General features: G+C 39.4%; 56 protein-coding genes (1 of these 56 running past the window's edge). 33 read left to right on the top strand and 23 right to left on the bottom strand.

The window, feature by feature from the left end:
- Positions 1–1,000: the 3' portion of an NAD(P)(+) transhydrogenase (Re/Si-specific) subunit beta gene (locus KTH84_RS15300; RefSeq protein WP_017391250.1), read on the top strand. The gene continues 455 nt to the left of window position 1, outside the view; only the last 1,000 of its 1,455 coding nucleotides appear in the window; its start codon lies beyond the left edge, outside the window; it ends in the stop codon at positions 998–1,000.
- A gap of 64 nt (positions 1,001–1,064) precedes the next feature.
- Here KTH84_RS15300 and KTH84_RS15295 read toward each other — a convergent pair whose 3' ends face one another.
- From KTH84_RS15295 to KTH84_RS15270, 6 genes are all read right to left on the bottom strand, one after another.
- Entirely contained in the window at positions 1,065–1,886 is an 822-nt protein-coding gene (locus KTH84_RS15295) for an SDR family NAD(P)-dependent oxidoreductase (protein WP_262473985.1), read from the bottom strand.
- A gap of 159 nt (positions 1,887–2,045) precedes the next feature.
- Complete coding sequence (gene rsfS, locus KTH84_RS15290) at positions 2,046–2,447, bottom strand: ribosome silencing factor (RefSeq protein WP_042894943.1); 402 nt, start codon at positions 2,445–2,447, stop codon at positions 2,046–2,048.
- Positions 2,448–2,528: 81 nt separating this feature from the next.
- The gene (locus KTH84_RS15285; protein WP_262473982.1) at positions 2,529–3,323 is read right to left on the bottom strand and encodes a hydroxypyruvate isomerase family protein; all 795 of its coding nucleotides are present in this window, start codon (positions 3,321–3,323) and stop codon (positions 2,529–2,531) included.
- 13 nt (positions 3,324–3,336) lie between these two features.
- Positions 3,337–4,206 (bottom strand): NAD(P)-dependent oxidoreductase, encoded by an 870-nt coding sequence (locus KTH84_RS15280; protein ID WP_262473981.1) that lies wholly within the window; start codon positions 4,204–4,206, stop codon positions 3,337–3,339.
- Positions 4,207–4,217: 11 nt separating this feature from the next.
- Entirely contained in the window at positions 4,218–5,006 is a 789-nt protein-coding gene (locus KTH84_RS15275) for a crotonase/enoyl-CoA hydratase family protein (RefSeq protein ID WP_042894948.1), read from the bottom strand.
- A gap of 94 nt (positions 5,007–5,100) precedes the next feature.
- On the bottom strand, positions 5,101–7,908 hold the full coding sequence (locus tag KTH84_RS15270; protein ID WP_262473978.1) for an ATP-binding protein: 2,808 nt from the start codon (positions 7,906–7,908) through the stop codon (positions 5,101–5,103).
- Positions 7,909–8,080: 172 nt separating this feature from the next.
- Here KTH84_RS15270 and cysM point away from each other — a divergent pair, with 172 nt between their 5' ends.
- Genes cysM through KTH84_RS15250 form a run of 4 tightly spaced genes read left to right on the top strand, consistent with a single transcriptional unit; the run spans position 8,081 to position 13,582 of the window.
- Positions 8,081–9,013 carry a cysteine synthase CysM gene (gene cysM, locus KTH84_RS15265; protein WP_197730940.1) on the top strand — a complete coding sequence of 311 codons (933 nt, stop codon included), beginning with the start codon at positions 8,081–8,083 and terminating at the stop codon, positions 9,011–9,013.
- A gap of 12 nt (positions 9,014–9,025) precedes the next feature.
- Positions 9,026–9,844 (top strand): 3'-5' exonuclease, encoded by an 819-nt coding sequence (locus KTH84_RS15260; protein ID WP_042894953.1) that lies wholly within the window; start codon positions 9,026–9,028, stop codon positions 9,842–9,844.
- A 9-nt stretch (positions 9,845–9,853) separates the two neighbouring features.
- On the top strand, positions 9,854–11,230 hold the full coding sequence (rlmD, locus tag KTH84_RS15255; RefSeq protein ID WP_202742670.1) for a 23S rRNA (uracil(1939)-C(5))-methyltransferase RlmD: 1,377 nt from the start codon (positions 9,854–9,856) through the stop codon (positions 11,228–11,230).
- A 45-nt stretch (positions 11,231–11,275) separates the two neighbouring features.
- Complete coding sequence (locus KTH84_RS15250) at positions 11,276–13,582, top strand: RelA/SpoT family protein (RefSeq protein ID WP_202742671.1); 2,307 nt, start codon at positions 11,276–11,278, stop codon at positions 13,580–13,582.
- A 47-nt stretch (positions 13,583–13,629) separates the two neighbouring features.
- Here the strand turns inward: KTH84_RS15250 and KTH84_RS15245 are convergent, their stop codons facing one another.
- Positions 13,630–14,403, bottom strand: coding sequence for an SDR family oxidoreductase (locus KTH84_RS15245; RefSeq protein ID WP_202742672.1), 774 nt, complete (start codon positions 14,401–14,403; stop codon positions 13,630–13,632).
- Between the two features lie 112 nt (positions 14,404–14,515).
- Between KTH84_RS15245 and mazG the strand changes: the two genes are divergently transcribed.
- From mazG to yjgA, 9 genes are all read left to right on the top strand, one after another.
- Complete coding sequence (mazG, locus tag KTH84_RS15240) at positions 14,516–15,322, top strand: nucleoside triphosphate pyrophosphohydrolase (RefSeq protein WP_262473972.1); 807 nt, start codon at positions 14,516–14,518, stop codon at positions 15,320–15,322.
- Complete coding sequence (locus KTH84_RS15235; protein WP_262473970.1) at positions 15,291–15,689, top strand: ComEA family DNA-binding protein; 399 nt, start codon at positions 15,291–15,293, stop codon at positions 15,687–15,689. The genes mazG and KTH84_RS15235 overlap by 32 nt, the downstream gene beginning before the upstream one ends.
- Positions 15,690–15,814: 125 nt before the next feature.
- Positions 15,815–17,278 (top strand): polynucleotide adenylyltransferase PcnB, encoded by a 1,464-nt coding sequence (gene pcnB, locus KTH84_RS15230; RefSeq protein ID WP_202742674.1) that lies wholly within the window; start codon positions 15,815–15,817, stop codon positions 17,276–17,278.
- Positions 17,275–17,757: a 2-amino-4-hydroxy-6-hydroxymethyldihydropteridine diphosphokinase gene (gene folK / locus KTH84_RS15225; protein WP_042894982.1), complete on the top strand. Its 483-nt coding sequence runs from the start codon at positions 17,275–17,277 to the stop codon at positions 17,755–17,757. The genes pcnB and folK overlap by 4 nt, the downstream gene beginning before the upstream one ends.
- A gap of 46 nt (positions 17,758–17,803) precedes the next feature.
- On the top strand, positions 17,804–18,613 hold the full coding sequence (gene panB, locus KTH84_RS15220) for a 3-methyl-2-oxobutanoate hydroxymethyltransferase (protein ID WP_042894984.1): 810 nt from the start codon (positions 17,804–17,806) through the stop codon (positions 18,611–18,613).
- Positions 18,614–18,616: 3 nt separating this feature from the next.
- Complete coding sequence (gene panC, locus KTH84_RS15215) at positions 18,617–19,465, top strand: pantoate--beta-alanine ligase (protein ID WP_262473965.1); 849 nt, start codon at positions 18,617–18,619, stop codon at positions 19,463–19,465.
- 24 nt (positions 19,466–19,489) lie between these two features.
- Positions 19,490–20,341 carry an RNase adapter RapZ gene (gene rapZ / locus KTH84_RS15210; RefSeq protein WP_042894987.1) on the top strand — a complete coding sequence of 284 codons (852 nt, stop codon included), beginning with the start codon at positions 19,490–19,492 and terminating at the stop codon, positions 20,339–20,341.
- The gene (locus KTH84_RS15205; RefSeq protein WP_042894989.1) at positions 20,338–20,607 is read left to right on the top strand and encodes an HPr family phosphocarrier protein; all 270 of its coding nucleotides are present in this window, start codon (positions 20,338–20,340) and stop codon (positions 20,605–20,607) included. Before rapZ ends, KTH84_RS15205 begins: the two co-directional genes overlap by 4 nt.
- A 2-nt stretch (positions 20,608–20,609) precedes the next feature.
- Positions 20,610–21,146 carry a ribosome biogenesis factor YjgA gene (yjgA, locus tag KTH84_RS15200; RefSeq protein WP_042894990.1) on the top strand — a complete coding sequence of 179 codons (537 nt, stop codon included), beginning with the start codon at positions 20,610–20,612 and terminating at the stop codon, positions 21,144–21,146.
- A gap of 45 nt (positions 21,147–21,191) precedes the next feature.
- On the opposite strand, the gene KTH84_RS15195 is transcribed toward yjgA, so the two are convergent.
- Positions 21,192–22,829, bottom strand: a complete 1,638-nt coding sequence (locus KTH84_RS15195) for an acyl-CoA synthetase (protein ID WP_262473962.1) — start codon at positions 22,827–22,829, stop codon at positions 21,192–21,194.
- A gap of 393 nt (positions 22,830–23,222) precedes the next feature.
- Here KTH84_RS15195 and thrS point away from each other — a divergent pair, with 393 nt between their 5' ends.
- The 4 genes from thrS to KTH84_RS15175 all read left to right on the top strand — a co-directional run bounded on the left by thrS (position 23,223) and on the right by KTH84_RS15175 (position 27,037).
- Positions 23,223–25,145, top strand: coding sequence for a threonine--tRNA ligase (gene thrS / locus KTH84_RS15190; RefSeq protein ID WP_262473959.1), 1,923 nt, complete (start codon positions 23,223–23,225; stop codon positions 25,143–25,145).
- Positions 25,146–25,150: 5 nt separating this feature from the next.
- The gene (infC, locus tag KTH84_RS15185; protein ID WP_080026316.1) at positions 25,151–25,702 is read left to right on the top strand and encodes a translation initiation factor IF-3; all 552 of its coding nucleotides are present in this window, start codon (positions 25,151–25,153) and stop codon (positions 25,700–25,702) included.
- Positions 25,703–25,929: 227 nt separating this feature from the next.
- A complete protein-coding gene (locus KTH84_RS15180; protein WP_262473958.1) occupies positions 25,930–26,550 on the top strand; it encodes a glutathione S-transferase N-terminal domain-containing protein in 621 nt (206 codons plus the stop codon).
- A 58-nt stretch (positions 26,551–26,608) separates the two neighbouring features.
- Entirely contained in the window at positions 26,609–27,037 is a 429-nt protein-coding gene (locus tag KTH84_RS15175) for a YqaA family protein (RefSeq protein WP_262473955.1), read from the top strand.
- 44 nt (positions 27,038–27,081) lie between these two features.
- On the opposite strand, the gene nreB is transcribed toward KTH84_RS15175, so the two are convergent.
- Entirely contained in the window at positions 27,082–28,335 is a 1,254-nt protein-coding gene (nreB, locus tag KTH84_RS15170) for a nickel resistance MFS transporter NreB (protein ID WP_262473953.1), read from the bottom strand.
- Between the two features lie 236 nt (positions 28,336–28,571).
- Here nreB and rpmI point away from each other — a divergent pair, with 236 nt between their 5' ends.
- From rpmI to KTH84_RS15150, 4 genes are all read left to right on the top strand, one after another.
- Positions 28,572–28,766 (top strand): 50S ribosomal protein L35, encoded by a 195-nt coding sequence (gene rpmI / locus KTH84_RS15165; RefSeq protein WP_003655048.1) that lies wholly within the window; start codon positions 28,572–28,574, stop codon positions 28,764–28,766.
- Between the two features lie 11 nt (positions 28,767–28,777).
- Positions 28,778–29,137 (top strand): 50S ribosomal protein L20, encoded by a 360-nt coding sequence (gene rplT, locus KTH84_RS15160; protein ID WP_000124858.1) that lies wholly within the window; start codon positions 28,778–28,780, stop codon positions 29,135–29,137.
- A gap of 90 nt (positions 29,138–29,227) precedes the next feature.
- Positions 29,228–29,785: an NADAR family protein gene (locus KTH84_RS15155; protein WP_262473951.1), complete on the top strand. Its 558-nt coding sequence runs from the start codon at positions 29,228–29,230 to the stop codon at positions 29,783–29,785.
- A gap of 56 nt (positions 29,786–29,841) precedes the next feature.
- Positions 29,842–30,345, top strand: a complete 504-nt coding sequence (locus KTH84_RS15150) for a GNAT family N-acetyltransferase (RefSeq protein WP_133975319.1) — start codon at positions 29,842–29,844, stop codon at positions 30,343–30,345.
- A 6-nt stretch (positions 30,346–30,351) separates the two neighbouring features.
- On the opposite strand, the gene KTH84_RS15145 is transcribed toward KTH84_RS15150, so the two are convergent.
- Entirely contained in the window at positions 30,352–31,344 is a 993-nt protein-coding gene (locus tag KTH84_RS15145) for a hypothetical protein (RefSeq protein WP_262474064.1), read from the bottom strand.
- Between the two features lie 158 nt (positions 31,345–31,502).
- Between KTH84_RS15145 and pheS the strand changes: the two genes are divergently transcribed.
- Genes pheS through KTH84_RS15130 form a run of 3 tightly spaced genes read left to right on the top strand, consistent with a single transcriptional unit; the run spans position 31,503 to position 35,190 of the window.
- Entirely contained in the window at positions 31,503–32,483 is a 981-nt protein-coding gene (pheS, locus tag KTH84_RS15140) for a phenylalanine--tRNA ligase subunit alpha (RefSeq protein WP_004794529.1), read from the top strand.
- A gap of 32 nt (positions 32,484–32,515) precedes the next feature.
- Positions 32,516–34,897 (top strand): phenylalanine--tRNA ligase subunit beta, encoded by a 2,382-nt coding sequence (gene pheT, locus KTH84_RS15135; RefSeq protein ID WP_262473949.1) that lies wholly within the window; start codon positions 32,516–32,518, stop codon positions 34,895–34,897.
- Entirely contained in the window at positions 34,894–35,190 is a 297-nt protein-coding gene (locus tag KTH84_RS15130; protein ID WP_000126166.1) for an integration host factor subunit alpha, read from the top strand. The genes pheT and KTH84_RS15130 overlap by 4 nt, the downstream gene beginning before the upstream one ends.
- 156 nt (positions 35,191–35,346) lie before the next feature.
- Here the strand turns inward: KTH84_RS15130 and KTH84_RS15125 are convergent, their stop codons facing one another.
- A complete protein-coding gene (locus KTH84_RS15125) occupies positions 35,347–35,589 on the bottom strand; it encodes a hypothetical protein (RefSeq protein WP_262473947.1) in 243 nt (80 codons plus the stop codon).
- A 94-nt stretch (positions 35,590–35,683) separates the two neighbouring features.
- Here KTH84_RS15125 and KTH84_RS15120 point away from each other — a divergent pair, with 94 nt between their 5' ends.
- Positions 35,684–35,842, top strand: a complete 159-nt coding sequence (locus KTH84_RS15120; RefSeq protein WP_262473946.1) for a hypothetical protein — start codon at positions 35,684–35,686, stop codon at positions 35,840–35,842.
- A 158-nt stretch (positions 35,843–36,000) separates the two neighbouring features.
- On the opposite strand, the gene rho is transcribed toward KTH84_RS15120, so the two are convergent.
- Both rho and trxA read right to left on the bottom strand, forming a co-directional pair.
- Entirely contained in the window at positions 36,001–37,269 is a 1,269-nt protein-coding gene (gene rho, locus KTH84_RS15115) for a transcription termination factor Rho (RefSeq protein ID WP_003655059.1), read from the bottom strand.
- A 320-nt stretch (positions 37,270–37,589) separates the two neighbouring features.
- Positions 37,590–37,916, bottom strand: a complete 327-nt coding sequence (gene trxA / locus KTH84_RS15110; protein WP_003655060.1) for a thioredoxin — start codon at positions 37,914–37,916, stop codon at positions 37,590–37,592.
- Positions 37,917–38,195: 279 nt separating this feature from the next.
- On the opposite strand from trxA, the gene ppx reads away from it, so the two are divergent.
- From ppx to KTH84_RS15085, 5 genes are read left to right on the top strand one after another with little or no spacing between them, the layout of a single operon-like run.
- Complete coding sequence (ppx, locus tag KTH84_RS15105) at positions 38,196–39,716, top strand: exopolyphosphatase (protein WP_133975311.1); 1,521 nt, start codon at positions 38,196–38,198, stop codon at positions 39,714–39,716.
- Between the two features lie 18 nt (positions 39,717–39,734).
- Positions 39,735–40,556 carry an acetyl-CoA carboxylase carboxyltransferase subunit alpha gene (locus KTH84_RS15100; protein ID WP_042895016.1) on the top strand — a complete coding sequence of 274 codons (822 nt, stop codon included), beginning with the start codon at positions 39,735–39,737 and terminating at the stop codon, positions 40,554–40,556.
- Positions 40,493–41,896 carry a tRNA lysidine(34) synthetase TilS gene (gene tilS, locus KTH84_RS15095; protein WP_202742687.1) on the top strand — a complete coding sequence of 468 codons (1,404 nt, stop codon included), beginning with the start codon at positions 40,493–40,495 and terminating at the stop codon, positions 41,894–41,896. The genes KTH84_RS15100 and tilS overlap by 64 nt, the downstream gene beginning before the upstream one ends.
- A complete protein-coding gene (gene proC, locus KTH84_RS15090; protein WP_262474062.1) occupies positions 41,868–42,704 on the top strand; it encodes a pyrroline-5-carboxylate reductase in 837 nt (278 codons plus the stop codon). Before tilS ends, proC begins: the two co-directional genes overlap by 29 nt.
- Before the next feature lie 21 nt (positions 42,705–42,725).
- Positions 42,726–43,295: a YggT family protein gene (locus KTH84_RS15085; RefSeq protein ID WP_133975307.1), complete on the top strand. Its 570-nt coding sequence runs from the start codon at positions 42,726–42,728 to the stop codon at positions 43,293–43,295.
- A gap of 54 nt (positions 43,296–43,349) precedes the next feature.
- On the opposite strand, the gene polA is transcribed toward KTH84_RS15085, so the two are convergent.
- On the bottom strand, positions 43,350–46,121 hold the full coding sequence (polA, locus tag KTH84_RS15080) for a DNA polymerase I (protein ID WP_262473931.1): 2,772 nt from the start codon (positions 46,119–46,121) through the stop codon (positions 43,350–43,352).
- Positions 46,122–46,275: 154 nt separating this feature from the next.
- Here polA and KTH84_RS15075 point away from each other — a divergent pair, with 154 nt between their 5' ends.
- Complete coding sequence (locus KTH84_RS15075) at positions 46,276–49,080, top strand: DUF2339 domain-containing protein (RefSeq protein ID WP_262473930.1); 2,805 nt, start codon at positions 46,276–46,278, stop codon at positions 49,078–49,080.
- On the opposite strand, the gene KTH84_RS15070 is transcribed toward KTH84_RS15075, so the two are convergent.
- Positions 49,070–49,987 carry a mechanosensitive ion channel family protein gene (locus KTH84_RS15070; RefSeq protein WP_133975301.1) on the bottom strand — a complete coding sequence of 306 codons (918 nt, stop codon included), beginning with the start codon at positions 49,985–49,987 and terminating at the stop codon, positions 49,070–49,072. The genes KTH84_RS15075 and KTH84_RS15070 overlap by 11 nt on opposite strands.
- Positions 49,988–49,996: 9 nt before the next feature.
- Complete coding sequence (locus KTH84_RS15065) at positions 49,997–50,818, bottom strand: hypothetical protein (protein WP_016139202.1); 822 nt, start codon at positions 50,816–50,818, stop codon at positions 49,997–49,999.
- A gap of 96 nt (positions 50,819–50,914) precedes the next feature.
- Here KTH84_RS15065 and gspE point away from each other — a divergent pair, with 96 nt between their 5' ends.
- Entirely contained in the window at positions 50,915–52,405 is a 1,491-nt protein-coding gene (gene gspE, locus KTH84_RS15060) for a type II secretion system ATPase GspE (protein ID WP_042895032.1), read from the top strand.
- 59 nt (positions 52,406–52,464) lie between these two features.
- Here the strand turns inward: gspE and KTH84_RS15055 are convergent, their stop codons facing one another.
- The 7 genes from KTH84_RS15055 to KTH84_RS15025 all read right to left on the bottom strand — a co-directional run bounded on the left by KTH84_RS15055 (position 52,465) and on the right by KTH84_RS15025 (position 57,408).
- Positions 52,465–52,896 carry an organic hydroperoxide resistance protein gene (locus KTH84_RS15055; RefSeq protein ID WP_262473929.1) on the bottom strand — a complete coding sequence of 144 codons (432 nt, stop codon included), beginning with the start codon at positions 52,894–52,896 and terminating at the stop codon, positions 52,465–52,467.
- Between the two features lie 88 nt (positions 52,897–52,984).
- On the bottom strand, positions 52,985–53,422 hold the full coding sequence (locus KTH84_RS15050) for a MarR family winged helix-turn-helix transcriptional regulator (protein WP_133975297.1): 438 nt from the start codon (positions 53,420–53,422) through the stop codon (positions 52,985–52,987).
- A 165-nt stretch (positions 53,423–53,587) separates the two neighbouring features.
- Positions 53,588–53,962 carry a DUF4951 domain-containing protein gene (locus KTH84_RS15045; RefSeq protein WP_262473928.1) on the bottom strand — a complete coding sequence of 125 codons (375 nt, stop codon included), beginning with the start codon at positions 53,960–53,962 and terminating at the stop codon, positions 53,588–53,590.
- A 14-nt stretch (positions 53,963–53,976) separates the two neighbouring features.
- Positions 53,977–54,801, bottom strand: a complete 825-nt coding sequence (locus tag KTH84_RS15040; RefSeq protein WP_262473927.1) for a carbon-nitrogen hydrolase family protein — start codon at positions 54,799–54,801, stop codon at positions 53,977–53,979.
- A gap of 26 nt (positions 54,802–54,827) precedes the next feature.
- Positions 54,828–55,349, bottom strand: coding sequence for an anti-anti-sigma factor GigB (gigB, locus tag KTH84_RS15035; RefSeq protein WP_042895044.1), 522 nt, complete (start codon positions 55,347–55,349; stop codon positions 54,828–54,830).
- 102 nt (positions 55,350–55,451) lie between these two features.
- Positions 55,452–56,420, bottom strand: coding sequence for an RsbU family protein phosphatase GigA (gene gigA, locus KTH84_RS15030; protein ID WP_202742693.1), 969 nt, complete (start codon positions 56,418–56,420; stop codon positions 55,452–55,454).
- Positions 56,421–56,529: 109 nt separating this feature from the next.
- Positions 56,530–57,408, bottom strand: a complete 879-nt coding sequence (locus tag KTH84_RS15025) for a VacJ family lipoprotein (protein ID WP_262473926.1) — start codon at positions 57,406–57,408, stop codon at positions 56,530–56,532.
- Positions 57,409–57,671 lie beyond the last annotated feature (263 nt).

Raw genomic sequence — 57,671 nt, 5'->3', positions numbered from 1 at the left:
TACCTTTACTGCATCTGTGTTTGCATACGGTAAATTGGCTGCAAAAAAATGGGCAAAAACGATTTCTGGTGCATGGGTTAAACCGGTTCAAGCGCTTATCTTTATTGCGATGTTGGCTTGTGGTTTCTACTTCTTTACCACTGGTAACATGACCGCATTCTGGGCAATGACAGCACTTGCACTTGCATTTGGCTGGGTATGGATTGCACCAGTTGGTGGTGGTGATATGCCTGTAGTGGTATCGCTTCTTAACTCATTCTCGGGTTGGGCGGCAGCAGGTATTGGTTTTACCCTTGAAAATAATATGTTGATCGTTGCGGGTTCTCTCGTAGGTTCATCTGGTGCGATTCTGTCGTACATTATGTGTAAAGCAATGAACCGCTCAATCATCAATGTATTGTTTGGTGGTGCAATGGGTGGTGCAGCGGTTGCTACAGCTGCTAAAGGTGAACAAGTTCAACGTAACCACCGTTCAGGTTCTGCTGATGACGCTGGTTTCTTGATGTCAAATGCAGACAGCGTTGTGATTGTACCGGGTTATGGTATGGCGCAAGGTCGTGCACAAAATGCTGTAAAAGAATTGTGTGAAATTCTAAAAGAGCAAGGTGTTCGCGTTCGTTTTGCGATCCATCCAGTTGCTGGTCGTATGCCTGGTCATATGAACGTATTGCTTGCTGAAGCAGACGTAGCATATGAAGACATCTTGGAAATGGATGAGATTAACTCAGACTTCCCTGCAACTGATGTGGTGCTTGTCATTGGTGCAAACGACGTAGTAAACCCTGCTGCGAAAGATGATCCAACTTCACCGATTTATGGTATGCCGATTCTTGAAGCACATAAAGCACGTACGATCATGGTGATTAAGCGTTCTATGGCAACAGGTTACGCGGGTCTAGACAACGATTTGTTCTACAATGAAAAAACCATGATGATCTTTGGTGATGCGAAGAAAGTTGTGGAAGATATGACTAAAGCAATCAATGGTGGCGGTCACTAATCTGATCTCAAACAGGATTGTAAAAGCCACCCTCGGGTGGCTTTTTATTTAGGTTTATTTTCTTTTAAAGAAATTTTTCTACAAGATCCATAGATTTTTGATAGAGGTCACGTGCCAGTTGCTGGTTTTTAGCGTGTGAAGATCTCCAGTCTGGCATATGCGCACTGACATATTCGCCGTTACGGTTCTGCCATGCATCTCCGGTTGCCATTTCTGTAATAAGATTTGCTGGAACTGAAGTGGGAACTAAGCCTAATTTCATGGCAGCGTAAACAGGTTTGGGTAAGTCACGATAAATATCAGAAGCAACACCACCTGGATGTAAGGCATTATTGGTAATTGAACTACCTGCTAGTTGTTCTGCTAAAGCATTGCTGAATAATAAATTTGCAAGTTTCGATTGCCCATAATAGAACAGGGGATTGTAAAAACCTTCTGCACGAAACTTGTTGGGTTTAATTGAGCCAACCCAATGTGCAATAGAAGCAAGATGAATAATCCGTGCTTTAGGGGATTGTTGTAAAACTGGAAGTAGTTTTTGAGTTAGTAAAAAATGGCCTAAATAATTCACACCAAATTGCTGCTCGAAACCATCGGCAGTTAACTGTTTGGTTTTGGCAAATAACCCTGCATTGTTAATGAGTACATCAAGGCTACCATAGCGGTCGGCAATCTCATTAGCAGCTTTTTGAGTCAATTCAAGACTGTTTAAATCGAGAGAAACTAAATCGACTTGTCCTTGATTGAGCGAGCGTAATTTGTTTTGTGCAGCTTGCGCTTTTTCTGGATTTCGGCACGCTAAAATAACATGTTGCCCTTGTTTAACCAGTTGTTCTGCTGTGGCGAAACCAATACCTGTGTTGGCGCCCGTAACTAATATCTTCACTTTCTGTACTCCGGTTATGCTATTTATTGGTGGGGACTTCAAGAAAGTGTATATTGCTGCAAATCTGACAATTTGTCATGTCAAATTTAAAGGTGGCTGACGACTGTCAGATAAACAAAAAAGCGGCTCAAAAGAGCCGCTTTTTTTAAAAGCAAAATTTTAAGCAACCGACTCTGGAGTGGTACGCCATAAGCTTTCTAAATCATAAAATTTACGAGCTGTTGGTAGCATCACATGTACTACAACAAAGCCGAGATCGATTAAGATCCATTCTGCATCTCGTTCGCCTTCAACGCCAATCGGGCGGAAACCGGCTTTTCGAGCTTCTTCTGCAACATTGTCAGCGAGTGCTTTGACATGGCGAGTAGAAGTGCCGCTCGCAATTACAATAGCATCAGAGACATTGCTAATTGAGCTAACATCTAACTGGAGAATATCTTTTGCTTTTACATCAATTAAAGCGTCATGAACTGCTTGGAGACAAGCTTGTACGTCTTTACTTGAGGCATTCATTGCGAAATCGTGAGAATTAGACACGCTGGGCGATGGTTCTAAATTCATATAGGGTATATTTTCCTGACAATTACTCACTATCTAATATAGTGGTTTTTGATCCGAATTTCAAACAGAACTCGTAACAGTTTATATATTTACATCATCTGAAAAATACTTTTTCTTCCAAGTAAATGACTGATTTGAAGTATTTTCAGGTTTATATTCTGCTGCAATATAGTTTTGATAAGAGCTTTGCTTTAACCAAGAAAAAATTTGTTCATAAGGAATTTGAGCAGTATCTGGTTCATGACGGCCTGGACAGTCTGCAAATTGAATATGTCCAATTAAATTAATATTTTCTTGTAATCCTTCAAGTATATCTTCGCCCATCATTGCCATGTGATAGCAGTCATATTGCATTTTTAGAGAAGGATGATTTACTGCTTCTAACATTTCTTGTGCCTGAGCAATATTCTGTACTAAAAAGCGTGGCATATCTGTCCCGTTAATCATTTCAATAACAGGTTCTATGTCGTGTTCACTGAGTAAATTGCATGCAACCTTTAAATTACTTGCTAATGTTTTTAAGCAAGGAAGTAGGTCGGTATCTAATGGTTGTTTGCCTGCCAAAATATTGATACGAGGAACTTTTAAAGCAGTGGCATAGCTAATTGCTAATTCTAAGGCTTCATGAAAAGCTAATTCTTGACCGGGTACACCTGCCAACCCATTTCCGCCTTGCATCAGATCGCCTGCTGGGACATTAATCAGACACAAATTAAGGTTGTAGCGTTCAAGTTGGGTTTGAATTTCAGAAATTTCCAATTCGTAAGGGAATTGAATTTCTACATTTTCAAAGCCCTGTGCATGGGCCAGAGCAAAGCGTTCAATTAAAGGAACTTCGGTAAAAATCATGGATAAATTGACTGCAAGACGACCCATACTCAAACTCCGTTTATTTTTGCTCTACTAATTGAATCATAGTAGCTAAATCTTTCTCAGCAAAGCCATTTTTTTGGTGAGTTTGTAGCTGTAGTAGAGCTTTTTGTGCAACTGGGATGTCTAAATTAACATTGTTAGCCAATGTTACGGCGTTGTTAAGATCTTTAGATAATGTTTGAACTTTCCACTGAATTGGTTCAAATGTATGAGTTGCCATGCGAGGAGTGAGAATTTGAAAGGGTTTAGAGTCCGCAAATCCACCCGCTAAGGCAGGAGCAAGCAAAGTTGTATCTACACCAGCTCGATCTGCAAGTGCGACCGCCTCTGCAATCAGAGCACTATTAGCTGCAACAATGAGTTGATTACAAATTTTGGTGGCTTGACCGGTTCCTGTATTTCCCATTCGGGTCACGCGTTGGGATAGAACATTATAAATAGGAGTCAGAGCTGTAATGGTTTGGGCATCACCGCCTGCAAAAATGACAAGTGTTCCTTGTTCTGCACCTGCTGTCCCACCTGATACAGGTGAGTCAATCCATGTGACGTTATGGGTAGTAGCTGCTTGAGCAAGCGTTTTCGTTGCGGCAACAGATAAACTCGAGAAATCAACAATAACCTGCTCAGCTTTTAAGTTCGGCTGAATTTGTTCAAATACTGCTTCTACTGCTTTGTCATCTGCTAGGCAGATTAAAATAACTGGATATTCACCAATATTTGAAAGTTCTAAAGGTTGTGCACCGATATCAATAAGTTCTTCACAGGCGGAGGATGTCCTATTCCATACAGCAACTTGAAAACCTGACTGAATCAAACGGGTAGCCATCCGGCTTCCCATTAGTCCTATGCCTAAAAAAGCAATAGGAGTATTGCGATCAAAATTCATAGTCTGAGCTCTTACTTATATTGGCGTGGTAAAAATTCAACTTCCGGATGTTTGTCTTTTTTACGAGCAAGTTTGCTATTTTTACCAAGTAATAATTTAAGTTGCCAGATTTTTTCTAGACGTAATGACTTTTCTGGTTGATGTTCCATTGCATCAAGTACGCGTTTTGCCGCAGTGAGGGCATCGGGGGAGCGCTGCAACATTTCAGAGGCAATCTCATTTGCTCTCTCTAAAGGAGTGTCACTTAAATGAGTTATAAGACCAATTTCTTTTGCATAATTCCCATCAAAAACACGGGCAGTTAAGGTGAGTTCTTTTGCAAGGTCAACGCTAATTAAACCTTTTAATGAACGAGTAAGTCCCATATCAGGAACTAAACCCCAGCGGCTTTCCATAATCGACATTTTTGTTTCTGGATGAGAAATTCGGATGTCGGCAGCCAAGGCAAGTTGCATGCCCGCACCGAAACAATATCCTTCTAGTGCCGCAATAACAGGGACAGGTAAATTCTGCCAAGTCAGAAATGCTTTTTGAAAAAGGCTTTGTCCGGGTTTTATAAGTTCCCAAATGGCAAAAGCAGAGTTTTTGGGATTGTTAAGGTCAGATAAATCAATGCCAGCACTAAACACATTTCCTTCGCCTGTCAAAATAACACAGCGGATATCTCGATCCTTTTTAATTGCTTTTGCAGTTGAAACTAACTCTTTTAATAGAGCAAAACTCATCGCATTGCGTTTGTCAGGACGGTTTAAATATACCGTTGCAATGCCATTATTTTTTTCAATACGTAAGAGTGCCATGAGATTCCCGCTTCTTTTTTTATAGATGAACGGAGCATAACATGGCTGTAATCTGGAAACATGACAGCTCAGTCATGCCTATTTGGTCGATATGTTAGTCAGGTATTACCAAGATCTGAAGAGCAGCACTTTCTACCTCTTTAACAACAAGACCTAATTCATTAAAGCGTTGCATGACCTCTTCAATGAAGCCTTCATCTGCTATACGGCGTTCTTTACGTAGCGTTGAAATGAATTGCTCAAAGTCACCAGTAACTTGTTGGAGTTTCGGGGCACCTACATAGCGAGTGGCACCATACAGGCGATGTAAAACATGCTCAAGTTGAGGGAAGTCTTCAAGCTCAATGAGCTGCTGCATTTCGTCTAGCTCAGTTGGAAAACTATCAACTAACATTTTGAGGAGATCTTGTGCTAAGTCTTCTTTATTTGCTGCGAGTTGCAAACTTTGTTGCCAGTTTAAAATTTGTGGGTCTAAAGCTTCTGCAACTACAAGGTGGTCTTTATCTATGGCTTTTGCTGTAAAGTTGTTTTTAGTCCATTGCGTTAAGATCTGGATGATTTGATCCATTTGAATTGGCTTGGTGACATAGTCATTCATGCCTACTTTAAGGAGTTTTTGTTTTTCATCGGCAAGGGCATGGGCCGTTAACGCAATAATTGGAAGCTGCATTTCCCCGTCGAGTGTCGACTCTAAAGAACGAATAGCACGTGTGGTATCAATGCCCGACATAACCGGCATTTGAATATCCATAAACACTAAATCAAATGGTTTAAGTTTCTGGTCAATTCGTTCTTGAATAAGGTTAAGTGCTTCTTGACCACTTAACGCTTTGGTTGTTTTAACGTTTAATTCACCCAACAAAGCTTCTAAAACAATTAAGTTTGGTAAATGGTCATCTACTGCCAGAATGTGTAAACCCTGACCATTGAAGTCTTGTTGTTCCTCTTCAAAAATAGGTTGGTTACTTAATAATTGAATGAGTCCACTTCGACTTAATGGTTGATATAGCGGACGAGCGCGGTATTCATTGAGCATGTTCGGCTCAAGCGTCATTTGATAACCATAGACTGCTAAATTACCTTGATAACGGCTACGGATTTCTTTTAATAATGCTTCCGTATCACCGCTATGATCAACGATAAGCCATGTATTATCTTTCTGATCAAGATGTTTTAAGCGACTAAATAAGTCCAGAATCGATTGAGTTTCGATGTGAGGAACATGGTAGTTTTCAAGATAATAACGTAAAACACTTGCTGTAGCAGGATGAGCAAGATAAGACACCACTTGTAAATGCTCAAAGTGTGGGTGTTCGATCTCGTAATCTTCATCTACTACAAATTGTGCTGTAAACCAGAAGGTTGAGCCTTTTTCTGTTGGTGCACGTTCCTGATTATCCTCAAAGCCAATTTGACCATGCATGAGATGAACAAGCTGTTTAGAGATCGCAAGACCTAAACCTGTACCGCCAAATTGACGTGTAACTGATGCATCGCCTTGAGAGAATGATTCAAATAATTTTTTACGGTCGGTGCCACTTAAGCCAATACCACTATCTTGAACGCTAAAATGAAGTAGGCATTGCCCAATATCATCATGTTCCATACGAACACGAACAATAATTTCACCATCTGGAGTGAACTTAATGGCATTAGAAATCAAGTTGGTCAGAATTTGCTTGAAGCGTAAAGCATCACCAATCACTTGCTGTGGAATATTGTCCGCATAGTAAAAAGCCATGGCGATATGTTTTTGAGCAGCCAAAGGCGACAGCATATCCATAACATCAAAAATGGCTTCTTCTAAGTCGAATGGCGCTGTTTCAAGCTCTAACTTACCCGCATCAATTTTTGAGAAATCTAATACATCGTTAATTAATGCCAATAAATGGGCAGATGACTTGCGAATGGTTTGTAGATAAAGGTTTTGTTCGTTATTTAAATTTTGTTGACGAAGCAATAAATGAATAAAGCCATCAATACTGTTGAGAGGTGTTCGAAGCTCGTGACTAATATTGGCAAGGAAAACTGACTTTGCTTGGTTTGATGAAATCGCTTGGTCACGTGCTTGACGATAGGTAATGTTTTGAACTTCTAAGGTATCTAATGTTCTGCGTAAGTCTTCTTCAGTTTGTTCAGTGTGTTCTTTTAACTCTAAAAAGCTAAAGTGTAATCGCTTAACAACATTTGCAATATCACGCTGTAGTAAGCGTAGCTCCCCAGTACTATTAATGACTAGGTGTTGGTCTAGAGTATCTGCATTTAGGCGTTGTAACTGCATGCGAATTTCATACATCGGCGCAATCCAGCGACGAGAATAAAAATTCAAGCAAAGTAAAAGTAATAGGAGGGTCATTAATCCAGTAATGACGAGGGCAATCAGAATGCGATAACGTGCCAGCTCTAGAGGTTGGTTATCCATTTCAATCACTAACCAGACCGGGGCTTTTCCTGGACTGTTAATGATACGAAGCCCATAAATGTTATTTTTATTGTGGGAAATAGGACCAAAAAAACTATTATTATTGGGGAAGCTAGGCCAATAACGATTATCACGATAACCAATACTTAAATAAGTCTGTCCGTTGTTATCGATTAATACTGCACGTTTTACATTTTTTTCGCTAAACATGCTTTGCATGATGTGCTGGGCATGATCGTATTCATCGGGCTGTAGTTCAACCAGTGTATACAAGTCTTTCGCAATTTGATTGTAGCGAGCTAAAATTGCTGAGGCGTGATGTAGCTGTTGCTGTTTTACCGAATGTGTCGTTTCAGTTAAAACCAGAAAAGCACCGACCCCTGTTAAAATCATAATCGGCACAAAAATTAGAGCAATCAATTGCCCATATGCATGATTCAGACGTAAGCGTTTCGATAAGGTTTTATTGAAATTAGACATGGCTACATCAGATTTATCTCTCTGTACGGCATCTTATCACGCTTTATTTTAAAACAGACGGCATTTTATAAATGACCGAGCTTTAATCGCTTTCATGAAAAAGCATATTGAAATGGGTGCAGTAACGAGCATTTTTTCATACAATAGGCCCACCTCGATATAGGTGTTGATCATGAGTAATACGCAACCTGACTTTTTAGCCGACGAATTTTTGTTAGATTACTATGTAGGTAAGACACCTCTAGTTCGTTTGCAGCGATTAGCTTCTCATACGCAAGCGACAGTCTTAGCAAAATTAGAAGGTAATAATCCGGCAGGTTCTGTAAAAGACCGTCCTGCATATAACATGATTATGCAGGCAGAGAAACGTGGTCAAATTAAGCCCGGCGACACCTTGATTGAGGCAACCAGTGGGAACACGGGTATTGCTTTGGCAATGGTTGCTGCAATGCGTGGCTATAAAATGAAACTTATTATGCCGAACAACATGAGTCAGGAGCGTAAAGATGCGATGCTGGCTTATGGTGCAGAGCTGATTGAAGTAACGCCCCAGCAAGGCATGGAAGGTGCACGTGATTTAGCCTTGCAAATGGAAAAAGAAGGTAAAGGTCACGTTTTAAACCAGTTTGGTAATCCCGACAATGTTGAAGCTCATTACTTAACGACTGGTCCTGAAATCTGGAAACAAACAGGTGGGAAAATCACCCATTTTGTAAGCTCAATGGGTACAACAGGTACTATTATGGGCGTTTCTAAATATTTAAAAGAACAAAATCCAGATATTCAGATTGTTGGTTTACAACCAGCAGATGGATCAAGTATTGCTGGTATTCGCCGTTGGCCAAAAGAATATTTACCTACTATTTTTGATAGTAGCCGTGTGGATCGTACTATTGATATTCCACAAATTGATGCTGAAAAAACCATGCGTAAATTAGCACGTATGGAAGGTATCAGTGCGGGTACATCTTCAGGTGGTGCAGTATGGGCATCCGTCAAGATTGCAGAAGAAAATTCAGATGCTGTTATTGTTTGCATTATCTGTGACCGTGGCGACCGCTACTTGTCTACAGGATTGTTTTCAGTACAGGATGACAACTCATAATTGAGAGAAATAATGCGTTTCCCTACCTTAGTTTTTGATATTGAAACTTTAACTGATTTAAAAGCGGGAGCGCATTTATATCATCTTGATTTACCAGAGGCTGATGTAGAGCAAGCATTGACTAAACTGCGCCGTCAAGAATCAGGTGTGGATTTTCAACGGTTACCTTTGCATGAAATTGTTTGTATTTCTGGCCTATGGATTGATGAGTCAGGTTTTAGATTGTTTTCTTTTAGTCGAGAACAATATTCTGAAGCTGAGATTTTGCAGAAGTTCTTGTCAATTTTTGATAAGCGTCATCCGACTTTAGTGAGTTGGAATGGTTCGCAATTTGATTTACCTGTCATTCTATTCCGTGCGATGTATCATGGGCTTTCTGCACCGGGCCTCTTTGATCAAGGCGAGATTGATAGCCAGAAGCGTTTTAATAATTACCAAAACCGTTATCACCATCGCCACATCGATTTAATGGATGTGATGGCAATGTTTAACGGGCGTAATTTTCAAAAGCTTGATGATATTGCCTGTATTTTAGGTTTGCCGGGTAAGCGCGGTGAGTCGGGTTATCATGTACCAGAATATGTCCGTACGCAGCAGTGGTTAAAACTGACCAGCTATTGTGAAGGAGATGTACTTAATACGTGGTTCGTCTATGTACGTTGGTTGTTATTAAAAGGACAATTAACTGTCGATGAGCATAATGATTGGGTAAACTCTAGTATTGATTATTTGAAAAATATTCCTCAGCAAGCAGATTTTCTTGAAGTATGGGAACGTACCTCGAAACATACTGAATTTACTTCACATTATTTTAATCCTTTAGATTTTTAGGTTCATCCTTTGAAACAACAAGCCAAATCTCGCAAGCCCCAACAACCTGAATATATTTTTCAAGTTGAAACACTTTCTCATGAGGGGCGGGGAATTGCGCATTATGGTTCTCATCCTGACCACCCCGCAGATAAGCATGGCAAAAAAGTTTTTATTCGCTATGCCTTGCCTGGAGAAACTGTAAAGGCTCAAATTACCCATCAAGCGAAGCGTCTTGAAGAGGCTGAGATGGTGCAGTTGTTAGGAGAGCCTTCAACTCATCGTATAGAAGCAATTTGTCCTCATTATGGTATTTGCGGTGGCTGTAGCATGCAGCATATCCATCCTGATGAACAAATCCGTTTAAAGCAAAGTGTGCTCCAATCACATTTACAGCACTTTGCAGGTATTCAACCTGAACAGTGGCTAGAGCCGATTCGATCTTTACAAAGTGATTATCGTCGTCGAGCACGAATTGGCGTGCGCTATTTGCCAAAGCCAGATCGCTTAATTATGGGGTTTCGTGAACATCATAGTAATCGATTAACATCTATCCATAGTTGTAGTGTTTTGGATGAAAAACTATCAAATAGCTTGCCTGAGTTGCGTATTTTACTCCAAAGTCTAAAAGGCAAAGCACACATTGGTCATGTAGAATTAGCAAAAGGTGATCATGAAATTTCTTTATTGGTTCGTCATATAGAAAAATTAAACAATTCTGATGTCAACCAATTAAAGCAATTTGCGTTAGACAAGGGGTGGCAGTTGTATTTGCAGCCTAAGGGCCCTGAAAGTATTCATCGTATTGATGATGAAAAAGGCGCTTCACGTTTACATTATGCCTTAGAGAGGTTTAATGTAAATTTTGCTTTTTCGCCATTGGATTTTACTCAGGTCAATGCCACAGTAAATGAACAAATGGTTCAATTGGCATGTGAATTGCTTCAATTGCAATCAGGTGAAAAAGTACTTGATCTATTTTGTGGTTTAGGCAATTTCTCGCTTCCGTTAGCACGATGTGTTGGTGAGAGTGGTCAGGTTGTTGGTGTGGAAGGGAGTGAAGAAATGGTGAGGCGCGCAACAGCTAATGCAAAATGCAATAGTTTGGTGCAGGCAACCTTCTTTTCACAAGATTTAACAAAAGATTTTTCGCATCATTCTTGGGCCAATCAAGGATTTGATGCATTATTGATTGATCCTCCTCGTGCTGGTGCATATGAAATTATGCAGTATGTATCAAATTTTGGAGCAAAAAGAATCGTTTATGTATCATGTAGCCCAGCTACACTGGCAAGGGATGCGGGTGTTTTGGTTCAGCATGGTTACCAGTTAAAAAAAGCAGCTGTGATGGACATGTTTACACACACAGAACATGTTGAATCCATTGCACTATTTGAAAAAATTTAAGAGATAAACGATTAAAAACATGAGTTACATATTGAGGAGAATGGTATGGTCACAGTACGTGAACAGTTACCTGAGCAACTAACTGAGTTGTCCGAGGAAACGACTGTAGAGCATGCCGCCGAAACGCAAATCGGTTTAGCCTCATGGTTGGATCGAGTGCGTGAAATATTAGATGGGGCGAAGCTTGAACAGCTTGAAAAGGTTGCGAATGAAACCCTGCAAAAAGAGTTAGACTCAACGGTTAATCATCGTTCCAATACTTTCGCTACTGGCGTTGGAATGGCCGATATTTTGGCACATCTCCATGTAGACGAAGATACTCTATCGGCAGCCATGCTCTATCGTAGTGTGCGTGAAGAAATTACTGATATAGAAGAAGTAAAAAAGAAATTTGGAGATCAGGTCTATAACCTTGTCAAAGGCGCTTTGGCAATGGGTAAACTCTCGGAACTTATTGAAAAAAATAAGCGGTTAGAAGACCATTTTAATAACAACCAACGAGAACATTTAAGCGGCATTTATAAAATGCTGATTTCGGTCACCGAAGATGTTCGTGTTGTTTTAATTAAACTTGCTGAACGTACTTATTCTTTACGAGAGTTGGCAAATTCATCTCGTGAACGTCAAGAACGCGTAGCACGTGAAATTCTTACTATTTATTCGCCATTGGCACATCGACTTGGTATTGCCCAGCTTAAATGGGAACTTGAAGATCTCGCTTTTCGCTATTTAGCTCCAGACCGTTATAAAGAAATTGCGTCATTACTGAATGAAAAACGTTTAGAACGTGAACATTATATTCAGTTCGTCATTGATCGTTTGAAAAATGAGTTAGCATCTTACGGAATTGAGTCAGAAATCACAGGTCGAGCAAAGCACATTTATTCAATTTATCGAAAAATGAAAAGCAAAAACCTGAGTTTTGATCAGCTCTATGATATTCGTGCCTTACGTGTGTTAGTTAAGAGTGTCCCAGAGTGTTATCACTCTTTGGGTATTGTTCATCAAATCTGGCGTCATATTCCTCACCAGTTTGATGACTATATTACCAACCCGAAAGCAAATGGCTATCGCTCTTTGCATACCGCTGTAATTGCTGAAAATAAGTCGCTTGAAGTACAAATTCGTACTTATGAGATGCACGACGAAGCAGAGTTAGGCGTATGTTCACACTTTAACTATAAAGAAGGTTCAAAGAATACAGACCACTCCTTTAACCATCGTTTACATTCATTGCGGGCCGTTCTTGAACACTACCAAGAGCGCAATGACACGACGGTACATCAAAACGAAGATGAAACAGAAGGCTTTGATCAACTACAAGATTTTGAAGGCTTTGAGAAGATTTATGTTTTCAGTCGTGATGGTGACATTAAGGAATTGCCACGTGGCTCAACAGTTTTAGATTTTGCTTATCATGTGCATACGGAAGTAGGGAATAAGTGTTATGCAGCGCGAGTTAACCAGCGCTATGTGCCATTAACCTATACTTTAAAAACTGGCGAGCAGGTTGAGATTTTAACTAAAAAAGATCGTGATCCAAACCGAGATTGGTTGGTGAATTCTTTAGGTTATATTAAAACCTCTCGTGCCCGTGACAAGTTGCGTCATTGGTTTAGACAACAAGATCGTAGTAAAAATCTTGAAGTCGGCCGTGAACTTCTCAATAAAGAGTTAGCTCGCCTAGCGATTCACCCAAAAAGTATCGACCTAAATGATTATTCATCACACTTTAACGTGAAAACGGGTGATGACATTTTGGTGAGTCTAGTAAGCGGTGATATTAGCTTACATGCCTTGATTAATCAGGTGAACCGCCAAATGCATCTAGATCAGGATGAACCTGAACTAGTGCTTAAACCAGCATTAAATCCGCGTGCAAGCCATACGTTATCGGCCCACGGAATTTTAATTGATGGTTTAGACAACGTAGAGTTGCACATCGCTCAGTGCTGCCAGCCCGTGCATGGCGAATCAATCGCTGGATATATTACTTTGAACCGTGGTGTGAGTATCCACAAAGTCATTTGTTCAGATTATCAGCGTATGATTAAGCAAGAACCAGAGCGTGCTGTTGAAGCTGATTGGGAAATGCAGCCAACACGTGGTCAAAGCGTTCAGATTGTAGTGGAAGCATATGATCGTCGTGGTCTGCTTAAAGACTTAACTCAAGTAATTTTCTCTGACCAAATCAATATTCGTCAGGTTAATACAATTTCTGAAGCAGATGGTATTGCCAATATGAAGTTGTTAATTGAGGTTAAGGGTTTAGCGCAGCTTTCTCGTTTGTTGGCTCGCTTGGAGCAGCAACCTGGAATCATTAGTGCGAGACGTATGATTCAAGGTGTTTAACTAAATTGAGTAAAAAGGCTGTCAAATGACAGCCTTTTTAATTCGAATTACTTTCTTGATAAATAAATATTAGTTAAGCGATTTAGAAATTGGGGACTTAAGGTTGAGAGTTGATAAAGCAGCTTGGTTTTTATGCCAACTGGTGTATGAGTCGGAGTCCAGAAATGAGCTTTTTTCTCTACGAGCGTAAGAACCTTTTGAGCGATATCATTTGGTGTTAAATCTATCCCCATATTTTGAATAGTACCTGCATCCATGTTGTTAACCATTGCGGTCTGCACGAATAACGGCATCACATCTAAAACACGAATACCGTATTTCTTCCATTCCACATCTAAGCCTTCAGTAATCCCCCGAACAGCAAATTTACTAGCCGAATAAGAAATTAAATCGGCCTGCCCATAAATTGCAGAGGCTGAAGAGAGATTGATGACTCGTGCAAAAGACGCTTGCTTTAAGTAAGGGAGTGCAGCGTGACAACCATTGATGACACCGTTTACATTAATATTTATTGTTCTTTGATGAGCTTTAATATCAATCGTTTCAAATGCACCAGAATATAAAATGCCGGCATTATTTACCAAGATGTTGAGTTCGCCAGCCCAGTTAGTAAATTCTTTTAATATGTGTTGCCATTGGTCGTAATCACTTACATCTAAATAGCCAGCACAGGCATTGGGTCCCAAGTCACTTGCTAGTTTTTGAGCAAGCGATTCATTAATATCATAAATGCCTACTTTATATCCTTGTTGGTAAAATACACGTGCAATTTCTGCCCCAATACCTTGAGCAGCGCCACTAATCAGAATACTGTGTCTCATCTTTTTTCTCTTTGTCAGTACAATAGTGCGACTGATTTAATCGCTTTGATTTTGATCATAACAAATTAAAATCTTAGTTTTACTGACCGACTTTTTAAACTTGAGGGCTACCATGGATAAATTGCTTAAAATTATGCAAGAGTTACGAGAAAAATGTCCGTGGGATCAAGCTCAAACCCCCATGACTCTTACCAAATATGCCATTGAAGAAGCCTATGAGGTCGAGGCCGCTATTCGTCAGGGTGACATTGAGGAAATTCGAAATGAGCTGGGCGATTTGCTATTACAAGTCGTGTTTCAGTCGCAAATGTTTAGTGAGCAAGGCGCTTTTAATTTTAATGATGTGGTTGAAGCAATAAGTGAAAAGTTAATTCGTCGTCATCCCCATGTTTTTCAGGCAGATCAATTTAATAACTTAACGCCAGAACAAGTAAGTGAACTGTGGAAACAAATTAAACAGCAAGAAAAGCAAGGGAAGCCACAATCAAGATTAGATGAAATAAAGCATGGCCCAGCCCTGTTACAGGCACAAGAAATTCAAGAAAATGTAGCAAAAGTTGGGTTCGACTTCGAAACCGTAGAAGATGCTTATACAAAACTAGAAGAAGAGCTGGATGAGTTCAAGCAGGCGCTAAAAAATCAAAATATGGATGAAATTCAAGATGAATTTGGAGATTGCCTGTTTTCATTGGTGAATGTAGGACGTAAACTTGCGATTTCAAGTGAAACATCACTTTTATCAACAATACATAAATTTAGAAGCCGTTTTGCTTTTATTGAAGATCAAGCGAAAAAACAGCAAAGAACATTAGAGGACATGACCTTGTCTGAAATGGATGAATTGTGGAATCAGGCAAAGCGGCACTTAAATTTAGGGGAAAAAACACATGCAGCTCAGCGTGAATCTTTGGAAGAGTAAGTATTTTATTATTTTATTTTGGAGCCTGATTTCATCAACTTTTATTCAGGCTCAATCTTTCGATCAAAATTTTAAGGAGTGGAAAGCTAAACAGCAGATGTATGATCAGAAGTTGAGCATGCAGCAATCATCTCATTCTAATGTCTCAAAAAGTACTATAATGACTGATTCTTCAGGGCAAGTTCACTTGAATCAAGCCAATATTGATGAGCTTCAAAAGCTAAAAGGTATCGGTGAGAAAAAGGCTCAAGCGATTGTGGAATACCGTCAAAAGAATGGTGGCTTTAAAAATATTGATGAATTTAAAAATGTAAAAGGTATTGGTCCAGCCATTTTTGAAAAGAATAAACCACGGTTGAGTTTATAAATCATCTGTTTGTCAATTGTCATTTCATACGCAAACTACAGAGAATCAAATTGCCCTTTGTGTGCGTTAGAGCTATGATTAGCGACAACTTGTTATTTACGTCCTGACGTAGGAGACAGCGTCTTTTGCAAACCTTGCGAGCGTCAAAATGTGGTTTGTCCACAGCCCAACTTCCTTCTTCGATTTTAGATGTGATCGATAGCCTGACTAAAGCTGGCTATGAAGCTTATATTGTTGGGGGTGGTGTCCGTGATTTAATGCTAGGGTTTAATCCTAAAGATTTCGATGCAGTCACCAATGCGACACCTGCTCAAATTAAAGAAGTTTTTGGCCGACGTTGCCGAATCATTGGCCGTCGATTTGAATTGGCACACGTCTATTCTGGGCGTGAGCTTATTGAAGTTGCAACATTCCGTGCCCCTCCTAAAAAAGCAGTTACGAGTGCCTCAGGCATGATTTTACGTGACAATAACTGGGGTACCATCGAACAAGACTTTGCTCGACGTGATTTTTCTATCAATACTCTATATTACCAACCGCGTAAGAGTATTGTGCTCGACTTCTGCAAAGCGATTGACGATGTTAAAAACAAAACTTTGCGTTTATTGGGCGATCCAGCACAGCGTTTTGAAGAAGACCCTGTGCGTATGCTGCGAACTCTACGCTTTGCAGCCAAGTTAAATTTCAAAATTGATTCAAATATTCTCGATATATTTAATGCCGAAATGACGCAATTATTGCGTGATGTCTCTCCGCATCGTTTATATGATGAATCTCAGAAGTTGTTCACAATGGGGCATTTGGCGCGTGTTCTGCCAATGTTGATTGAGTTTGGTGTTTGGAAGCAACTTTTTGCCGATGTTCAGCCTAATCTCACCCCATTTATTTTAAGAGCAGCAAAGAATACAGATCAACGTATACAAGTGGGTAAAACCATTAATCCTGCATTTTTCTATGCAGTATTACTGTGGCAGCCGTTTTTAGAACGTTGTGAGTTTTACTTATCTAAAGGCATTGTACCGGCTGAAGCCCGTGCGCAGGCTGGTTTAGATGTTTTAAAACGCCAAGCAACACGCACAGTTATTCCTCGCTTTGCAGAAACGTTTATTCGTGAAGTTTGGGAAATGCAGACTCGTTTGCTCAATCCAAAACCACAGCAAATAGAAGCATTGGCAGGGCATGCTCGCTTCCGTGCTGGTTTTGACTTCTTATTACTTCGTGAAAAGTCAGGTGATGACACAACACAAGGAATGGGAAGCTGGTGGGAAGCTTACCAAGAAATGTCAAATGACGAAAAAGAAGCTACTATTAGCCAATATAATCGTCAGAAAGCTAGAAACCGTCGTAAAGCTGCTGCTGAGCCTATCGAAAATAATAAAGTTGAGACGGAAATTGAACCTTTAGTTGATATTCCGGAACCACGCACTCGCCGTGGGAAAAAAGAACGTACTAGACAAGATCAGGCCGTAAGCCGATTTGTTGAAAAAGCGTCTTCTTCAGACGCAGGCGTGACGGGTGATCATCCAATTTTAAAACGTAAGCGGGTACAGCGCGATTTAAGCCAAGTTGTTTTTGGGCCAACGCAATGACAATAACCACTTATATTGGTTTGGGAAGTAATTTAGGCGATTCACGTCAAATTTTATCTGAAGCCATTGCTAAGCTTAAGACGTTAGGAATAGTTAAAGTTTCTAGACTTTATCAAAGTCCACCTATGGGGCCTCAAGACCAGCCAAATTATTTAAATGCAGTTGCAGAATTAAATACGGATCTTACGCCCTTAGATTTGCTAGATCATTTACAACGTTTTGAGCAAGAAGCTGGTCGTGTACGACTTCGTCGTTGGGGTGAGCGAACCTTAGATCTAGATTTGCTTATATATGGCAATGAAAAAATTCACAATGAGCGCTTAACTGTGCCGCACATAGGAATTTTACAACGAGATTTTGTTGTAATTCCCTTATTAGATTTAGATGCAGATTTACAATTGAATGGTCAGCCACTCAAAGATTTAGAGCTGATACAGCAGCCGACGCTGACTGTACTTGCTGATGAGTCTTGGGCTTAAACTCTCGATTCATTATGTTCTGCGAACTCCTGTAGAGGATATCATCATGATTAGTCTAAGTGACTTAAGAAAATTTAAAACCGAAGGACGCAAGTTCTCTTGCCTGACTTGTTACGATGCAAGCATGGCAAAAGCAATGGAACTTGCTGAAGTTGATACAATCTTAATTGGTGATTCTCTTGGAATGGCAATTCAAGGGCGAGATTCAACTTTGCCAGTCACCGTTGAAGATATGGCTTATCATACGGCAGCGGTTCGTCGTGGTAACCAGCATGCCTTGATCATGACAGACTTGCCATTTATGAGTTATGCAACCTTAAATGATGCTTTGCAAAACTCAAGAAAAGTCATGCAGGCTGGCGCTCAAATGGTGAAAATTGAAGGTGGCGCATGGTTAAGTGAAATCGTGCAAGTTTTAACCCGCAATGGGGTGCCTGTTTGTGTACATTTAGGTTTAACACCTCAATCTGTACATGTATTTGGTGGCTATAAATTACAAGCTAGAACACGTGAAGCAGCAGATCAGCTCATTGCTGACTGTACCGCTGTAGTTGAGGCGGGCGCATCGGTGTTATTACTTGAATGTGTTCCTGCTCAGTTAGGACAAGAAATTGCTGAATTATTCCCAAATACACCTGTAATTGGTATTGGTGCAGGTAATGCAACCGATGGTCAAGTATTGGTTGTACAAGATATGCTGGGTTTAACTTTTGGTCGAGTTGCGCGCTTTGTTCGCAATTTTATGAAAGAGCAATCAGGTGAAACTGCCATTTTAGATGCATTTAAAGCTTATCATGCTGCGGTGCTTGATCAGTCATTCCCTGCTAAAGAACATACTTTTCACGTTGAGCTGTAATTCATGAAAACAGAAACCACCATACAAGGTCTTGCAGCTTCTCTAAATCCTGCTAGAGCTGCACGTAAAATTATTGGTTTTGTCCCAACAATGGGAAATCTACATGAAGGACATCTCACACTTGTTCGTGAAGCGAAAAAGCTATGTGATGTTGTGGTTGTAAGCATCTTCGTAAATCCGACTCAATTTGGACCGGGTGAAGATTTTGACAACTATCCTCGTACTTTAGAGCAAGATAGTCGTTTGCTTGCCGATGTGGGCTGTGACATTATTTTTGCCCCATCAGTTGAGCAAATGTATGGTACACAACCGCGTTTAACTAACATCAGTGTAAGCCAGATTACAGATGCTTTATGCGGTAGTTCACGCCCGGGACACTTTGATGGTGTAGCTTTGGTTGTAACTAAGCTCTTTAATATTGTGCAACCTAACTATGCTTTCTTTGGCCAAAAAGATTACCAGCAGTTAGCCGTTATTCGCCAATTTGTACAAGATTTAAATATTCCTTTAGAAGTGATTGGTGTGCCAATTGTTCGTGCAGCGGATGGTTTGGCGCTTAGCTCGAGAAATGGTTATTTAAGCGCTGAACACCGTGAGGTCGCTCCAGTTATTTATCAAAGTTTGAAGCAGGCCGAGCAACAGTTGCATCAAGGCAAAGATTTGCAACAAGTTGTAGAAGATATCAAAACTCAGTTGACAGACAATGGTCTTGTTGTTGATTATGTCGAAGCTCGTCAGACAAATCTGTTACCTGCTACTCAATTTGATCGTGATATTGTGTTATTTATCGCGGCAAAACTGGGTGCAACCCGTTTGATTGATAATTTAGAAGTTGCCTTTACACCCCAATAAAAGAGATCAAAGGACAGCCATGCCATGAAGCGTATACTTATCGTGACAGGACAGTCTGGTTCAGGAAAATCTTCAGCCCTTCAAGTATTAGAAGATTTGGGCTATTACTGTATTGATAATTTGCCTTTGGCATTGCTGCCTGAAATTGTGGCAAAGCTAGATCATGAAAATAACCTAGAGCAGTTAGCTTTAGGTGTAGATGTAAGAAGTACTCGTGCAGATATGCAAGAGTTCGATCATGTTTTTGAGCAATTACAAAGACATGGGACAGTTGACGTTATTTACCTTACTACGCAAGATCAGGATTTGATTGCGCGTTTTAGTGCATCCCGTCGTCCGCATCCATTAGCCAACCGTTTTAAAAGCCTGTTGCAATGTATTCAAGAAGAAAAGCAGTTACTGCTTCCAATTCAGTTCCGCGCTACAGTTCATATTGATACAACGGATAAAAGCGTTCATGATTTAAAGCATATATTACTGTCTAAATTGGGGCAGTCAGATAAGCTTATTGTCATATTGCAGTCCTTTGGATATAAACATGGCATTCCGTTAGATGCCGATTATGTTTTTGATGTACGGCATTTACCAAATCCACATTGGGATTTAGAATTAAGACGTTTTTCTGGTTTGGATGAGCCAGTAAGACAATTTTTAGAAGCAAGTCCACAAGCAAACGAAATGTTTGATGATATTCTTCACTTCTTAAAAAAATGGCTTCCCGCATTTGCTGAAGGACATCGTCACTATATGACGATTTCTATTGGTTGCACTGGGGGGCAACATCGTTCGGTTTATATCGTAGATAGACTAAAACAAGCACTTGAGGCAGAATGGTCTGTTCAGGTCTTACACAGAGAAATGAAGCACTGGTCATGATAGACACAACTGTTGATGTAATTAATAAACTCGGTTTACATGCTCGTGCATCAGGGAAACTGATAGAGGTCACTACAAAGTTTCGTTCGTCGATCCAGATTGGAAAAGGCGATCATTTGGTAGATGCAAAAAATATTATGTCTTTGCTGATGTTAGGTGCAGGTAAAGGGACCACTTTAAGATTGGTCATTGATGGTACCGACGAAGAACAGGCATTAAGTGAAGTACTGGCGTTATTCGCAGCAAAATTTTATGAGGCAGATTAATCGTGGCACGTGGTTCCCAACGTTATACTGAAGAAGATTTCGGTTCTTTAGAAGGACGTGCAAGCAAAACCGAACAGAAAAAAGCAGTGCAACGCATGGCTGCTTTAGGTGAGCAATTAGCACAACTTTCTATTAAACAAATTCAGAAACTTCCAGTTGATGAGCGTTTAATTGATGCTTTAATGGAAGTGCAGAACATTAGTTCTTATGAAGCACGTCGTCGCCAATTTCAACGTATTGGTAAGTTATTGCGCAACGAAGATGAGACTATTATTTTGTCTTATTTAACCCCGCAGCAAGGCGCAAAAAGACAGGCTCAATTAATGCGTTGGGTTGACCGCATGATTGAACAGGGTGATCCTGCAATTACTGAATTTAGTAAAATTTATAATGCATCGGAACGTCACACTTTGCGTCAGCATGTGTTGAGAATCAACCGCGATAAAACTCAACAGGCGAGTGAAGCAGATATCGAGGCATCAAAAGTTAAATTTGTTAACTATGTGCAGCAAATTGCATTATTGTCCGATCAAGGCTAAATGCGCTTAAATAAAAAAGCGACGCTCAAGGCGTCGCTTTTTTATTTATATATTCTCAGCACGTTCTTTTGCCCATTCACGCAAAATAAACTTCTGTAATTTGCCGGTCGATGTTTTTGGAATTTCTGTAATTATGACATCTTTTGGCACTTTAAAACGTGCTAACTCTTTTTGACAATACTCAATAATCTCTTCAGGTGTTACTGCTGCGCCTACCTTTAATTCAATAAAGGCACAAGGTACTTCTTGCCAGCGAGCATCAGGTTTGGCGACTACCGCAGCAGTTAAAACAGCTGGGTGCCTATACAACACATCCTCTACTTCTAGAGATGAAATATTTTCTCCACCTGAAATAATAATATCTTTCGAGCGATCAGTAATTTTTGCATAACCATCGGGGTGACAAACTGCTAAGTCCCCTGTATGGAACCATCCACCAGCAAAAGCTTCTTGAGTTGCTTTGGGATTCTTTAAATATCCTTTCATGACAATATTGCCACGAAACATAATTTCTCCCATAGTTTGTCCATCATTCGGTACAGGCTGCATTGTTTCTGGGTCCAATACCCGCATACTGTCTTGTAATGGATAGGGCACGCCTTGACGGGAATGAAGCTGAGCTTGTTCAGCAATTGAAAGCTCATCCCATCCCGATTGCGAAGCACATAAGGCAGAAGGACCATATGTTTCAGTTAAACCATATACATGATTTACGTTAATTCCCATATTCCGCATGCCTTCAATAATGGCAACGGGAGGAGCTGCTCCTGCAACCATCACTTCTACATGATGGTCAAAGTCCGTTTGCTTTTCTTTAGGTAAATTAATAATCATTGAAAGAACAATAGGCGCGCCGCAGAAATAATCGACTTTATGTTTTGCAATGAGTTGCATCACTAATTCTGGGGCGACCTTACGCAAACAAATATTGGTTCCACCGCTTGCTGCAATACTCCACGCAAAACACCAGCCATTACAATGGAAAAGCGGTAGTGTCCATAAATACACTGCACGAGGTTTCATCCCGCAGGCCAATATATTACTTGCAGCATTTAAATAAGCACCGCGATGATGGTAGACCACACCTTTAGGGTTACCCGTTGTGCCCGATGTGTAATTTAAGCTAATCGCATCCCATTCATCTTCTGGTAAATGCCATTCAAAATTAGCATCGCCTTGGGCTATCCATTCTTCATATTCAAAAGAGCCAATAAACTGATTCTCGCCCTCATATTCATCATCAGCCACATCAATCACAATAATATGTTGGTCAGGAATAAGAGAGAGGGCTTCTCTTGCCAGATTAACAAATTCCGGGTCCACCAAAAGCACTTTGCTTTCAGCATGTTCCAACATGAAAGCTATTGTTTTTGCATCTAAGCGTGTATTGAGTGTGTTGAGTACAGCGCCAGTCATTGGAACTGCGAAATGTGCTTCAATCATGGCTGGAATATTGGGCAACAAGACTGATACCGTATCATTTTTTTCAATTCCCAGTTGTTTGAGCTGAGAAGCAAACTGGCAACAACGTTGGTAAGTTTCTTTCCATGAAATTTGGCGCTTACCATGAATAATTGAAGCTTGATTTGGATAAATATACGCCGCACGTTCTAAATATCGTAAAGGGGATAGCGCAACAAAATTTGCGGGTGTACGTGGTAATTCATCATAAGCACTAACCATGGGAAACAACTCCGTGTTCTATTTTTAATTCATTCTTTGAAAATATGACTTAATACTCATCAAAGCATTTATGCTTTAGTCTTAAAGAGAAATACCCTTCAGTCAGAAAATGAGCAAAAATGCTATTTTCTTCATCTTAAACCACTTGTGCTGAGCGTGTTTAAAAAATCTTCCCAATATATTCTTTAAGTCATTTATTGCTGTTTACCTGATAAGCAAAATGTATTTATGATTTTATGGGCTTAAAGGTTTTCACTTTGCTTGAACAAGTGTAAAATCTTTCAGGATTTTTAATTTTGATTTACACCGTTTTTATATTTTGAGGTTCGCCTCGATCATAATCTCGCGGTGAAATGCTCCTTCGTATAGGGCATCACTCCTTAAGGATTTTTTATGCCAATTATCACATTGCCAAATGGCGATCAAAAGAATTTTGATCACCCTGTTTCTGTTATGGAAGTTGCCCAAAGTATCGGGCCTGGTCTAGCAAAAAATACTATTGCTGGACGTGTGAATGATCGCTTAGTTGATGCATGTGACTTAATTACCGAAGATTCGACCTTACAAATTATCACTCCAAAAGATGAGGAAGGTCTTGAAATCATTCGCCATTCTTGTGCGCACCTTGTAGGGCACGCTGTTAAACAGCTATTCCCTGAAGCCAAGATGGTGATTGGTCCAGTCATTGAAGAAGGTTTTTACTACGACATCTGGATGCCTCGTCCTTTTACTTTAGACGATATGGCAGCTGTTGAAGAGCGCATGAAAAAGCTCATCGACCAAGATTATGATGTCGTTAAAAAAATGACACCGCGTGATGAAGTAATTGCTGAATTTACTGCACGTGGCGAAGAATACAAATTACGCTTGATTGCAGACATGCCTGAAGAAACACAAATGGGCTTGTACTACCATCAAGATTATTTGGATATGTGTCGTGGTCCACACGTACCAAACACCAAATTCTTAAAATCGTTTAAACTGACAAAAATCTCTGGCGCTTACTGGCGTGGCGATGCGAAGAATGAACAGCTTCAACGTATTTATGGTACTGCATGGGCTGATAAGAAACAGCTTGCTGCATACATCAAGCGTATTGAAGAAGCTGAAAAGCGCGATCACCGTAAAATTGGTAAAGCCTTAGACTTGTTCCATATGCAAGAAGAAGCACCAGGTATGGTGTTCTGGCATCCAAACGGCTGGACGATTTACCAAGTTCTTGAACAATACATGCGTAAAGTTCAGCAAGACAATGGTTACCTCGAGATTAAAACACCGCAAATCGTAGACTTTACGCTTTGGGAAAAATCAGGTCATGCAGCGAACTATGCAGACAACATGTTTACGACTCATTCAGAAAGTCGTAATTATGCGGTTAAGCCAATGAACTGCCCATGTCACGTGCAAGTTTTCAACCAAGGTTTGAAGTCTTACCGTGATTTGCCAATTCGTTTAGCAGAGTTCGGTTCTTGCCATCGTAACGAACCATCTGGTTCTTTACACGGTATTATGCGTGTACGTGGCTTTACACAAGATGATGCTCATATCTTCTGTACTAAAGAACAAATCGGTCAAGAAGTTGCAGATTTTATTAAACTCACTTTAGATGTTTATAAAGATTTCGGCTTTGAAGAAGTGCAAATGAAACTTTCTACACGTCCAGAAAAGCGTGTAGGAGATGATGCACTTTGGGATATGGCTGAGAAATCTTTAGCAGACGCTTTAGATGCAGCAGGTCTGGAATGGGAATTACAGCCAGGTGAAGGTGCGTTCTACGGTCCGAAAATTGAATTCTCATTGAAAGACTGTCTCGGACGTGTATGGCAATGTGGTACTATTCAGTGTGACTTCAATTTACCAGAACGTTTAGATGCGTCTTACGTGACTGAAGACAATGATCGTGACCAACCTGTTATGTTGCATCGTGCAATTCTTGGCAGTTTTGAGCGTTTTATTGGTATACTAATTGAACACTACGCTGGTTTCATGCCACCTTGGTTGTCACCGTTACAAGCATGTGTCATGAATATTACTGATTCTCAAGCTGAAGCTTGTGAGAAAGTCGTAGCAAAACTCAAAGAAAATGGTCTTCGTGCTATTTCTGACTTGAGAAATGAAAAGATCGGATTTAAGATTCGTGAGCGTACTATAGAGCGTATTCCTTACTTGTTAGTTCTTGGTGATCGAGAAGTTGAAGAAGGTACAGTAAATGTACGTACCCGCTCAGGAAAAAATTTAGGTACTATGTCAGTAGATGCATTCATTGACTTAGTGAAGTCTGCCGTCGCCGAACGTGGCCGGTATATTGTGGAGTAAGAAAGATTAAACAGCCTGACCGTAACCAACAACAAGGTGCAAAAAGCAACCGTCCAGCAATTAATGATGAGATCCGTGCAAAAGAAGTACGCCTCGTCGGTGCTGAAGGTGAGCAAAAAGGAATTGTTTCATTAAGTGAAGCACTGCGTGCTGCTGAAGAGGTTGAACTTGATCTTGTTGAGATCGTTGCAAACGCCGAGCCGCCTGTTTGTAAAATTATGGATTACAACAAGCACTTGTTTGACCTGAAGCAGAAGCAAAAAGATGCGAAGAAAAAACAGCATCAAGTGCAAGTGAAGGAAATCAAACTGCGCCCTGCAACTGATGTTGGTGATTATCAAGTTAAGCTTCGTGCTATTTTGAAATTCCTTGAAGAAGGAAACAAAGTGAAAATCACTTTACGTTTCCGTGGTCGTGAAATGGCTCATCAACAACTTGGCTTAGCTCAATTGCAAAAAATTGAAGTAGATGTGGCTGAGTTTGGGGTTGTGGAACAAGCACCAAAAATGGAAGGCCGTCAAATGGGTATGTTACTTGGACCGAAAAAGAAAAAGTAATACTCAAAAAAAGCACTGCAAAAGCAGTGCTTTTTTTTACCCACATATCAATAAAAAAACATCACTTCACTTTTCTCTATTCAGTTTTATTTAAGGTAATTGGTATATTTTTTAAGAAATTCAATTCTTGAGTTTTATGTATTTTTAGTATTGTAAATCTCATTAGATCTCTTAAAACATGATATAAACCAAGACGCAGTCATGATAACGATGAGTAGGAAAATAGAATGATTGATCTATATTATTGGGGAACTCCCAATGGACATAAAATCACAATTGCCTTAGAAGAAATGGGACTGGATTACACCCTTTATCCAATTAATATTTTAGAAAATGATCAATTTCAACCAGACTTCCTGAGAATTTCTCCAAATAATAAAATTCCTGCGATTGTTGATCAAAATGGACCTCGTGGTGAGCCGATTTCTATATTTGAATCGGGTGCTATCTTGCAATATTTAGGTAGAAAAACTGGATTATTTTACCCAGCTGATGAGCAAGAGCGAGTTGAGGTTGAACAATGGCTCATGTGGCAAATGGGTGGTTTAGGTCCTATGCTTGGGCAAAATCATCATTTTAATAAATTTGCCCCTGAAAAAATTCCCTATGCTATAGAGCGCTATGTAAATGAGACTAAACGTTTATATAGCGTGCTTAACAAACAACTCATTGGTCAGAAGTTTGTCGCTGGTGAATACTCAATTGCTGACATGGCAATTTTACCTTGGATTTTGCGTTATGAATGGCAAGGTATTCAGATTGAAGACTATCCATACGTACAAGAATATATTGTTCGCTTAACAGCACGCTCAGCAGTTCAGAAAGCACTATCAATTAAAGTAGCTTAATTTCCTTGCCTGGATTTAGTAAATGCTTAAAGCAAAAAATTGTTTGGTGTAATTGATTATGCTGAATTACTTTTTGCTTTTTATCAGTGCTTTTGGTGCTGCGACATTACTACCTCTACAGTCTGAAGCGGTATTGGTAGCTTTATTATTAAAGGGGCAATATTCAGCTTTGCTTTTAATTGGTATAGCTACTTTGGGTAATGTATTGGGTTCTTGTGTCAATTGGTGGTTAGGCCTAAAGATAGAACAATTTAAACATCGTAAGTGGTTTCCAGTTTCTGAAAAGCGATTACAACAAGCGCAGAGCTTTTACCATAAATATGGATTTTACTCCTTACTTTTGAGTTGGATGCCTATCATTGGTGATCCCATTACTTTAGTTGCTGGGCTATTCAAAGAAAATTTTTGGCGCTTCCTTGGTATAGTCATCATTGCTAAAGCAGGGCGTTATTTGTTTATTTACTGGGTGGTAATGGGTTTTATTTAAAATAAAAAAGCATCCGAAGATGCTTTAATTTATAAATATTTAAATTAATCTTCTGAGTTTTTTGTAATATCTACCTTAAATAGATCATTCGTTTTGAGCCAACAGAAAGTCACAACAACTAGAGTTATACATCCTCCAAAAATTGTAGCGGTAATGGTGCCTAAATATTTAGCTGCTAAACCAGATTCAAAGGCTCCTAATTCATTACTCGAAGACACAAACATGCCATTTACGGCAGCGACGCGGCCCCGCATATTTTCTGGTGGAAAAATTTGCAAAATGGTTTGTCTTACAACAACAGAAATACTGTCACATGCACCTGTCATAGCCAGAGCAAAGAGAGATAACCACATATTGTTTGAGAAGGCGAATAGAATAGTAAATATTCCAAAACCTGCTACAGCAAGTAACATGTTACGCCATGCATACTGAGTTGGCGGAAAACGAGTCAAAGCAATCATAGTGACAAGTGCGCCAATAGATGGAGCCGCCCGTAAATAGCCAAGCCCTTCCGGACCGACTTTTAATATATCTTCTGCGAAAATTGGCAATAACGCGATGACACCGCCAAATAAAACTGAAGCTAAATCAAGAGAAATCGCCCAAAGAACAATTTTGGTTTTCCAGATAAAACGGAAACCCTCTCCTAAACTTTCTAAAATATTGTCAGTCTCAATTTTGGGGAAATTACGTTTATGTAATAAGTTAATTAAAATAAAGCAAATAGCGAGTAACGCAGCAACACTAAATAGACTAGTTTCTCGGCCTAAATAAGCAAGCATAAAACCACCTAGCATTGGGCCAATAATGACGCCACTTTGCCAGCCGATGGTTGTCCATGTCGCGCCATTTGCATAGAGTTCGCGTGGAATTAAAAATGGTTTTAATGATGTTGCAGAGGGATTATAGAAACCACGGATTGTTCCTAAACCAAAAATAACTGTATAAATGCCCCAAGAAAGGAAGTTAACACTGATATGCCCTAAACCATGTAAGTGGAAAAGTAACCATAAAACCAAGGGAAGGGGGACTGAGAAAAATAAACATATTTTCATAATAATCTGTTTATTAAATCTATCTGCGAAATAACCTCCCCAAAGAGAAAGAGTAATAAAAGGAATTGCTTCTGCGAGTCCAATCAAACCTAAAGTCAGTGGATCTTTGGTGATTTTATATAATGAGTAAGCAACAATAATTTCTTGAATCAAAATTGCAAGTGTTAAGCAAAATTGATTGATCGTAACGATAGAGAAATCTCGATACCGCAATGCAGCGAAAGCATCATTTTGTATATTCATATTCTTTTGAATTTAAGAGATTGCACTTATTATATGCGATGATTTTATGGATTTTCTCGTAATTTGATAATTGATTATGGAAAATAACATTTATATAAAATAGACAATTTACTATCAAAAAATGAGCATTTTACTTTTGTTTTAAGTTGGGATGCTTTAGAATGTCGGCTCCCTTACCTGCAGGTCGTTTTTGCAATGGTGCAAACGTTCCGAACAGGTGTTCAAAAGAGGTTGTTATGCCTAAGATGAAAACTCGCCGTGGTGCTGCTAAACGCTTCAAAGCGACTGCACACGGTTTTAAGCGCAAACAAGCATTCAAGCGCCACATTTTGACCAAAAAATCTGCTAAACGTATCCGTCAATTACGCGGCTGTGTAATGGTTCATGTTTCTGACGTGAACTCAGTTCGTCGTATGTGCCCATACATCTAAGGAGATTATAAATGGCTCGTGTAAAACGTGGTGTAGTGGCTCATCGTCGTCACAAAAAAATTCTTGCTCGCGCTAAAGGTTACTATGGTGCTCGTTCACGCGTTTACCGCGTAGCGTTCCAAGCGGTAATCAAAGCTGGTCAATACGCTTATCGTGACCGCCGTCAAAAGAAACGTCAATTCCGTGCTTTATGGATTGCGCGTATCAATGCTGGTGCTCGTCAAAACGGTTTGTCTTACAGCCGTATGATCGATGGCTTGAAAAAAGCTCAAGTGATCATCGACCGTCGCGTATTAGCTGACATCGCTATGCATGATGCAGTAGCATTTGCTGCTTTAGCTGAAAAAGCTAAAGGCGCATTAGCTGCATAAGCTTAGAGATTCAAAAAAGGCCGCTTTTTAGCGGTCTTTTTTATTTTTAGTAGTTCTGTTTTTAAAAAAGATAATAACCAGAGATAAATTATGAAAGATGAAAAATTTATAAATGACTTAATTCAAAAAGTGCAAAAAGGTGATCAGTTTAAATATTTATATTTTTGGGGACATACTCCTAAGCAGGCTGATCTTGTTGATAAGAGTTGTTTTAGTCAGTGGTATCCAGTGCAATTTAAAGATGAGGGTATTGAATACTTTACTGCTAAGCACTATATGATGGCGCAAAAAGCAAAATTATTTAATGATGAAGAAATCTTTGCACAGATCTTGCAAGTTAAACATCCAAATGAAGCAAAACAGCTCGGTCGTGAAGTGCGTAATTATGATGAAAAGATATGGCAAGAAAAACGTTTTGATATCGTGGTGCAGGCGAACTTTGCTAAATTCTCTCAGCATCCTGAATTGAAAAATTTCTTATTAGCAACGAAAGACCATATTTTAGTTGAAGCATCTCCGGTAGATAAAATTTGGGGGATTGGTATGGCGCAAGATCATTTACATATTCAAGATCCATCTCAATGGCAAGGTTTAAATTTGTTGGGCTTTGCTTTAATGCATGTTCGAGATCAGCTTTTAGCTCAATAAGTTTGTATGAAAAAAATTGGTGCTTCACTTTAAAGTTGTGACATGAGGGGAACGAATTGAAATCATTAAATGAAAGAGAAATTCGTATAGCCACCTTTAAGGATGCATTATCTATTGCAGAAGTGCATGTACAGTGTTGGAAAGAAACTTATACAGGTATGCTTAAGCAAGAAATATTGGATGAGCTTAAAGTACGAGATAAGGAGCTACTATGGAAAGAAATAACCAAAAGCCCTGATCATAAGTTATTTATCTATACTGAAAATGGAATGGTAAAAGGCTTTCTCGATGGTTATCTGAACCCAAAGAATAATATTGCTGAAATTCTTGCCTTTTATCTTTTGGAAGAAATTCAAAGGCAAGGTATAGGTCGTGAGTTATTTCAAAAGTTCTATCACTGTGCATTAAATCAAGATTACGCTTCTATTCGTTTAGACGTTTTTAATAAAAATCCAAGCCGTTTCTTCTATGAAAAAATGGGAGCCAAAATAATTGGTGAAACCGAACTACCTGAGTTCGGTTTCGAAATAACAGAGTTACTTTATCAATGGGAACTCTAATCTAAGTTATAGCCCAAAATAATAAGCCAATGCACAAATAATAATCGTTAGAATAATCAGCTTAATAACGCCTGAACCAGTGCCTTTATGGTGGTGAGATTTCAAGTGTTGAGGACTTTCACTTGATTGCTCGAATGGAGAGGCTTTAGCGACTGGAATTATTTGAGCTGTTTGATAGTGATTAGCAGCCTTAACAATAAGTTTGGCAAACAGATCATCAGTTTTTTGCGTAAAATTTCTTAAATTAATGAGTTGTTCTTGGTCTAGCTCTTCTCCTAACGGATCATTTGCAAGTCGTTTCTTTTGTTCTAAATAATTGCTTAATGCTTGAGTACGATTTAGAAGCTGGTGAGCATAATCTGCTAGATAGCTCTCTGGAATTAAAGCAAGTCTTGGTTCTTGGTTCGTAATATTTGTACCATCCAAATGAGCTTTTTGAAATTCTGGTTCCTCGAAACCTGCTGCGTATTTACTACGAAATAATTCACTATCCATAAAGTCAGCAATTTCTTGCCATGGCGGATTTTTTAAATCAGCTTCAATTTTTTTTGATAACTTTTCATTTAGTTCAAAACGCCAGAAAGTTTCTAAATGAAGCTCACAGGTTTGTGAAGGAGGGGCTTCAAACTCATTATCATTGTTATACCATTCAGCAAGTTCATGGCCGAAAATCCATGCAAATTTCTTATCATTTTGATGGCTAACGATAAAATGAGTGTAAGGTAAAAGCTCAACGTTACTGTTTGGATTTTGCTCTTCATTTAGAAGGCTTGATAAATGTAAACTAAGCTGAGTGGTACCTTGTTTTTTTAGCGCTTCTAGCCAAACTTGAAAGTGTTGGGCGAGTAAATGCTGAGAAGCTAAGTCACGAAATTGAAAACTATGGTGGTCAAAAATATGATGTTGTCGCCATTGGGTAAAGTTTAAGTTTTGGCGGAGGTATTCATTGCCATACGTCACAAGCGTAAGTTGTTGTTTCCAAATTTGATTGAGCGCCATAATAGTTGATCTCATTGACGATGCTATTATCTTATACGTTTTATCTTTTTGTTGCCTAATACATTTTTCATGATGGATAAACTTCATCAATTCGATGAAAAACTGTTAGAATGCAGTGTTTTATTATATTTTTTTAATTTGTTGCTTTGAGAGTTAATATGTCACTGGAAGCCCTGACCACAGAAGCGCTTGCTGCCATTGCAGCAGCTCAAGACCTTGTTGCACTTGATCAGGTACGTGTGCAATTTACAGGGAAAAAAAGCCAGCTTGCAGAACAATCGAAAGCATTAGGGAAAATGGACCCTGAAGAACGCAAAGTACAAGGTGCTGCGATTCATGCTGTTCGAGAAACAATTAATACTGCTTTAACAGAACGTCAAGCGGCATTACAACAGGCGGCACTTGAGCAAAAGCTAGCAAGTGAAACGATTGATATTACTTTGCCGGGCCGCGGTCAACGTGTTGGTACAGTTCATCCTGTTACTCAAGTACAAGAAAGAATTTGTCAGTTCTTCACTAAAGCTGGTTTTACAGTCGCGACTGGTCCAGAAGTTGAAGATGACTATCACAATTTTGAAGCATTAAATATTCCTGGTCACCATCCAGCGCGTGCTATGCACGATACTTTCTATTTTGATGCCACTCATTTACTGCGTACGCATACCTCTGGTGTACAGATTCGTACAATGGAAACAAGTGAGCCACCAATTCGCATTGTATGTCCTGGCCGTGTTTACCGTTGTGACTCAGATCAAACGCATTCACCAATGTTCCATCAGATCGAAGGTCTATACGTTGCCGAGAACACCAGCTTTGCTGAGTTAAAAGGTTTATTGATTAATCTGCTTAATGAGTTTTTTGAAAAAGATTTAAAGGTACGTTTCCGTCCATCATATTTCCCGTTTACTGAGCCAAGCGCAGAAGTAGATATTATGGATGAACGTGGCCGTTGGTTAGAGGTTTTAGGCTGTGGCATGGTGCATCCAAATGTATTAAGTGCTGCGGGTATTGATCCTGATAAATACAAAGGCTTTGCTTTTGGTTTAGGGGTAGAGCGCTTTGCGATGTTACGTTATGGCATTAATGACTTGCGTATGTTCTATCAAAATGATGTGCGTTTCTTACGCCAATTTGCCTAACAGTTTTTCAGGATTAAAAAAGGTTTATAAAGATGAAGATTAGCGAAAATTGGCTACGCACATGGGTTAACCCAGCAATTGATAGTGATACATTATCTGATCAGTTGACGATGCTTGGTCTTGAAGTTGATGAATTGGCACCAGTGGCTAAACCATTTACAGGCGTTGTAATTGGTGAAGTGTTAACTGTTGAGCAGCATCCTGATGCAGACCGTCTACGTGTTACAACAGTCAATATTGGTTCGGGTGAGCCTTTACAGATTGTATGTGGCGCACCGAATGTTCGCGCTGGAATGAAAGCTCCAGTTGCAACCATTGGGGCAGTATTACCTGGCGATTTTAAAATCAAAAAAGGTAAACTTCGTGGAATTGAATCACAAGGAATGCTTTGTGGTGCTTCTGAGATTAATCTTGAAGATAAAATCGATGGTTTACTTGAATTACCAGCCGATGCTCCAGTCGGAGTAAATATCCGTGAATACCTCAAACTTGACGACAATATTATTGATATCAGTATTACGCCAAACCGTGGTGACTGTTTTAGTATTCGTGGTATTGCCCGTGAAATTGCAGTTATTAATCAATTGCAAATGAATGAACCCGTAATTAACGCGGTTGATGCCACCATTGCTGATGAGAAAAAAGTAGTTATCAGTACTGAAGGCGCTCCGCGTTATTTAGGGCGTGTAGTTAAAAATGTTAATATAAAAGCTGCTACTCCTGAGTGGATGGCACAGGCTTTATCACGTTCAGGAATCCGTACTCATAGTATTTTGGTTGATGTGACCAACTATGTCCTAATGGAATTGGGTCAACCAATGCATGCATTCGATTTGTCTAAAATCGAAGGGACGGTACATGTTCGTCAAGCAACACAACAAGAAAAGTTACAACTTCTGAATGATCAAGAAGTTGAGTTGCCAGAAGATATTATGGTGATTGCTGACGACCAAAAAGCTTTGGCAATTGCTGGAATTATGGGTGGTTTAGCGTCAAGTGTAACCGATGATACGACTGATATCTTCTTAGAAAGTGCTTTCTTCGCTCCACTTGCTATTGCTGGACGTGCTCGTCGTTTTGGTTTACATACAGATTCTTCGCAGCGCTATGAACGTGGTGTAGATTTTGAATTACCTTTAATTGCGATGAATCGTGCTTCTCAGCTTATTCAAGAGTTAGCGGGTGGTGAATTTGGCCCAATTACTGTAGCTGAAAAAACTGACTTACTTCCAAAACGTGAAGCCATTGAACTGAAACAAGCTCAGGTAGACCAATTATTGGGATATCAAGTCGCAGGTGAGTTCATTGCAGATGCTTTAACCCGACTAGGGTGTAAGGTAACAGTTAAAGCTGAAGGTGAGTGGAGCGTAGTGCCGCCATCGCATCGTTATGATATGGCTATTTATCAAGATTTAATTGAAGAAGTTGCGCGTATTGATGGCTATGACAATATCCAGATTAGCTTACCAAGCATGGATGTTAAATTTGTTAAATACCAAGATCGTTTTGAGCTCACTGAGTTGCGTCAAACGATCGTGACTTTAGGTTATCAAGAAGCAATTAGTTTTAGTTTTGCGGATGCGAAACTTGAAAAGCAATTAAATCCCGAAGTTAAGCCATTGATGTTAGCAAATCCAATTTCAAGCGATTTGGCTGCAATGCGTAGTACGTTGCTTTCTAGTTTAATTCCTTGCGTACAATATAATCTCAACCGTCAGCAAAGTCGTGTTCGTTTCTTCGAATTCGGGCTGCGTTTTGATTATCAAAATGCTAAGAGCATTGAAGACTTACAGCAGACCCCTACCTTGGCTTTGGTGGCAGTCGGCTCGCAAGAACCAGAATCATGGCATGCTAAGCCTCAACCAATGGATTTCTTTGATTTCAAAGGTGAGATTGAAGAGATATTAGCTGCTGGACGTGTAAATGTTGAATATGTTCGTTCAGAACGCGCGTGGTTGCACCCAGGGCAATCAGCTGAGATTTTGGTTGATGGTAAATCAATTGGTTACTTAGGTCGTTTGCATCCATCTCTAGAAAATGACCTTGATTTAAGCACGACTTGGGTTGCTGAACTCGATCAAACAGCTGTTTTGCAATCTTATGTATCTAATTTTACAGAATTATCACGTTTTCCTTCGGTTAGACGTGATATTGCGCTTTTAATCTCTGATAATATAAATGTTAGAGATATTCAGCAGTTAATCGAACAAACTGGTGGAGAGCTTTTAGACTCTACATGGTTATTCGATGTGTATACGGGGCAGGGTGTCGAAGATGGTAAGCGCTCATTAGCGTTTGCACTTTTGTGGCAACATCCTTCACGTACGCTTGAAGATGCTGAAATTAAATCTGGTATGGACAATATTATCCAAGTGTTAGAAAACACTTATCAAGCGACATTGAGGGCCTCATGACAGCATTAACTAAAGCAGACATGGCTGATCATTTAAGTGAGTTAACCAGCTTAAATCGCCGTGAAGCAAAACAAATGGTCGAGTTGTTCTTCGACGAAATTAGCCAAGCACTTATTGCGGGAGAGCAGGTTAAGCTCTCTGGTTTCGGTAATTTTGAATTAAGAGATAAACGCGAACGTCCAGGACGTAATCCTAAAACAGGCGAAGAAATTCCAATTTCTGCTCGCCGTGTAGTGACCTTTAGAGCAGGTCAAAAGTTTAGACAACGTGTTGGAAATGAGCAGATCGATTGATCTGCTTTTTTTTACTTATATTTAGACAGGTTTATTCCACTACGATGTTATGTCAATGTATCTAGATATATTAAGTGAAGTGGGCTTAGGAATATAAAATTTAGGCGTAAAAAAAGAGGACAAAATGTCCTCTTTTTTTCTAATCTAAATTATAGATTAGTGTGCAGCAGAAGCTTCAGAAGCAGCAGGTGCAGAAGCAGCAGCAGCAGAAGCTTCAGAAGCAGCAGCATCAACAGCAGTAGAAGCAGCAGTAGCAGCTTCAGAAGCAGCAGTAGAAGCTTCAGAAGCAGCAGCTACAGCTTCAGAAGCAGCAGCAGGAGCTTCTTCTTTCTTAGAACAACCAACGAAAGCTAAAGTAGCAGCTACAGCAGCAACAGCAGCAAATTTTTTGAATAACATGGCATCACTCTCACAAAAAAGATTTGAGATTAAAAAAACCTAAGTTGGACTGTTTTGCTTTTATTATTCCTAAAACGTAGCTAGGTAACAACGCATGGAGCAGTCTAACTGGTCTGCCGCTATGCTATCACTGCAAATGCTGAAATACTACTGTCGTCTGTCGAAAAAACGTATGAAAAAGAGAAAAACAGTCTGTTTTTTAACAGAAAAAAACAATCAATCAGCCCGAGTGTATTGGAAAAGGTGGAGGTAAGCTATTAAAAAACTTGTTTTTTTTAATTCAAAAATAATTATTATCAAAAGCTTATAAATAATTTTACATAAAAAACTGCAAAATGTATTTTTGTGTAAAGCTTGTCAACCAAATAAAAAGCCACTCAAAAGAGTGGCTTTTTATTGAAGATTAATCGATTAAGTTGAAGCTTTACGCTTCATTTGATCGAAGAAATCATCATTTGTTTTAGTTTCTTTCATACGATCAAGTAAGAATTCCATTGCCGCCAACTCATCCATAGGATGAAGGAGCTTACGGAGGATCCATACTTTACGTAAGTTATCATCATCCATTAAACGCTCTTCACGACGGGTACCAGATTTCTTAATATTCATGGCAGGGAAGACGCGTTTTTCAGCAATACGGCGATCAAGAGTAATCTCTTGGTTACCTGTACCTTTGAATTCTTCATAAATTACGTCATCCATTTTACTGCCTGTTTCAATCAAAGCAGTTGAGATGATCGTAAGAGATCCACCTTCTTCAATATTACGTGCAGCACCGAAGAAGCGTTTAGGGCGCTCTAATGCGTGAGCATCTACACCACCAGTTAATACTTTACCTGATGAAGGAATGACAGTGTTATATGCACGCGCTAAACGGGTAATAGAGTCAAGCAGAATCACAACGTCTTTTTTATGTTCAACAAGACGTTTTGCTTTTTCAATCACCATTTCTGCAACTTGTACGTGGCGAGCAGGAGCTTCATCGAATGTTGAAGCAATGACTTCACCGCGAACAGTACGTTCCATTTCAGTTACTTCTTCTGGACGCTCGTCAATTAATAGAACAATCAGGAATACTTCAGGATTGTTTCTAACAATAGATTGAGCAATATTTTGAAGTAACATTGTTTTACCCGCTTTTGGCGGTGCAACAATAATAGAACGTTGACCTTTACCGATCGGCGCAACTAAGTCAACAACACGAGAAGTTAAGTCTTCTGTCGTACCATTACCTAGTTCCATAACCAATTGTTCGGTTGGGAAAAGGGGTGTTAAGTTTTCAAATAGAATTTTATTTCGAGAATTTTCTGGCGTGTCATAGTTAATCTGGTTAACTTTGAGCAACGCAAAATAACGCTCACCTTCTTTTGGAGGGCGAATAGTACCTGTGATGGTATCGCCTGTACGCAAGTTAAAGCGTCGGATTTGTGAGGGACTCACATAAATATCATCCGGACCTGCTAAATACGAACCTGCGGCAGAGCGCAAAAAACCAAAACCATCAGAGAGAATTTCAAGAACGCCGTCACCAAAAATTTCTTCGCCATTCATCGCATGGCGTTTCAAAATGGCAAAGATAATATCTTGCTTTCGGTTACGAGCCATACCTTCCAGGCCCATAAATTCAGCAATTTTAATTAATTCACCAATTGGTTTTTTCTTGAGTTCAGTTAAATTCATAAGGGTCAGAATTAGGAAAGAGTAGAGTGTGGTTTAAAAAGAAGAAAAATCGCTCGCATACAAAAAAGATTATCGCAATTGTATTTACACAATAACAATTCAGAAGTCTGATTGATTGTTTCGAAGAAAAATGTGAAAAAACAATTTCTGTTGCCGAGTGGCGATCTTTATGTTTGTGTCTTGTAAGAAGCCGGACGAAGATGATTCCCTTCAGTGCCTCTTGAGCATGCAATATAAGCCAGCTTAGTTAATTTGTCAATTTATAGCCGAAAAAAATACGCTATAAAAGTATAGCGTATTTTCATTCTTAGCATTTTGACTTAAACATTTTCATCAATAAAGCTTACAAGTTTAGAGCGAGGTACAGCGCCAATTTGTTGAGCTACGACTTCACCATTTTTGAAAAGTAATAAAGCAGGAATATTGCGGATATTGTATTTCACCGCAATATCTTCGCAAGAAGTCACATCAACTTTAACAATTTTTACTTTACCAGCATATTCACTTGATAAGTCTTCAAGAACAGGTGCAATTGCTTTACAAGGTGCACACCAACCTGCCCAGAAGTCAACAAGTACAGGTGTTTCAGCGTCTAGAACATCTGCTTGGAAGTTATCATCAGTTGTATTTACAATAGTCGCAGACATGGTACGGCTCCAATTTTTAGAAAAAAGTGCTATTACTACAGGAGAAAATTATCTCTATCAGTATTACATAGCTACTTAGTTCAATGTAAGGGTTTGATGCCATTATTCAAGGCTTAACTAAATTTGTCTAATGGATGCTCACGATATTCACCATCGACTTGTACAATCAACTCATAAATAGAAAAATATAAATGACAGTTAATTGTTGATGAAAATGGCTTTTCAATTGCATTCGTGTGAATTACTCTAGGCGTGAATTGTTATGGGTTTAGTTCAATAATGTCTGACTTTCTGATTGATGAAGAATTACTTGCCGCCATAGATATGGGGTCGAACAGCTTTCACCTTGCAATTGCACGGGTAGATCACGGTGAAGTTAAAAAAGTTGCTTCGATGTCAGAAAAAGTACAGCTTGCAGCTGGTTTAGATGAAAATAAAAATTTAACAGAAGCAGCTCAGCAACGCGGTTTGGCATGTCTAGCCCGTTTTGTTGGAAGATTGAGTTCTGTTCAACCTAATCGTTTACGAATTGTGGCTACTAATGCCTTGCGTCAGGCAAAAAATGGTCATGAATTTATTCAAAAAGCTGCAGAAATTTTACCTAAACCTATTGAAATTATTGCAGGACGAGAAGAAGCCCGTCTGATCTATTTGGGTGTATCGCATACCATGGCCAATGGTGGACGTCGCTTGGTCGTCGATATTGGTGGTGGTTCTACCGAATTTATTATCGGTGAAGAGTTTGAACCTATTTACACCGAATCATTACAAATGGGTTGCGTGGCCTATACAACAGCTTACTTTTCTGATGGGGAAATTACCCAGAAATCATTTGATAAGGCCGTAGTTGCTGCTCGTAAAGAACTTTCTGCTATTGCAACGACTTATAAAATGGAAGGGTGGGATACTGTCGTTGGTTCGAGTGGAACGATTAAAGCCTGTCGCCAAATTATGGTTAATATGGGCTTAAGTGATGAACAAGAAAATGTCACTCGAGAAGGTTTATACAAACTCAAAGATAAATTACTTAAGTTTAAAAACGTTTCTGAAATTGATTTTGAAGGTTTAAGAGAAGATCGACGAGCAGTTTTGCCAGCCGGATTGGCAATTTTGTACGCAGTTTTTGAAGTTCTAGAAATTGATCGTTTGGCATATTCTGATGGTGCATTACGCGAAGGTGTTATGTATGACCTATTAGGTCGATTTAAACATGAGGATATACGCGACCGCAGTGTACAGGCTCTAATGGGTCGTTATAATGCTGACCCTAAACAAGCAGAACGTGTTGTCAATACAGCACAGCAATTATTTGATGGTGTCGCGAAATCTCTTAATTTAACGAGTGAAGACAGTGACTTACTGCGTCGATCAGCTTATTTGCATGAGATTGGTTTAGCAATTAGTCATGGTGGTTATCATCGCCATGGTGCTTATTTGTTACAGCATTCTGATATTCCAGGTTTCTCGCAAATTGATCAAAATCATCTTTCACATTTAGTTGCTCACCATCGTCGTAAATTGCGAAATGATGTAAAAAACGAAATTTTGAAGGCTGGTGGTCATAAATTACTTTACTTATGTTTATTGCTTCGCCTAGCAGTTTTACTCAACCATAGTCGAAGTGATCAGATGCTTCCTGCCATTGAACTGACCATCATAAATGATCAACAATGGCAGCTTAGTGTTTCTGGTGATGCCAAACAATGGCCATTGTTAGTTGCGGACTTGCATGATGAGCAAGATCAGTTTAAGCATTGGGACATTGAATTGAATATTCAGTCGGAAAAATTTATCGATTAAAGGGATAATATTCGACCTATGAAAAAAGCTACTCAGTCCAAAGCGTGGACAACGGTTCAAATTGCACGACATCCTGAACGTCCGCAATTTCTAGATTATGTCGGTGAAATCTTTACAGAATTTGACGCCTTGCATGGTGATCGTTTGTTTGGTGACGATGGTGCGATGGTAGGTGGTCTTGCTCGTTTTGACGGTCAACCTGTGATGGTCATTGGACAACACCGTGGTCGTAGTACCCGTGAAAAATTAAAGCATAACTTCGGTATGGCTAACCCTGAAGGTTACCGTAAATCTCAACGCCTATTAGATATGGCTGAGCGTTTTAATCTGCCGGTCTTTACGTTTATTGATACTATGGGTGCTTACCCTGGTGTTGGTGCTGAAGAACGTGGACAAGCCGAAGCAATTGCAACTAGCCTTGCTCAACTTTCAAGTTTGAAGGTTCCTGTTGTTGCAACAGTACTTGGTGAAGGTGGTTCTGGTGGTGCTTTAGGTATTGGCGTTGCTGACAGAGTAATTATGTTATCGCATAGTATTTATTCTGTGATTTCACCAGAAGGCTGCGCATCTATTTTATGGAAAACTGCTGAAAAAGCGGCTCAAGCGAGCGAAGCTTTAGGTTTGACAGCAGATAAATTGCAATCTCTAGGTATTGTTGAATATGTAGTAGATGAAGGCGAAGGGGCACATTTAGATCCTGAGCATGTAATGCAAAATCTAAAAGTAGTTTTGAAGCAGGCTTTGGATGAATTGCTACCAATGGATGCAAATGAACGATGCGAAGCACGTTATCAACGTTTAATGAAGTTTGGCAGCGCAAATTTAGGCATAATGTCTTAAAGCAGGCTCAACTGTTTTCAGAAAATAGTTCTTTTCTTATTGGATGTAGTGGCGGCATGGATTCAATGCTGCTACTACATTTGATGTCTCAAATTTTCCCTCAAAAGATTCGAGCGATTTATATCGATCATCAACTGCAATCACAAAGTGCAGAATGGGGTAAACTCGTTGCTAAACAAGCTACTTGCTTAGATATTCCTTATATTATTCAAAAGGTTCAAGTTACCGACGGTAATTTGGAAGCTCAAGCACGTCAGGCACGTTATCAAGCTTATCGACAGCATTTACAAGCTAACGAAATTTTAGTACTTGCTCATCATCAACAAGATCAGGCTGAAACAGTAATGTTGAGGTTGATGTCGGGTGCAGGTGTTGATGGCCTTGCTGCTATGCAGTCTATTGATTACCGCGTAGATATGACAATTTGGCGTCCTTTTTTAGATTTAACTCGTGAGCAAATTGTCGATTGGACTACCCAACTTGAAGTTGAATATGTAAATGACCCTACAAATTACGATATTCACTATGATCGAGCATGGTCACGTGAGGAACTTTGGCCATTTTTACAAAATCGATTTCCTAAAATGCAGCAAGCACTTAGCCGAACCAGCTATTTGATGCAAGATGCTTCTGAAATTTTAGAAGAAGTTTTGATAGTCGATTTAAAGCATTGTGGTACCGCTGATTGTTTAGACTTAACTAAATTGTTAAATTTATCGGCTGCCCGTCAGCGCCAGTTGCTTTCGGTTTGGATGAAAGGTGATGGGCAATATCGACCTGCATTTGAAATGGTCGAGCGCTTAAAAAATGAAGTGATTGATTCAAAGTCTGATGCACAAGCAGCATTACACTGGAATCAGTTTTACTATGTCCGTTATCAACAGTATCTTTATAGATTGAGTAAACAGGCTTTTCTTGCTGAAACATTAAGTCCAGTTGAGGTTGAATCGGAGCATCATTTCCAAATGGGAGAAATAGTGCATTACGCTTCAGGAAATTTTCAGATTACACAAAAAAATATCGGTTTAGCTTCATCTTTATTAAATAAAAAATTGAGAATAATTCGACGTCAGGGTGGAGAAAAAGTCCACTTATATGGTCGTGTTGGCCAATGGCCATTAAAAAAAGCAATTCAAGAAGCACATATTTTGCCTTGGCTTCGTCATACAATTCAAATATTAGTTATAGATAATGTTATGCTTGGGGTTTTTACACCGAAAGGATTTTGGTTGGCTCAGTCTCCGTATTGTGAGCAAGGAGGATGGCAACCAGATTTAATTTCTCATTCTTGTAATCTGGTAAATGGCGAATATGGTTATGGCAAGTGCAGTAAATTGTAATATCTGTTTTATTGGTGGCGGTAATATGGCCCAAGCGTTAATTGGTGGGCTCATTTCAAGAGGTTTACCACCGACACGTATTACTGTTTCAGATCCTGTTGAACAGATCCGTCAATTATTACAAGAGAAAGAAGTCCACGTCACACAAGATAACGTGGTTGCAATTCAAAATGCTGATGTTGTCGTACTGGCGGTAAAACCCCAAGTTTTGGCGACTGTTTTACGTCCCTTGAAAGGTCTGTTATCAGATAAATTGGTCATTTCAATTATTGCTGGTGCTGAAATTCAAACAATATCAAATTTAATTGATAGCGATCGAATTGTACGAGTTATGCCAAATACACCAGCTCTGGTTCAAACAGGCGCGCATGGTATCTATGCAAATGATGTAGTAGGTACTTCGGATCGTGAATTAACAAGTCAGATTTTAGCAGCCACAGGTTTAACAATTTGGGTAAACTCCGAAGCTCAAATTGATGCGGTAACAGCAGTTTCTGGTTCAGGTCCTGCATATTTTTTCTATTTGATGGAAAGTATGATCCGTGCGGGTAAGAATTTAGGACTGGATGAAAAAGTTGCAACCGCTTTGACTCTTCAAACGGCGTTAGGTGCAGCTCAAATGGCAATTACCAGTTCAAATACTCCATCTGAACTTCGTAAGAATGTGACATCGCCAAATGGTACAACACAAGCTGCACTTGAAGTTTTTGACCGTGCACAAATCTCCCAAAATATTCAATCTGCATTGGCTGCTGCTCAGAAGCGTAGTCAAGAATTGGCTCAAGAATTGAGTGACAGTGCGAAATAGCTTAAATAGGATAAGACAACTATGGGTGCAAATTCTGCGCTAATTTTTGGAATTTTAATTAATGTCGCGATTTTATTGGTCTTTTTCCGTTTTTTAATACAATTAGCGGCAGTAAGTCCTTATAATCCTGTGGTTTTATCGACCGTAAAAGCGACTAAGATTGTTGATATTTTTGGCCGAATTTTTCCGACGGTCGCAAAAGGCCGATTTAATTTGGCTGCGTTGGTTCTTTTAATTACGTTGTATTTACTGAAAATTTTCGGTGTGATGTATCTTTCTGGCTCTATGCCAAATAGTCCGATTCATTTACTGATTCTGACATTTGTAACCATGATTCAGGATTTGATTCGTTTCTGCCGTTATTTAATTTTCGCAACAATCATTTTGAGTTGGGTGGTCATGTTTACGCAATCGCGTTCACCTTATATTGAGGTGATTCAAGATTTAGCTGAACCATTACTCGCGCCATTCCGTCGTTTATTGCCTAATATGGGAATGATTGATTTATCTCCAATTTTGGCATTTTTGGCACTCTATATTGCCGAGATATTAATGAATGAAGTAGCGAAAGTTCTCTTAACCGGACTTTAAGCTGATTCAATAAAAAAGGGCTGTATTTAACAGCCCTTTTTTTATTTCTGTTAATTAATGAGCATCATCCCAGTTTAGACCTTGTCCTACTTCAACAAGTAAAGGCACTGAAATTTCTAGAACCGATTCCATAACATTTGCAATTTGCTTAGAAAGCTCATCGGCAATGTTTTGATCTACTTCAAAAACTAATTCATCGTGTACTTGAAGAAGTAACTTTGCCTGATCTTTTGGCAGAATTTTATCTACTTCAATCATCGCAAGTTTAATAATATCAGCTGCACTACCTTGTAAAGGTGCATTGATAGCTGCACGTTCGGCAGCCTTACGCACCATCACATTTCGTGCATCAATATCTGGTGTATAAAGACGACGACCTAAAATGGTTTCAACAAACCCTTGTTCTGAGGCAACTTGACGCGTGCGTTGCATATATTCATAAATGCCAGGATAACGTTGGAAATATTGCTTGATATAGTTTTGCGATTCTTGACGTGTGAAGCCTAATTGACGAATTAAGCCAAACTCAGACATACCATAAAGTAGACCAAAGTTTACTGCTTTGGCTTGACGACGCTGGTCATTAGTCACATCTTCAATTGCAATACCTAATACTTCGGCGGCAGTACGACGGTGAACATCTTGTCCATGTTGGAACGCATGTACTAAAGCATCATCTTGAGAAAAATGTGCCATTAAACGTAGTTCAATTTGCGAGTAATCGGCAGCCAATAGAACTCGGCCTTCCGGTGCAATGAAAGCTTTACGAATCTGACGGCCAATTTGTCTACGAATTGGAATATTTTGTAAGTTAGGATCGGAAGAGGATAGGCGACCTGTCGCTGTTAGCGCTTGATGATAGCTCGTATGTACACGATGCGTATCATTATGAGATTGTTCAACCAGACGGTCCGTATAGGTACTCTTTAACTTTGCTAAACCGCGATGTTCTAAAATAATTTCCGCTAAAGGATGTTCAATTTTTTCTAAAACACTTTCGCTTGTACTGTATTGCCCAGTTGCAGTTTTTTTCCCGCCTTTGATTCCTAATTTATCAAATAGAATTTCCCCTACTTGTTTAGGTGAAGCAATATTAAAAGTTTCATCTGCAATTTCCATGGCTTGATTTTCAAGACCTTCCATAGTTTTTGCAAATTCAACACTTAAGTTATCGAGGAATGCATGATCTAAACGAATGCCATTCTCTTCCATACTCGATAAAATTCGGGCAACTGGCATTTCGATGTTATATAAAATATTTTCTAGTTCAGGAAATGGTTTAAGTTTGTTTGAAAGGACTTCATACAAACGATAGGTCACATGTGCATCTTCTGCTGCATAGTGAGCAGCGACTTCAATCTCAATTTGATTAAATGTTTTCTGCTTTGCACCTTTGCCAGCAATTTGCTCAAAAGTCGTTGTTAAGTGACTTAGGTAGACACGGGCAACATCATCCATTCCATGACGAGTTGCTGCTGCATTCAGTACATAAGACGCCAACATGCTGTCGAAATACCAGCCTTTTAACTCAATTCCATGGTTAGCGAAAATATGTGCATCGTATTTAAGATGATGACCGATTTTTTTAACCGCTTCATTTTCTAGTACAGGCTTAATTTGAGCCAGAATTTGCTCACGGTTCAGTTGCTGTGGCGCATTTTCATAGTTATGCGCCAAAGGAACATAGTAAGCATCTTGTGCATCAAATGCGATTGAAAAACCAACCATTTCGGCAATACGATAATCAAGACTCGTGGTTTCTGTATCAATCGCAAAATGATCGGCATTTTGCATGCGTTGCCAGAGTTGATCCCATGCTTCTTGAGTTAAAACAGTGTGGTAATTGGCAGTCCCAAGCTGGTCATCTTGACTCGTTAAACTGGCCTGATCTTCGGTTTCTATCGAATCAGCTGGTTTAACCTCATCTTGTACTACGACTTGTGAAACTTGTTGTTTATAAGCAGAGCTGTTCGGATTATTTGGATGGTCAAGTGACTGTAACTGATTTCTAAACTCAAGTTCAGTATATAAGTTACGCAAAGCATCAACATTTGGGTCGATAAGCTTTAATTCATGCCAGTTGAGTTCTAAAGGAAGATCACACACAATACTTGCTAGCTGATGATCAAGCTTAATATTGTCTAAATTATCTTTAATATTCTGACTAATCTTGCCTTTAAGTTGGTCTGCATTGGCAATAATATTCTCTAGGGTGCCATATTCAGTCAGTAATTTTGCTGCTGTTTTTGCACCAATGCCTGGAACACCCATAATACCGTCGGATGCATCGCCCATCAGAGTCAAGTAGTCGATAATCTGATTTGGCCAAACTCCAAACTTCTCAAATACACCGTCAGTGTCCATTACGCGATCTTTAAAACTATCTTCTAACTTTACATGATCATTAACTAATTGAGCCATGTCTTTATCTCCAGTCGAGATGAGAACATGGTGGCCTTCGAGTACGGCACGTTTAGCAAGTGTACCAATAATGTCATCCGCTTCTGCGCCAGGGAGACTATATAAAGGAATACCTTGAGCTTTAATCAATGCATGTAAATATGGAATTTGTTGAGATAACTCTTCGGGCATTGTTGGGCGATCACCTTTATAAATGGGTGAAAGCTTATGACGGAAGGTTGGTTCGGGAGTGTCAAAAATTACGGCCATATGCGTCGGTTGCATACGACGCATAAGTTTTTGAATCGCAGAAATTGCTCCACGTATTGCATTGGTATGTAACCCTGTAGAGGTCGTCAATGGTGGTAATGCATGATATGCACGAAATAAAAAATAGGACCCATCAACCAAGACAAATGGTGGCATTGAACAATTCCTTAATCTGAATTACGGGTATTTTACGTGAAAACGGATATGAATGCAGGTTTATGATTTTTGCAGTATTTTGTATGTATAAATATACGCTTGTATTGCCTTGAAGTAAGATGACATGTAATGAAGGTGTCATATTGCTAAGCCCATGTATAAAAAAGACAAACAGGGAATGATCATCGTTTTGATCGCTTTGACTTTGTTTTTAGCCATTTCAATTGGTTTTAAATTCCAGAGTGCTGTTGCTGCTTTATCTATTGCACTCGTGGTAGTACTGGTTCAGTTATTATCAAATTTGCATCAGCGTCTGACTCATTTAGAACAACAGTTTTCACATCAGGCAAATCCTCTTTATTCTATTCGTATGCAAACAACAGTGATTTATACGGCTGCCTTGGTTGCGTTAGTTGCTTATATGAATCACTGGATGTGGATTGCTGGCGGTGCATTACTGGTTTTATTGTTATGTTTGGTCCAAACGATTAGTGCATTCCATACAAGACTATTGTACCTCGAGACAGTAAAACAAAATGTTCATGTAAATGAAGCAATAAATACAGATGTTGTAACGCCTGTATTGGGGCAAATTGATCCAAACAATATGATCAAGCCAGCACTACCTGAAATGAACTCTTTAGACCAAAAAGAAAATCTAGCTCCTGTACAAACTGCATGGTGGCAACCAGCAATAGATTGGATGGTACATGGCAATCCAATTTTAAGAGTTGCTGTTGCTGTGCTCATGGTTGGGGTAGTGTTGTTACTGCGTTTCGCAAGCGAGCACTGGCAGCTAAGTTTGGGTTTGAAACTTGGTTTTATCGCTATTGCTGGAGGTGTATTAACTGCATTTGGTTATACTCTGCAAAAGAAAAATCAACTTTTTGCTGTTGCTTTGCAGGGTGTAGGACTAGCGGTTGTGTTTCTAACACTCGTGTTCTCGCATCATTTTGGTGTAATTGCCAATCTGATGACAGCAAGTATTTTGTTTACTATTTTATTAGTAATCACCGTATTTTTAAGTTTAAAGCAACAGGCGATTTATTTAGCGATTTTAGCACTCGGCATGGCTTACGCAGCGCCACTGGTCATTCCGCAATATCGCCCAGATGTGGTTTTCTTATTTAGCTACTATTTGGTTATTAATCTTGCGGTTGCCGCCGTTAATTTTATTCAACCTTGGAAAATCTTAAATCAAATCGCTTTCTTTGCCACGATGTTTATTGGTGGTAGTGCGATAGGTTTTTATGCAGAACCTGCAAAATTTGACACATTAGACTGGATTTTATGGCTGCATATAGCCCTGTTTATTTGGCTCAGTGTGCGTTATAGCCAAAATATATCTCGAGTTTCAACACCTGAAAAACGAGAAGGGATTCGTTTACCTCCACTGTTAGATGTGGGCCTTATTTTTAGCGTGCCTGTACTAGGTTTTACACTACATGCCTATTTAGTACATGAGTCTACCCAAGCGTTGACGATTGGCGCCGCAGTACTAGCGGGAATTTATGCACTATTAACTTTCTGGATTAAAAAAACTCATCCGCAACTTTCGGTGTTGGCAAAAAGCTTTTTCATTCTCGCCGTTGCATTTTTTGCTCTAATCTTTCCACTCGCGAAAGGAGCACACTGGACTGCAATTGGTTGGGTCGCTCAAGGTACGGCCTTAATTGTATGGGGTGTAACTGAGCGCTACCGTTTAAGCCGATATATTGGTGTAATTTTAGTTTTACTAAGTTCAATTGCATTGTTTTATCAATTTTGGGCAAATGAACAATTCCCAACATTGAGCACAAGCATTTATGCAATCGCCCAATTTATTTCAGCCTTCTATTTGTTGCAATACAACAGTAAAGAGCAACACTATTTTAGTGCCAGCATGTTTAGCGGTATTTTCTTATGTTTAGGGATGTATGCGGGTGCTGTCGCTGGTATAGAAATATTGACATGGCAAAATCACGGCTTAAGCCCATATTTGATGATTGCGATATTATTATTATCAATATTTAGTGTAGTCGTTCACTACAAACTAAGAGTTCAATGGCAGAGTTTACAGTTAAGTCTAATTAGCCTTTTATTGTTGTTAATTTTGGGTGAGGCTTTTACCAGTCAAATATTCACCATGTTTAAATGGCCGAACATACTGCAACAGGGGACTTTCCTCATTGCAGCAACATTCCTCAGCGCTTTATTCATTATGGCTCAACCGCAGTCAGGTCAGTTTGGGTCTTTAAAGGCATGGGCTGGTTTAAGCTGGTTGGCATTAGCCACAGTTGGTTTGGCGATTTTTCCACAAATGCCAATTGTTGCTTTGGCTTTCGTTCCGGTGGTTTATTCGATTTGGGCTTATCAGTCCCATAAAACCACATTGTTACATCAAATTCCAGTGTGGTGTCTAAGTTTACTTTGGTTGCTTGTGGTGAGTGTCGATATTCATTCTGCCGAATACCTTTATTTTGTTCCTTTGCTTAACTTAACTGATTTTCTTTCAATTGTAGTATTTGCAGGCCTACTCTTTATTATCTATCAACATGCTTTTGATCAAGATAAATCACTGGAGTGGACTTTTAAAATTACAACAATTCTAGTGGGGTTGTTAGTATTCAGTAGTGTGGTGGTTAGAAGTTTGCACCATTATTGGGCGACGCCACTCTGGAGTGCTGCAATTTGGACAAATGGTCTAGTGCAGTTAAGTTTGACATTGCTTTGGGTCATCTTGGCATTCGTTTTAACCACATTCTCTAGTCGAAGAATGATTCGTCAATTGTGGTTTGTGGGTGCTGCGCTTTTAGGAATTGTCGTATTAAAACTAATTTTGCTTGATCTATCGCAAAGTGCGACTTTAACTCGAGTCATTTCATTTATTGGGGCGGGTGGGGTAATGCTAATTATTGCTTATCTTGCACCATTACCGCCGTCATCTTCTGTACAAAAAAATGAAGAGCCTAAGCTTTAGGCTCTCGTTTTAACTCATTTTGATTAGTGTATTGATCGATATCATCTTCAGCAAAAACAGTAGGTGGTCGATCAATCAAACCCATTTTAGGAACAGGAATTTCAATCTGATTATCTAAAAATCCATTTCGAATTCTTTCTTGCATCTCATCTCGGACTTTTAAAGAATTTTCTTGTCTACACCACATTGCAAATAAAAGTTCAATCGATGATTCTCTGAATGCGGTAACTGTAACAGCAGGCTTTGGGTCATCTAATACAAGCGGATAATGAGCTGCTACGTTAAGTAGAACTTCGCGAACTTTAATGATGTCTTCGTGAAAGTTAATTGCGAGTGTAATTGGAATTCGCCGAATTGGGTATTTAGATAAGTTGTGTACGGGAGCACGAATAAGCTGTTCATTTGGCAGACGAATATAGACATTGTCTAATGTAAGTAGTTTTACAGACAGCAAGTCAATTGAGATCACTTCACCTTCAATCGTATTTCCACGAATCAGGGTAATCTGGATCGTATCTCCGACTTCAAACGAACCTTCGCCAATCAAAAATAAGCCGCTAATCAAGTTACTGGCAGATGTTTGTGAAGCAAAACCGAGTGCTACAGTTAGAATCCCTGCCGCGCCAAGGAATACACTGAGTTTAAAACCAGCTTCTTTTAAACTCGTCATAATGAAGAGTAAGAAAATAAAATAAAAAATACCGCGGCGCCATACCAAACGTTGATGAGCATTAAAACGTGAGCCAATGGTTCTAATAAATGTATTTGAAATAATACGAGCAAGAACAAAACCAATAAAACAGAGCACAACAGCGACTAAAATTTCACTAATACGTTCGGTATTGATATTGGTAAATATGCTTGTGAGGCTATCAGCGATATCCTTAGGAATACTTGTATCAGCCATATAAACCTCTTAAAAGAATGAATCAAACATATTGAATAATGCTCCACCAGGTGAACGTGGCGGATGAACATAGGTTACTTCGCCAGCAAGTGGTGGAGTGCGGTTTTCAATACGAATGCGTGCGGGGCGATCAGAGCCTTCATAATAAACTTTAATTTGAGACGTCCATAAACGCCCCGTACTTTCACTATAGAAAAGAGGCAGGGCGGTAACTGGTACATTCATGCGGTCAAAACGCAATTGATGATTACTGGTATTGTGAAAATCAATTGGGGTTACAGCACGAAAAGCACGCGGTGTTAACAGGTTCAAATCGGTACGTCCATCTACTGAAGTGGCATAACAAATTTCACCTTGCTGGGCATTTGGACCAAACCATGTATCTTTCGGCTGAATTAGTGGAATCTCAAACAGAGGCTCATGCTGACTTTCGACCAAACCAGCAATCCATAGCGGTGTACTAATATAGAGAGTTCCACGTTGTCCCGCTGGAATGTAGATAGGATCAACGGGTTTAATTACTACTGAACGGTCTGCCAGTCGTGGCATAAGTAAAAATTCCGGATTAGTTTTCCGAAACATGTAGCGTTCTACTTGAACAGTATGCGGAAAGGCAAAATTCGGATCTGCGATTGGGTGCCAATCTTGCTCATTATCGTCTTGAAGAGATGGGCGATAATATTCGATACGCCATTCTTTTATACCGCGCGTTAGACGAAAAAGCATTGAACCGAATTGCCATGCTTTAGACTGATTAATTTCAAAGCGCTGTTCTCCCCACCATTTTAAGGAATTCTGGGGGCGAGGCTGATATTCATTATTTTCAAACAAGACGTAAAATTCCTCTACCGAGTTGTTAAACAGACTTCACGCTGTAATCTGCTTAGAGTACACTCAAAATCATCTTACTCATCATTATAAATTGTGATGCAAATATTGAAACAAATACAAGTTCCATATAGTTTTGCCAAGCGTCATGGTGTTTTATTTCGTTATGACGGTGATCAAGTATTTATTATTAGACGTCAAAATACTGAAAAAATTGCATTGCAGGAAGCAAGACGAATTTTAGGAAAACCAGCACACTATCAGTTATGCACTGAACAAGAATTTAATGCACTGCTTAGTACAAGTTATGCGCGAGATACAGGGGAGTCACAAGAAGTTGCAGCAGGTTTAGAAGATCATCCTGATTTATTAAGCTTGGCTGATCAGGTGCCAGAAACAGAAGATTTGATGGACCAAGAAGATGATGCGCCTATTGTCCGTCTTATTAATGCACTTCTTTCTGAAGCAATTCGAGTTGGCGCTTCAGATATTCATATCGAGGCTTTTGAAAAGAAATTATCTGTACGATTACGTGTAGATGGTCAATTACGTGAAATTGTACAGCCACGCCGTGAGTTGGCGCCTTTGCTAGTTTCGCGTATTAAAGTCATGGCAAAACTCGATATTGCAGAAAAGCGTGTACCGCAAGATGGTCGTATTTCTTTACGTCTTGCTGGACGTGAAGTGGATGTCCGTGTTTCGACTTTACCATCGTCACATGGTGAAAGGGTTGTAATGCGTTTGCTTGATAAACAAGCTGGTCGTCTTAATATGATCCATTTGGGTCTGATGGCAAATGATTATGAGCGTTTAACCCAACTCGTGCATCGTCCCCATGGCATTATTTTAGTAACAGGTCCTACAGGCTCGGGGAAAACGACGACTTTATATGCAGCCCTATCGGATCTAAATGACAATACGCGTAACATTTTGACCGCCGAAGATCCGATTGAATATCAACTTGAAGGTATTGGGCAGACACAAGTCAATACTAAAGTGGATATGACTTTTGCTCGTGCTCTAAAGGCAATGTTGCGTCAAGATCCGGATGTGGTCATGGTGGGTGAAATTCGTGATCTGGAAACTGCTGAAATTGCAGTACAAGCATCGTTAACGGGTCATTTGGTTTTATCTACACTGCACACCAATACAGCTATTGGCGCGGTCACCCGACTTAAAGATATGGGGATTGAACCATTTTTACTATCGAGCTCCTTAATTGGGGTTGTTGCTCAACGTTTGGTTCGAACCTTATGTCAACATTGTATGACATGGCGTGAAGCGGATACTTTCGAAAGACAAGTATTCCAGCATATTCATAGTGAACCTTTGTTGAAGTTACCGCAGGCTCAAGGGTGTGATCACTGTTCTCACTTAGGTTTCAATGGTCGTACGGCTATTTATGAAATCGTGCCTGTTGATGAGCCTATGCGTCGTCTGATTCATGGAAATGCGGCTGAATATGAATTAGAAAATCATGCTCGTCAGTACTCTGGTTCTATCCGTGATGATGGTTTACGCAAAGTACTTACAGGTAAAACTACACTCGAAGAAGTGCTTCGAGTAACCAATGAAGCAAGTGAAGTCTAATTTGTAATGAGCAATAAAAATGCCCGATAAGATTCGGGCATTTTTTAAAACTTAAAAAATTACTCGGTCACAATATTAAAGTTCACATCAATATTATCGCGAGTTGCATTTGAATACGGGCAAACAATATGAGCTGCTGCAACAAATTTTTCAGCTTCTTCACGATCCATGCCAACCAAGTACACATTTAAAGTCACTTCAATACTGAAACCTGTAGGAATTGGACCAATACCTACTTCGCCTTCTACATAAGCATCTTTGCTAATATTAAATTTATCGCGGTTTGCAACAAATTTTAAAGCTCCTAAAAAGCATGCTGAATAACCTGCTGCAAATAATTGCTCAGGATTTGTTACAGCTCCGCCAGCGCCACCCATTTCTTTAGGGACACCAAGTTGTACATCTAAAACACCGTCTGATGAGGTTGCACGGCCATCACGACCACCGGTTGCTTTAGCTTTTGCACGATAAACAACTTTTTCTAATGACATCGTTTTTATTCCTAAAATAAATTGAATACAAATATATCGTACACGACTTAATTATTTTGACAAGTATATTTTTTGAAAAAATTGCTGTTTATTTGACTAGGTTTGTACGGAGTTTAGTAAGTTGATCTTTTAGGCCCAGTAGTGTTGTCATATCACATGAACTTGCGTCTAACACTTCGGCTGGAATATTCATTGCTCGATCTTTTAATTTTTTTCCTTCATCGCTTAGCGTAATAATAACTTGGCGTTCATCTTTCATTGAACGAGTGCGGTGAAGAAAATGTAGGGCTTCTAATTTTTTCAGAATAGGGGTGAGAGTTGATGATTCTAAAAAAAGCTTGGCACCAATTTCTGAAACAGTTACTTCATCCTGCTCCCATAAAACTAACATCACCAAATATTGAGGATAAGTAATACCCAGAGGCGTTAGAAGTTTTCGGTAGAGCTGATTAAGGGCTAAATTTGTTGAATAGACGAGGAAACATAGTTGATTCTCAAGCTTTAAGTTTTGACAGTCTTGGTCCATATCTTCCTCAAAGAAACTAATATTGCTTTTGTAGTATATCGTGTTCTATTCAGTTTCTTAAATGTTCATAAGAATAGGTTATGAATAAAATAAATTAAGGGGCATAAAAAATGGAATAATTGAATCAATTATTCCATAAGATAAAAATATTTTAGATAAAAGTGCCTACCATAGGTCTGCAATTTTTTTCATCAAACGTGCACGATATTTAGCAGTAGGATTATTTACGCTACGTTGTTGCTCTTGTTCATAAAAATCTTGCCAAGCAGTGATCATCTCAAGCGTTGTTCCTTGTTTTTTAATCATAGAAATATCTGCTGGCTGAATGTTTTCTAAACGTTGTCTTGCACCTTCTGCGCCCGTTCCCCATCCAATTATTCTTTGGCCAAATGCAGGCAAAGGAATATCTTTAGGAGTAGAGGGAAGAATATCTGATTTGAGCTGTGCGGGTGGTGAAACGAAATGATTCGTTGTACCAAACTCTGCATAACAATGAATATTTGCCCCCAAGCAAAAAAAGCTAAATAAGTATTTCCACATGAATAATTAAACTTTTAATAGTGAATTAATTTACGGTGTGTCATTAGAGGCATTGAAGAGCGGACGAGATCTTGTGCTGTTAAATCAAAGGGCACAGTGATTAAACCATTCCCTTCATTTTCAATCATACTTAAAATTTGACCACGACTATCTGTTGCCCCAGAGTGTCCCCAGGTTTGTCGTTTTTCACCATGCCAGCCCTGTTGTGCTGCACCTAAAACATAACATTGGCTATCCATCGCTCGAGCCTGTAGCAAAAGTTGCCAGTGCATTTGTCCTGTTGTGTAGGTAAATGCAGCAGGAGCAGTAAGAATATGAGCGCCTTGTTGTCTTAGCGTTAGAGCAAGCTCTGGAAAACGTAAGTCATAACATACCATTAAGCCAATATTGCCAAAAGGGGTAGATGTGACTACGACGTCTGTTCCTGGTTCAAAGAAACGAGACTCTTGATAACCACCGACCGCATCACCAACTTGTACATCAAATAAATGAATCTTGTCATAACGTGCTTCTGTACGCTCAGGGCTAATACAGAGGCTAACGGTTCGGACGCGACCATCTTGAATCGTAGATCCATCTGGACGGAATGGACAGGGTAAGGTGCCGGCCACAATCCAGATTTGATATTGATGAGCTAGTTTCTCAAGCCTTTGTTGAATCGATTCGAAATGCTCAGCAGTTTCACGTTGTTTTCCAGCAGCAAAACATACAAAGTTTTCGGGGAAAACAATCAAGCTAGCATTTTGCGCCTTGCTCTGTTGAATCAAAGACTCAATGATTTGAAAATTATTTTCAATATCATCTTGGGAGTTCATTTGAGCAACAGAAACGAGGGTCATATTCTAATCCTGCTTAATGGTGGAGGTCAGGCATTTTGCTTGTCCGATACCTGTTCAAGCGTATCTTGTTCTTTCTGTAACTGCTTCACAAGTGGTTCAAACATATTCTGATTGTTTGCATTGAGTTTCATCAATGTCTTATGTGCATCGAGAACAGTTTTTAGCATTGCATTATGAGTGATTTGTTCATCTGTTAACGTTAACGTGCAAACATTAGGATCACCACAATAATTCAAAATGACAAAAACCTGCCCTAGCCCCATACTGTTGGCTAAGGTTGTGATATCTGGATTGGTAGATAGCATCACAGCTTGAATATGATGAGCCTGTTTCAGCTTTAAACCTAGCTTGGCTAGGATGCCTAATACAGTACTATCAATAAATGTTGTTTGGGTTAAATCAACGATTGCACCAACAACATTCTCTTGCTGTTCAATTCTGTTTAAAAGTTTGTCTAGACTTATACAAGAATGGGCTCGCACTTCACCAATAAGTTTGAAAATATGCGTTCCATTTAAACTTGCATATTCAACATGACCTGTTGACATATAAATGCCATTTTCAGAGAAGGATAGAAAAATTATCACATAGTGCCATCTCAGACTCAAGAGTCCTTAGGTCGTATATTATGTAAATAATTGATTCGTAAATTAATTCATTCGACAAAGACTAAAGATGGCAATATCATCGGCCACATGATCGGGTGCTTGAAATGATTGATTTTGCAAATGATGGACCAATTGTTGGAACTGATCATTCAAACCACCATCAAAGGGTTCAAGGGCTCCATCTGAGCAAACAATGAAGCGCGCATGGCGATTTAATGTACAAATATGCTCTTCAACTTCGAGTTCGTCAGTTAAACCTAATGGGAAACTGCTCGTTGTTAGAATTTTAGGCGCTTGATTAGGCTCAAAAATGATAGGAGGGGGATAGTGCCCAGCACTTGACCAGCGAAGAGTATGCGTTTCAAGGTTTAAAATACCCACCACAATCGTAATATGCTTTTCAATATTTTCTTGAACCAACATTCCGTTTAATTTTTTAATTAATTGTCTTGGTGTTTTAGATCGACCATGGAAAGCTGCCATCCATGATGTTAACAAACTACTGGTTACGCCATGGCCTGAAACATCGGCAAGATAAAATAAAACCTCTTTATCATTTAATTTCCAATAGTCGTACCAATCTCCAGAAAGATAAGCCGAAGGCTGAAAGAAAGTTTCGACTTCATAATTTAATAAATCAATTGGATTGGGTAATAATCGTTTTTGTAGTTCTGCAGCTGAAGGTAAGTCCCGACTATCTTGATTACGCTTATATTGAGCATCAATTCTTGATAGGGCTTTATTTAAATCGCTAGGTAACTGATTCCATACCCAACCTGCAAGAGCACCTGCTTCCCATGCATGAGCTAAAGCGGCACCTTCATGTTCAAAAGCAATCACCACAGTGGGTAAATTCCACTTATAAGTCAGGAAATCTTGTACATCAGCAATTGCAATGATGGTTGGATCATATAAATCTAAATCATCTATGTTAATGACTTGTAAGCCTGGCAGTTTATCCAAAGCTTGCTCTAAATAAGGCATAGAGCGTGTCGGTTTAATAAAATACATAGAAGATATGGTAGTCCTTTTATATGATCACTTTATTCATCATAGAGTATGTATGATCAAAATCAAGGTATTGCCGAACTCTCAATCCAAGCAATACCTTTATTTCATCTTAAGGGTTTTGATTCTCATCTGTTGTATCTTGTGAATCATCATCAATGAAAGACACATCAGCTGAATCGCCCTTTTTCTCAGCAATCTGGAAGGCTTTACGCTGGAGATATAAGTCTCGAATCATAGCGTATTGATCACCCTGTAAAGTCTGATCCAAGTCCAGATATTGAGCACGGGTATCAACAGCTTGTAACAGATTGCTTGACCAATAAATACCCTCCTGATCATCCATAACATATTTTTGTGGACGAGCTTGAGCATCTACTGCCAAACCAAAACCATCACGTAAAGTACTTGGCCCAAAAAATGGTAGCATAAGGAATGGACCAGAAGGCACACCATAGTAACCAAGAGTTACACCAAAATTCTCTTCCTCAGTTGGTAAACCTAAGCGGCTGGCTGGGTCTGCCAAACCAAGAGTAGTTAAGGTATTAATTGTAAATCGACCTAAAGTTTTTGCTGCACGAGCTGGACGGCCTTGAATAAGCTGGTTAACAGCATTCCATGGTTCTCCTAGGTTTTTACGGAACTGGCGATAAGAACCGCGTACGTCTTCTGGTGTTTTTTCTTTATATTGAACTGCAACAGGACGCAAAAAGTTTCGGTCCAACATGTCATTAAAAGAATAAATTGGACGGTTCAGAGATTGCAAAGGATCTTTTACAGGATCTGGTTGTGCTGCATTTGCATTTATTTTTAAATCTTTAACCTTAATGTTTTTTAAATCATTAATAATTTGTGATCGAAGATGATGAGATCCAACTTCTGCTGATGAGTTAGCAGTAGGAGATTCACTTATAGTGCTTTCTTGAGCATATATAGAGGTGCAAACACCTACAGATAACACGCTTAATAAAATTAAATTAGAATAATTCATATAATTCCTTAACCACCAGCTAGGCTAATACTTAATGTGCAGTTGGGTGGAGATATGTTTTAATACAAAATTGATAACCTATTATCAATGTAAAATTGATCAAATAATATAGATAATATGCTAAAAAGGTTAAAAAATAGCCATGCGATATGATTAATTTAAAAAAGGGGTTGCCAATGAGATTAGATGGTCTATAATGCACATCCATCGGCGGTGATGCAGATAGAAACTTGTTGAAAAACAGTTACTTGGAATTGAGTAGA

Origin of the sequence: Acinetobacter sp. WU_MDCI_Abxb74, assembly GCF_025513915.1 — a bacterium.
Lineage (GTDB): Bacteria > Pseudomonadota > Gammaproteobacteria > Pseudomonadales > Moraxellaceae > Acinetobacter > Acinetobacter calcoaceticus_C.
The sequence above is the reverse complement of the archived record's forward strand: the minus strand, read 5'-3'. Positions and strand labels throughout refer to the sequence as shown.

Bases quoted from the DNA above. Each gene is read 5' to 3' on its own strand.
- rsfS (WP_042894943.1), bottom strand. From the start codon at position 2,447: ATGAATTTAGAACCATCGCCCAGCGTGTCTAATTCTCACGATTTCGCA.
- KTH84_RS15285 (WP_262473982.1), bottom strand. From the start codon at position 3,323: ATGGGTCGTCTTGCAGTCAATTTATCCATGATTTTTACCGAAGTTCCT.
- KTH84_RS15280 (WP_262473981.1), bottom strand. From the start codon at position 4,206: ATGAATTTTGATCGCAATACTCCTATTGCTTTTTTAGGCATAGGACTA.
- KTH84_RS15275 (WP_042894948.1), bottom strand. From the start codon at position 5,006: ATGGCACTCTTACGTATTGAAAAAAATAATGGCATTGCAACGGTATAT.
- KTH84_RS15270 (WP_262473978.1), bottom strand. From the start codon at position 7,908: ATGTCTAATTTCAATAAAACCTTATCGAAACGCTTACGTCTGAATCAT.
- cysM (WP_197730940.1), top strand. From the start codon at position 8,081: ATGAGTAATACGCAACCTGACTTTTTAGCCGACGAATTTTTGTTAGAT.
- KTH84_RS15260 (WP_042894953.1), top strand. From the start codon at position 9,026: ATGCGTTTCCCTACCTTAGTTTTTGATATTGAAACTTTAACTGATTTA.
- KTH84_RS15250 (WP_202742671.1), top strand. From the start codon at position 11,276: ATGGTCACAGTACGTGAACAGTTACCTGAGCAACTAACTGAGTTGTCC.
- KTH84_RS15245 (WP_202742672.1), bottom strand. From the start codon at position 14,403: ATGAGACACAGTATTCTGATTAGTGGCGCTGCTCAAGGTATTGGGGCA.
- mazG (WP_262473972.1), top strand. From the start codon at position 14,516: ATGGATAAATTGCTTAAAATTATGCAAGAGTTACGAGAAAAATGTCCG.
- KTH84_RS15235 (WP_262473970.1), top strand. From the start codon at position 15,291: ATGCAGCTCAGCGTGAATCTTTGGAAGAGTAAGTATTTTATTATTTTA.
- folK (WP_042894982.1), top strand. From the start codon at position 17,275: ATGACAATAACCACTTATATTGGTTTGGGAAGTAATTTAGGCGATTCA.
- panB (WP_042894984.1), top strand. From the start codon at position 17,804: ATGATTAGTCTAAGTGACTTAAGAAAATTTAAAACCGAAGGACGCAAG.
- panC (WP_262473965.1), top strand. From the start codon at position 18,617: ATGAAAACAGAAACCACCATACAAGGTCTTGCAGCTTCTCTAAATCCT.
- rapZ (WP_042894987.1), top strand. From the start codon at position 19,490: ATGAAGCGTATACTTATCGTGACAGGACAGTCTGGTTCAGGAAAATCT.
- KTH84_RS15205 (WP_042894989.1), top strand. From the start codon at position 20,338: ATGATAGACACAACTGTTGATGTAATTAATAAACTCGGTTTACATGCT.
- KTH84_RS15195 (WP_262473962.1), bottom strand. From the start codon at position 22,829: ATGGTTAGTGCTTATGATGAATTACCACGTACACCCGCAAATTTTGTT.
- thrS (WP_262473959.1), top strand. From the start codon at position 23,223: ATGCCAATTATCACATTGCCAAATGGCGATCAAAAGAATTTTGATCAC.
- KTH84_RS15180 (WP_262473958.1), top strand. From the start codon at position 25,930: ATGATTGATCTATATTATTGGGGAACTCCCAATGGACATAAAATCACA.
- KTH84_RS15175 (WP_262473955.1), top strand. From the start codon at position 26,609: ATGCTGAATTACTTTTTGCTTTTTATCAGTGCTTTTGGTGCTGCGACA.
- nreB (WP_262473953.1), bottom strand. From the start codon at position 28,335: ATGAATATACAAAATGATGCTTTCGCTGCATTGCGGTATCGAGATTTC.
- rpmI (WP_003655048.1), top strand. From the start codon at position 28,572: ATGCCTAAGATGAAAACTCGCCGTGGTGCTGCTAAACGCTTCAAAGCG.
- rplT (WP_000124858.1), top strand. From the start codon at position 28,778: ATGGCTCGTGTAAAACGTGGTGTAGTGGCTCATCGTCGTCACAAAAAA.
- KTH84_RS15155 (WP_262473951.1), top strand. From the start codon at position 29,228: ATGAAAGATGAAAAATTTATAAATGACTTAATTCAAAAAGTGCAAAAA.
- KTH84_RS15145 (WP_262474064.1), bottom strand. From the start codon at position 31,344: ATGGCGCTCAATCAAATTTGGAAACAACAACTTACGCTTGTGACGTAT.
- pheS (WP_004794529.1), top strand. From the start codon at position 31,503: ATGTCACTGGAAGCCCTGACCACAGAAGCGCTTGCTGCCATTGCAGCA.
- pheT (WP_262473949.1), top strand. From the start codon at position 32,516: ATGAAGATTAGCGAAAATTGGCTACGCACATGGGTTAACCCAGCAATT.
- KTH84_RS15130 (WP_000126166.1), top strand. From the start codon at position 34,894: ATGACAGCATTAACTAAAGCAGACATGGCTGATCATTTAAGTGAGTTA.
- KTH84_RS15125 (WP_262473947.1), bottom strand. From the start codon at position 35,589: ATGTTATTCAAAAAATTTGCTGCTGTTGCTGCTGTAGCTGCTACTTTA.
- KTH84_RS15120 (WP_262473946.1), top strand. From the start codon at position 35,684: ATGGAGCAGTCTAACTGGTCTGCCGCTATGCTATCACTGCAAATGCTG.
- rho (WP_003655059.1), bottom strand. From the start codon at position 37,269: ATGAATTTAACTGAACTCAAGAAAAAACCAATTGGTGAATTAATTAAA.
- trxA (WP_003655060.1), bottom strand. From the start codon at position 37,916: ATGTCTGCGACTATTGTAAATACAACTGATGATAACTTCCAAGCAGAT.
- ppx (WP_133975311.1), top strand. From the start codon at position 38,196: ATGTCTGACTTTCTGATTGATGAAGAATTACTTGCCGCCATAGATATG.
- KTH84_RS15100 (WP_042895016.1), top strand. From the start codon at position 39,735: ATGAAAAAAGCTACTCAGTCCAAAGCGTGGACAACGGTTCAAATTGCA.
- tilS (WP_202742687.1), top strand. From the start codon at position 40,493: ATGCGAAGCACGTTATCAACGTTTAATGAAGTTTGGCAGCGCAAATTT.
- proC (WP_262474062.1), top strand. From the start codon at position 41,868: ATGGTTATGGCAAGTGCAGTAAATTGTAATATCTGTTTTATTGGTGGC.
- KTH84_RS15085 (WP_133975307.1), top strand. From the start codon at position 42,726: ATGGGTGCAAATTCTGCGCTAATTTTTGGAATTTTAATTAATGTCGCG.
- polA (WP_262473931.1), bottom strand. From the start codon at position 46,121: ATGCCACCATTTGTCTTGGTTGATGGGTCCTATTTTTTATTTCGTGCA.
- KTH84_RS15075 (WP_262473930.1), top strand. From the start codon at position 46,276: ATGTATAAAAAAGACAAACAGGGAATGATCATCGTTTTGATCGCTTTG.
- KTH84_RS15070 (WP_133975301.1), bottom strand. From the start codon at position 49,987: ATGGCTGATACAAGTATTCCTAAGGATATCGCTGATAGCCTCACAAGC.
- gspE (WP_042895032.1), top strand. From the start codon at position 50,915: ATGCAAATATTGAAACAAATACAAGTTCCATATAGTTTTGCCAAGCGT.
- KTH84_RS15055 (WP_262473929.1), bottom strand. From the start codon at position 52,896: ATGTCATTAGAAAAAGTTGTTTATCGTGCAAAAGCTAAAGCAACCGGT.
- KTH84_RS15050 (WP_133975297.1), bottom strand. From the start codon at position 53,422: ATGGACCAAGACTGTCAAAACTTAAAGCTTGAGAATCAACTATGTTTC.
- KTH84_RS15045 (WP_262473928.1), bottom strand. From the start codon at position 53,962: ATGTGGAAATACTTATTTAGCTTTTTTTGCTTGGGGGCAAATATTCAT.
- KTH84_RS15040 (WP_262473927.1), bottom strand. From the start codon at position 54,801: ATGACCCTCGTTTCTGTTGCTCAAATGAACTCCCAAGATGATATTGAA.
- gigB (WP_042895044.1), bottom strand. From the start codon at position 55,349: ATGTCAACAGGTCATGTTGAATATGCAAGTTTAAATGGAACGCATATT.
- gigA (WP_202742693.1), bottom strand. From the start codon at position 56,420: ATGTATTTTATTAAACCGACACGCTCTATGCCTTATTTAGAGCAAGCT.
- KTH84_RS15025 (WP_262473926.1), bottom strand. From the start codon at position 57,408: ATGAATTATTCTAATTTAATTTTATTAAGCGTGTTATCTGTAGGTGTT.